Consider the following 57,671-nt stretch of genomic DNA (forward strand, 5'->3'; position numbering starts at 1 on the left):
GGATTGACAAGCTTGAGGCTCTCGTAATCGAGACCATAGCGCTTCAAATCACCGACCTTGTAGTTTTCGAGCAGCACATCGCACTGCGCGACCAGCGAGCGGATCAGGGCTTGACCATCGGACGTGGAGATATCGCACGTGATCGATTTCTTGCCGCGGTTCGCGCTGATGAAAAACGTCGACTCACGCGTGACGCTTCCCTCTCGATCCATGAGAAACGGGGGCCCGAATTGTCGGGAATCGTCCCCTTTGCCCGGCCGCTCGACCTTGATGACCTCTGCGCCGAGATCAGCGAGCATCTGCGCGCCCCAAGGCCCCGCGAGAATACGGCTCAAGTCGAGTACGCGAACCCCCGCCAACGCGCCTTTTGTCATATCGAATCACCCTTGAATTCAAACCGGCCGCGCTGGCCGCCACGCGTTAGCGCCCAACGAACTTCGCCGTACGCTTTTCGATGAAAGACTGAACGCCTTCCTTCGCATCTTCCGTGTTGTAGAGAAACTGCTGGGTCGACTGAATCTTTGCATAGGCCTCCTGCCAGCCCTGTCCCAGCGAAATGCGTGCGTTGTTCATCGTAGCCTGCACGGCCAGAGGCGCCTGCGCCGCGATTCGCTCCGCGATAGCGAGCGCTCGCTCGAACTCTTGACCGGCAGGGACGACGTCTTGCACGAAGTTCATGTGTCGCGCTTCTTCCGCCGTAAATTCGTCTCCGGTCAGCAGCACCTTCATTGCGTTGCCCCATCCGGCACGCTGGACCATTCGGAATGTCGCACCACAACCTGCCATGATCCCCCGCTTCACTTCAAGCTGGGAGAAACGGCAGTTGTCCGCCGCCACGGCCACCTCCGAAGCGAGCATCAATTCCACGGCGACGGTAAAGCAGATTCCTTTGAGTGCGACAACGACTGGCTTGGTGCGCAGCGGCGCACGCAGGTTGAACGGATCGACCTCGCCCTCCGGAAGCAAGGGTTTCCCCTCGCGGCGCAACGGGGCAATCTTGGGCATATCCAGTCCTGCCGTGAAATGATCGCCCTCTGCGTAGACCAGACCGCAGAAAAGATCCGCACTCTTCTCGAGCTGCGTGTACGCCCTTGCCAGCTCACTGAACATCTTCGGGGTGAAACCGTTGCGTTTTTCCGGCCGGTCGATTCCCATCAGGAGCAGGTTCCCGCGCTGTTCAACGCGAATCTGTCCGTCTTCGTGACGAGTCGTCATGCACTGTCTCCTCGCGGTGTTTTCCGTTAGCAATCCGACTTCAGGCTGGATTTGACAAAGCCGGACCATCCATTCAGAATGATAAACGTCGTTCAGTTAATTGGCAACTTGCACCGTGGCGTTCGCAGCGTGAACGGCACACCGCAGCGGCATCGGTTGCGTGCGATGCCGCCCCGCATGCCGGCTCGAGTGCTCACCCTGATCCGCGAGGAAAGACCATGGCGTATGAGACGATCATCGTCGAAATTCACGGCAAGACCGGCTTGATCAAGCTGAATCGTCCGCAAGCCTACAACGCGTTGAACAATCAGCTGATGGACGAGCTGACGGCCGCACTCGACGGCTTCGAATCCGATCCTGCCATCGGCGCGATCGTGCTGACCGGCAGCGAAAAAGCGTTTGCCGCCGGCGCCGACATCAAGATGATGAACGAATGGACGTACATGGACGTCTTCAAGAATCAGTTCATCACATCAAACTGGGAACGCACGTCGCGTTGCCGCAAGCCGGTCATCGCGGCTGTCGCGGGGCTTGCGCTCGGCGGGGGCTGCGAACTCGCCATGATGTGCGACTTCATTCTCGCTGCCGATAACGCCCGCTTCGCCCTGCCGGAAATCACGCTCGCGACCATTCCGGGCGCGGGCGGGACGCAGCGTCTCACGCGCGCGCTCGGCAAGTCGAAAGCGATGGAGATGATCCTCACCGGCCGCAAGATGGACGCTGTCGAAGCGGAACGATGCGGACTCGTGAGCCGCGTCGTGCCCGTCGATGCGCTCGTCGAAGAAGCGCTCAAGTCTGCCGACGAGATCGCGCGATTCTCTCAGCCAGTCGTCGCCATGGCGAAAGAGTGTGTGAACCGCGCGTACGAGTCGAGCCTCGCCGAGGGCATCCTGTTCGAGCGGCGCATGGCGTACTCGACGTTCGCGACCGAGGACCGCAAGGAAGGCATGGCGGCCTTCGCCGAAAAACGCAAACCGCAGTTTCGCGATTGCTGAAGGTTCTTCTGGCACCCCCACTGTTTACCCCGGATAAAAAGCGCGATGAAACCTCATGTCAATCGCATTACCGAATTGCTCGGCATTCAATATCCCATCATTCAAGGCGGCATGCGCTGGGTGGCGCGGGCCGAACTGGCGGCGGCGGTTGGCAATGCAGGCGGTCTGGGTTTCGTCTCCGCCCACACTCATGCGACTGCCGATGCGCTGGCGCGTGAAATCGACAAGGTGCGCTCACTCACGGACAAGCCTTTCGGCGTCAATCTGACCGTGCTCGGCGCCAACGCCGGCCTCGACTATGACGGCTATGTTCGTACGATAGTGTCCCAGGATGTTCAGGTCGTGGAGACCGCCGGCAGCAACCCCGCGAAATACATCGCCGAGTTCAAAGCCCACAATATCAAGGTCGTTCACAAGTGCGTCACCGTGCGCCATGCGGTAAAGGCCGAATCGCTGGGCGCGGATGCCGTCAGCATCGACGGCTTTGAGTGCGCCGGCCACCCGGGCGAAGACGATATCCCGGGTTTGATCCTGATCCCTGCCGCTGCCGACAAGCTGAAAGTGCCCATCCTTGCTTCCGGCGGTTTCGCCGACGGGCGAGGACTCATGGCGGCCCTGGCGCTCGGCGCCGAAGGCATCAACATGGGCACGCGCTTTATGCTCACCCAGGAATCCCCGGTTCATCCCGCGATCAAGCAGCGTCTTCTTGAAGCAACCGAGCGCGATACGGTGCTGGTTGGCCGGTCGATCGGCGATTCGAGCCGTGTGGTCAAAAACAGCGTCAGCCTCGCCGCACTCGAACTGGAACGCGGTGGCAAGGCCACGCCTGCGGACCTCTACGCGCTGACTGGAGCACGCCGCTGGATGGACGCGTTCGCCAGCGGCGCAACCGAAGGCGGCGCCTTCCCTGCCGGCATCGTGACCGGCCTCATTCACGATCTGCCGACCTGTGCGGAATTGATCGGCCGCATCGTGAACGAAGCGGTGGCCATCGCGCAACGGCCGCTCGGCTTCAGCGCTTCTCTCTCGTGAAACTGACAGGTCTTCGCGTCGTCGACCTGTCGCAGTTCATGCCAGGTCCGTTCCTCGCCGCCCATCTCGCGGAACACGGGGCGCAAGTGATCAAGATCGAGCCGCTCACGGGCGACCCGACGCGCGGCGCACCCGGCTCGGATGGCGCGTTCTTCGCGGCGATCAACCGGGGCAAGCACAGCATTGCCCTGGACCTGAAGCATCCGGAAGGGCGCGGAATCGCGTTGAAGCTGATGAACGAAGCCGACGTCGTCATTGAATCGTCGAGGCCGGGCGTGGCTGCCCGCCTCGGAATCGACTATGAGACGGTGAGCCGGACGAATCCGCGGCTCGTCTATTGCGCGATGACCGCATTCGGACAAACGGGACCGCTTGCCTCGCTGCCTGCCCACGATCCGGTGATTCAATCGCTGGCAGGAACGCTGCCGCGCGATAGCCGAGGAACGCCCATTACCAGCGGGCCGTCGCTCGCAGCGCTGGCCGGTTCGTTGACGGCGCTATCAGCCGTATTGATGGCACTGCTGCGCGCAAGGGAAACGGGACGCGGCGACTATATCGACGTCTCGCTTTTCGATGCAGCGCTCACTGCCCAGCCGTATCTGAGCGGTCGCTTGCTCAACGCATCGGGCGCTCAATCGCACGAGGAGAGCGCGGGCGACAGCGGTCTCGCGTTGCTCGGCGCGTATGAGACCGCCGATTCGAAATGGCTCTGCCTCGGCGGTCGGGAACGGGCTTTCGCCACGAACCTGCTCACGCCGCTTGGCCGTGCCGATCTCATTGACGACGCCATCGGCCCGGCCGGCGAAGGTCAACTACGCGTGCGCGCGTTCCTGACCGAAACGTTTTTGACCCGTACGCTCGACGAATGGCTTACCTGGTTCGATGGCCGTCACATCAGCGTCGCGCCGGTACTCTCGCTCGCCGACGCGCTCGCTCATCCCCACGCCCACGAACGCCGGATGATTCAGACCGATCCATCAGGACGCGCTCATGTGGCGAACCCAATTCATTTCCGCAGGGAGCCCGGGTCGACGCCGCTCTCGGTTCCGCGACTGGGGGAGCACACGGAAGTCGTGCTGCGGGGCATCGGGTACAGCAAAGAACGAATCGCAGGGCTCTTCTCATCAGGCGTCGTGCACGGGCAATTCGACCAAGCCGAACCCATTGCGCAAACTACCATTTGAGCCCGCCCACACCATGCCCTTAATGCTAGAAGCGGATGCCATCGACTTTGCATCGGTCATTCGTCCGGGCGATACCGTTGCATGGGGTCAATGGAACGCCGAGCCGCTTCCGCTTACGCGAAAGCTGCTCGAGCAGCGCCACGACATCGGGCCGTTCCGAGTCTTCCTCGGCGCCGCCACTCACGATACCTGCCGCCCCGAACACGCCGACTGCATTGATTTCGTTTCTTACTGCGGCACCGGCGCGAACCGCGCGCTTGCCAAGGCGGGCGCGCTCGATATCCTCCCGTGCCATTACTCGCAGTTTCCGCAGATGATGGACTCGGGCCAGTTTCCCATCGACGTCCTGCTGCTTCAACTCGCCCCGCCCGATGCGCAAGGCCGCTATAGCCTATCGATCGCACATGAGTATCTGATTCCGGCGATCGAGCGCGCGCGCGCCATCATTGCGGAAGTCAACGAGCAAGCGCCTTGGACTTATGGCGAGCGCTATCTTCGCGACGAAGATATCGACTTCATCCTTCCCACGTCGCGAGCCCTGACCGGGAGTCCGCCCGGCACAGCGGGCGAAACAGATTTGGCCATCGCGCGTCACGTGGCCGGCCTCATTGAAGACGGCGCCACCCTCCAGCTCGGCCTCGGCGCCATTCCAGAGGCGATTCTGGACTGCCTCACCGATCGCCGGGACCTGGGCATTCATTCGGGGACGATCGGCGATAAAGTCGCCGATCTTATGGAAAGCGGCGTCATCAACAATGCACGCAAAACCGTCGATACGGGCAAAACCGTTGCAGGGGTGATGATGGGCAGCCGCCGCATTCACGACTTCGCGCACCGCAACGACGCCATCCAATTTCGTTCGACGCGCTACACGCACGACGCGAACGTGCTCGCGAGCATCGATCGCTTCGTCGCCATCAACTCGGCGGTGGAAGTCGACCTTAGCGGGCAGATCAATGCGGAAATCGCGGGCGGCATGTATGTGGGCGCGGTGGGCGGGGCACTGGATTTTCTTCGCGGCGCTCGGCGCTCTCACGGTGGCCTTCCTATCATCGCGCTGCCGTCGACAGCGGGCAAGGGTGCAAGTCGAATCGTCTCCTCGCTGAGCGGCCCCGTCAGCACGCCGCGCAGCGACGCCGGCATCATCGTGACCGAATACGGCGTTGCCGATCTGCGCGGACTGACGCTGCGGCAGCGGCGCGAACGCATGCTCGCCATCGCGCACCCCGATTACCGCCGCGCTCTCGAAGAAGACACGGGCGCCGCTACGCGCAACGTATGAAAGGCCTCAGCCACTCTGCAGGGAATATCCAATGAAACGAGCAGCAATTGTCGCCCCGGTACGAACGCCTGTGGGCACCTTTGGCGGTAGCCTGCGGGGCGTGCCCGTCGAAACGCTCGGCGCGCTCGTTGCGAATGAAACGATACGCCGCTCAGGCGTCGATCCCGCGCGCATCGACGACGTCGTCTTCGCGCAATCGTACGCGAACAGCGAAACGCCTTGCGTGGGCCGCTGGATCGCACTGCAGGCCGGGCTGCCTGTCGAAGTGCCGGGCATGCAGCTGGATCGCCGCTGCGGCGGCGGCCTGCAGGCGCTCGTCACGGCCGCGATGATGGTACAGACCGGCGCCGCCGACGTGGTGCTGGCGGGCGGCGTGGAAAGCATGAGCAACATCGAGTACTACAGCACGGACATGCGCTGGGGCGCCCGCTCCGGCTCCGTTCAGTTCCATGATCGGCTCGCGCGCGGCCGTGAACGCTCGCAGCCGGAATCGCGCTTCGGCTACATCTCCGGCATGATCGAGACAGCGGAAAACCTCGCCACCGACTATGACATCAGCCGTGGGGCCGCCGACGAGTATGCATTGCGCAGCCATCAACGCGCAGCGGCGGCGTGGGAGTCGGGCAAGATGGCGGAAGAGGTCGTTTCAGTCAGCATTCCTCAGAAAAAGGGCGACCCGCTTCCTTTCGCGACGGATGAAGGGATCCGTGCTGATGCCAGCATGGAAAGCTTAGGCAAGCTCCGCGCGCTGATCTCCGGCGGTACGGTGACAGCAGGCAACTCGAGTCAGCAAAACGACGCCGCCGCCGCCTGCCTCGTGGTTGCCGAAGACCGCCTTGAAGCGCTGGGCCTCGAACCTATGGCTTGGCTCACCGGCTGGGCCGCGGCCGGGTGCGAGCCGTCACGTATGGGCATCGGCCCCGTGCCCGCGGTTCGCAAGCTGATGGCACACACGGGTCTCACACTCGATCGGATGGATCTCGTCGAGGTGAACGAAGCGTTTGCCTGCCAGGTATTGGCGGTTCTCAAAGCCTGGAACTGGAACGATATCGACCGACTCAACGTGAATGGCTCCGGCATATCGCTCGGCCACCCCATCGGTGCGACGGGCGTGCGGATCATGACGACGCTGCTGCATGAACTTGCACGTCGAAAGGGACGCTACGCGCTCGAGACCATGTGCATCGGCGGCGGTCAGGGTATCGCCGCCATCTTCGAGCGCGCCTGATCTCCGGCGACGAGGCGCACGGCTTTGCACCGTGCGCCTGTCCCAGCATTCGGACAGTCAGACCGTTAGACAGTCAGGCCTCGACCTCGATCATCACGAAATCGGCCTTGGTCGCGCCGCATTCGGGACACGCCCAGTCGTCGGGAACGTCTGCCCAGCGGGTACCCGGTGCAATGCCCTCAGCCGGAAGTCCCGCTTCCTCGTCGTAGTAAAACCCGCAAAAAATGCATTGCCATTTCTTCATGATCGTCGGTGATTGGTTGATGGTTGGGTTGAATCAGGGCGCAACGTCCCAGGCGAGCGGCAGATAAAGCATCCCGTTGACCGAGCCCGAGCCGCACCGCGGCTTGTCGCCCTCACGAATGCAAAACTCGGGAATGCGCTTGAGCCACGCCTGCAGAAAGACCTTGATCTCCGTGCGCGCGAGGAAAGAACCTGGGCAGCGATGCGGCCCATTGCCGAACGCCGCATGGATCACGGGCTTGCGCGTGAGGTCGACTGCAAGCGGATTGCTGAACTTGCGGTCGTCGAGGCCGAAAAGAGCGTTCGGTAGTTGGATCTGGTCACCCTTTTTAAACGGGATGCCCTTGTACTCCATGTCCTCTGTGATGAGCCGCGCGGTATTCGCTACGCCAAAGCGCCGGATCAACTCGTCGACGGACGAAATCATCAGATCGGGATGGTCGATGAGTTGACGCCGGTGAACCGGATTTTCGGCGAGGAAGCGTGCGATGAAACCCATCATCGAGGCGACTGTATCGAGGCCACCGAACAGCACGACGATAAACATCCCGAACATGCGCTCGGGGCTGATCGGCTTGCCGTCGATCTGCGCGTTTGCGATGAGGCTCACGAGGTCGCCGCCCGCCTCGGCCTTGCGTTTGTCCACCCACGTGGAGATATAACCGATGAGCCGGTGCTGCGATGCGTTACGCTCGTCGAGGTTGCCGCGCACCGCCCATTCGGCCCATTCGAGCAACTGTTCGCGATCGGTCATCGGAAGATCCGCGAGACGCAGGAAAATCACGATCGGCAGAATCTTGGCGAATTCCGAAACGAACTCGCATTCGCCTCGCGGAGCGAGCTTCTCGATGAGCTCGGTAGCGAGGCTGCGCACGTCGTTTTCGAGCGAGGCGATCGCCTGCGGCAGGAAAGCGGGCGTGATCAGGTTGCGGTACGCGGTGTGCTCAGGCGGGTCGAGCTCCAGCGGCACGAGCTGCGTCTCGTTGAGCCGCGGAATGTTGACACTGCGATGCGAGAAGCGCGTGTGATCCTTCTGCATGGCCTCGATGTCCTCGCCTCGTGTGGCGATCCAGTGCCCGCCGTAGTACGGCGACCAGACGATGTCGGGCCCCGCATGCAGTGTCTTCCACGCCAGATGGACGTCTTCTTGCGCGCCGGGCGGGTTCATATAGTCGAAATCCACCACGAGTTCGCGCGGAACATGGTCCGGCACGGTCCAGCCTTTCGTATCGTTCACCTAGCGTCTCCTTGTGTTCCGCCGTCTTCCGTCGGGTAAATTGTCACAACTTGGCCAGCACTTCGAGCCCGGACTTGGAGCCCCCGTTTCGAGCCCGCATCCGCCGTTCATATTATGCAACGACGTTCAGTTTTGCTATTATACCGAGGCGAGTTTTTTTACATCAACGCCTGCATCGAATGGAGACAAGCGTGAGCGATTTCGTCAAGGACAAGGTGGTAGTGGTAACGGGCGCGGGAGCCGGTATCGGGCGCGATTTCGCGCTGCAATTCGCGGCGAACGGCGCCAAGGTCGTTGTCAACGATCTCGGCCGCCATGCCGAGACCGGCGAATTCGCCGCCGCGAAGGTCGTCGCGGAGATCAAGGAAGCCGGTGGGCAAGCCGTCGCCTCGACCGATAGCGTCGCCGGATGGGATAGCGCGCAGAGGATCGTGCAGGCCGCGCTGGATACGTTCGGCCGCATTGACTGCGTCGTGAACAACGCCGGCATCGTGCGCGACCGCATGTTCTTCAACATGAGTCTCGAAGAGTGGAAGGCGGTGGTCGATGTTCATCTGAACGGCTCGTTCTTCGTTGCCCGCGCGGCCGCTCCCCATTTCAAGGCGCAAAACGGCGGCAGCTTCGTTCATATGACCTCCACATCGGGGCTGATCGGCAACATCGGGCAGGCCAACTACTCGGCAGCCAAAATGGGTATCGTCGGTCTGTCGAAGTCGATTGCCCTCGACATGGCGAAATTCAACGTACGCTCGAACTGCATCGCACCTTGGGCATGGACCGCGATGACGGCTTCGATCCCTTCCGAGACGCCCGAGCAAAAGGCACGCGTCGAGATTCTCAAGCGGATGGAGTCGCGCAAGGTTGCGCCGCTCGCCGTCTATCTCGCCTCGGATCAGGCCTCCAAAGTGTCGGGCCAGATCTTCGGTGTGCGCGCCAACGAGATCTACTTCTTCAATCAGATCCGCATGATCCGCTCGCTGCACCGCGACGGCGGCTGGACGCCCGAAGCGATTGCCGAGCAGGTCATGCCGGCGTTCGAATCGAGCTTCTTCCCGAACGTGCCGTCCATGACACTCACGCCTTGGGATCCCATCTAAGCGGATCCGGACTACACCTGCGCCATACGGCATTCGCTTTTGGCGCAGGAGTGATGCAAGCGAGAAGTTGTAAACCCCGCGCTCGTCACCACGCAAGCCGCTTCAGCCCGTTACCGCTCTACGGCGCCGCGCACGCTATCGGAAAGACCGACGATGCGTCTTGCCTTGAGCAACACCGGCAAATCCACCATCCGCCCGTCCACGGATACCGCTCCCCCCTCCGCGCGCTCATACGCCTCGACGATTCGACGCGCCATGGCAATTTCATCCGCGCTCGGGCTGAACGCAGCATTGACCGCTCCGACTTGCCGCGGATGAATGCACAGCTTGCCGCCGAAACCCAATGATCGCGCTTTCGACGCGTCCTCCGCGAGTTGTCGTGCATCGTCAAGCGCAACGGTTACGCCATCCACCGGAGACTGAATACCGGCGACACGCGAGGCCAGCACGATGCGCGAGCGCGCGTGCAGCAACGCATCCCATGAGCCGTCACAATCGAGATCGAGCTCGAAATCGACAGAGCCGAAGATAAGCCGCTCGACGCCCGGCATTCGCGCCACGTCCAACGCATTCCAAACGCCCTCGGCGGATTCGATGATCGGCAGGATCGGCTTCTTCGTTACCGCCGCAACAGCGGTCAATGCAGCGGCATTGTCGGACTTCGGCAATACAACGCCATCGATGCCGTCCAACGCCATAAGCTCGAGGTCGCGCTCAAACCAGTCCGTACCTGCGGCATTGACGCGTAGCAGTACGCGCACCGGCGATGCCGCAAAGGACCCCGCGGCTCGACCGACATGCGCACGCGCCGACGCTTTGTCTGCCGGCGCCACGGCATCCTCCAGGTCAACGATCACCGCGTCGGCGGCTGCATCGAGCGCCTTGCCGAATCGCTCAGGCTTGCTTGCCGGCACAAATAAAAAGGAACGCATAAGTCTCCAATGTGAGGACGGCTAGCTCAGAACCGCCGATGCTTCCATGCGCAACGATCCGTCACTGCCGGCGATCCACAAGCTGACCGTGCTTGGTTCCGACTCCTCTCGCTTGCCGCACACGTAGAACGGAGCGGTGTCCACTACTGGCTTGACCGCGCGGAACGAAAACGATCGCACGCGTGCATTGGGCAATTCCGATCTCACGGAGTCCATCAGAAGCGTCGCCAGAAGGGGGCCATGCACGACGAGCCCTTCATAGCCTTCCTCGTTGGTCGCATAGGGGCGATCGTAGTGAATTCGATGGCCATTCAAGGTAAGCGCCGAATAGCGAAACAACAGCACGGGATCGGGAGCGATCTCGCGTGCCCATTGCGCACCGGCAGGCGCGGCCTGGGCCGCCGGCGGCCGATCGCCGGCAGCCGGATGATCGCGATAGACGATATCCTGGCGTTCGACGATCGCGACACCGGCAGCATCGCCGATTTCATGCTTGACCTTGACGAACACGAGATCGCCGGTCCGCCCCTGCTTGTGCGTCACGCTTTCGATCAAAGAAAGACGCGCAACGCCACTACCGGCTTTGAGTGGACGAAGAAACTCGAGCTGACTGCCTGCCCACATGCGACGAGGCAAATCGACCGGAGGCAAGAAGCCCCCACGCTTCGGATGACCGTCCGGACCCACCATCGACTGACGATGAACGGGCAGAAAATAAAGCCAATGCCACAACGGAGGCAATTCATCGCCCAGGGCAGGAGGCGGATCGTCGCGGTTAAGCGTGGCGGCGAGCGCCGCCATCGGCGTGAGGGTGATCTCGTCTCGCGCTGTCTCCGTGCGACCGGTCCATTCCTGCAAATATGCGATGTCCATGGCCCTTGCTCCCATCACTCGAGGTCCAGTGCCTTGCGAATCGCCACCGCGATAGGCAGCAGCGGATCCTCTTCCGGCGTGGTCGGGTTGAACAGCTTGTTATGGCAGATCGCGACGGCAAGCCCGGTATCCGGATCGGCCCAGCCGATCGAATTGCCCTGCCCCGGATGGCATAACGCGCGCGGCGAACGCACGGCCGTCACCGGCGGATGATTTCCGCCAAACCAGAAGCCGCCGATCGTGATCGGAATCGGAAAGCCGAACATCACCGGGTCCGGCTCTTCACTGTTGGCTCGCGGCGTATTCAGCGTCGCGATGAGTTCCTTCGATAATATCCTCACGCCGTCCAGTTCGCCGCCGCATGCAAGCATCGCCCAGAAGCGCGCCTCGCTTCGTGCATTGAAGATCCCGCCAACGCCAGCCACCTCCGCGCGACGCACGTCCGGGCGCTCGAAGACTCGAGGGGTCAACGCAACCTCGTTCGGCATCGAACGCAAGAACAGCGGCGGCAGGTATTCCGGTGGAACCGGCACCATCGCATCGGTGAGGCGCGCGATGCGCGATTCGACTTCATCGGGAATGCCGATCCAGAGATCCTCGATGCCGAGCGGCCTCGCGATCTCCTCCCGAACGAAGCGGCCCAGCGAGCGCTTGTTGGGATCGGCGCGTCGAACCAGTTCGCCGACGATCCAGCCGAAAGTCATCGAAAGGTAAAGCGTCTTCGTACCCGGCTCGGCAAGCGGCTCGAGGTTCGCGATGGCACGTGTCATCCAGTGCCAATCGCACATCAGCTCCGGCGTCACGCCATCGGGCATCTGCGGCACGCATGCTCGATGAGTCAGCACGTCGCGCACGGTGGTTTTCTCCTTGCCGTGCGCGCCGTATTCGGGCCAGTAGCGCGTCACTGGCGCGCCGTATTCGATGAGCCCACGATCTGCCAGGATGTGCAGTGCTGTGGCCGCAACGGCTTTCGTCACCGAGTAGACGTTAAAAAGCGTGTCGCCATCGACAAGGCGGCCGGTGACCGGATCGGCCACGCCGCTCCATGCGTCGATCACGAGCTTGCCGTTCAGATAGGCCGCCACCTGCACGCCGATTTCGCCGCCTTCCCGCGTGGCCCGGTCAAGTGCCTCTTGAACGATCGCATTTTGCTCGGTGGAAGCTTGGACTGCCAGGTTCATATCTGTGTCTCCAAAACGGTTCACCGCGCGTCCTCCAGGATCAGATCGGCGGCGCGCCAAGCCATTGCCATCATGGGGCCATTGGTATTGCCGGAAATCATCGTCGGCGTGACGGAAAGATCCATCACGCGCAGTCCTTCGACGCCCCGCACCCGCAGCCGCGAGTCCAGCACCGCCAGCCGGTCCGAGCCCATCTTGCAGGTGCCGCAAGCGTGAAAACCGGATTGACCTTCGCGCCGAAAGAGATCGAGTATTTCGTCATCGGTCTGGACCGCGGCGCCCGGGCGCGTCTCGCCGGCCACCAGGCTCGCGAGCGGCTCTGCCGACAGCAGACCGCGCATGAGCCTGAACGAATTGACGGACAGTTGCCGGTCGTACGGATCCGCAAGGTAGTTCGCGACGACCTCGGGCGGCACCTGCCGGTCCGCCGATCGGATCTTCACGTACCCCTCGCTACGCGGACGCAGCGGATAGCTGAAGAGCTGCATGCCCGGAAACGCTTCAAAAGCGTAGCCCGCCGCGCCGAAATCCATCGAGAAAGGCGCCATCATCAGTTGAACATCGGGGCGGGTCGCATCCGGCGCCGTTTTGATGAACCCGCCTACCGGATAGGAGCCAAGCGACATCACGCCGCGGCGGAACAGCGCGTATTGCATCGCATTGCGCCATAGACGCATGCCGCCGAACTGCCGGTTCTGCGAATCGCGCCAATGCTTCAGGCGCGCCTGAAGCATGTACAGATAGTGTTCACGCAGGTTCAATCCGACGCCAGGGCTCGCCGCGACGACTGGAACGCCAAGCGACTGTAGATGGTCGGCGTCGCCGATACCCGACAGTTGCAAAAGGCGCGGCGACTCGATTGCGCCGGCCGAGAGCACGACCTCGCGGCGCGCCCGGTAAGCGACTTGCTGCCCGGCGCGATTGCATTGCACGCCGAGTGCACGCGTACCCGCGAACGTGATGCGCGTAACTTCCGCCCCCGTAGTCACCGTCAGGTTCTTGCGTGCCCGCGCGGGCTTGAGAAACGCTTCGGCCGAGCTTTGCCGCTTGCCGTTGCGGATTGTGTAGATCAGGTAAGCCACGCCCTCGTGATCGAGCCGGTTGATATCCTCGACCCGTCGTACGCCGAGCGATCGGCACGCCTCGAGGACGGCGTCGCCGATACGGTTGCGCTGCGCGTGCAGCGACACCTTGAGCGGGCCGCCCGCGCCCCGCAAGTCATCGGCGCCGAGCGCATGATCTTCGATCCGCCGAAAGCATGGCGCCAGGTCCTGCCAGCCCCAGCCTTTGACGCCGAGTGCGGCCCATCCGTCGTAGTCCTCGGGATGTCCGCGCATATACACCATGCCGTTGATGCTGCTCGAGCCACCGAGCATCTTGCCGCGCAGCCAGATTTCGTTGCGGTGTCCGTTGCCGTAGTCGGGCTGCACGGGAATGAACCAGGCGTGGGCCGGATCGCCCAGCAGCTTGCCGAAGCCTTTGGGCATCCTGATCAGCGGATGGCGGTCCTCGGGCCCTGCTTCGATGAGCAGCACCGTATGGCGCCCGCTCTCCGAAAGACGATTGGCGAGCACGCAACCGGCCGCGCCCGCGCCCACGACGATATAGTCGAATTCGGTCATCAATGCGGTCTCCACCGTCGTTGTTGGCCGATCTCGCTCGAAATCGGCACCGTTCTCATCAGCCGAAGACGACGGGAATCGCGTGCGGAACACGCATCATGATGCCGTTGATCTGAGGTGCCGGCGCGGCCGGATCGAGACGAAGATTGGGCAAGCGGTCGAGAATTGCATTGAGCGCACGCGTCATCTCAACGCGCGCAAGATGCTGGCCGATGCACACGTGCGGCCCATAGGCAAACGCAAAATGGCGATGGGCGGGCTTGCGGTAGATATCGAACTTGTCCGGATCGGGAAAGCGGCGAGGGTCGCGGTTTGCGCTGCCCGCCACGACGTCGAGAAATGCCCCCGCCGGAATATCGACTCCGCCCAGCGTGACGTCACGCGTGGCCATGCGCGACTGCATCAGCACGGGGCCATCCCAGCGCAGCGCTTCTTCGATCGCCGGTGCAACGAGCGAGCGATCCTGGCGGACCGCTTCGAGCTGCGCGGGCTCGCGCAACAGGGCAAGGAGCAGCACACTGGTCGCGCGGTAAGTGGTATCGCCGCCCGCATTCACTAGTTGGCGAAGGAATGAAATGACGACTTCATCGGGCAGCCGCTCGCCCTCCGCTTCCGCGGTAGCCAGCGAACTCACGAGATCGTCGCCCGGATTGCTGCGACGCTCCTCGACGAGCCGCGCGAAATAGGCGCCAAGCTTAGTCGACGCCTCCACGCCGTGCTCGACGTCGATCGACACGAGCGTCTGTGCGATTGCCAGCTTGTGAAAGACCTTCACGTCTTCCGGCGGCAACGCCAGCTGCCGGTAGATGATGTTGAACGGATAGTGCAGGGTGAACTCGTTGACGAGATCCGCCTGTCCTCGATCGACGAACTTCGACATCAGCTCGCTCACGACTGGATCGACCAGTGTATCGCCCCACGCCGCGACGGTGTGCGGCAAAAAGGCCTTCTGGAAAATGCGGCGGTAACGCGGGTGCTCAGGCGCGTCCATCGTAGAGATGCTGCGTCCGAAGCTGATGCCGAGATTGCGCTCGTAAGATTTGTTCGAGAACGTGGCAGGGTCGCCCAGTACCTGTGCGACTTCGTCGTACCCGAATACCGAGTAGTGCGCGACATCGGACATCGTCAGGTCCGCCGCCCCGCCCATCAGCACACGATAGTCGCCTTGCTGCACCGTGGCCTTCTCGCGCAGCTCGGCAATGCGCGGATACGGGTCCGCATCGGCGCCATACGCGAGCGAATCTTCGAAAAACGGGTTGAACGTGGAATCGTCGAAGTCCTCGAGTCGCAGCGCGAGAGCCATGGTTCGTGTCTCCATCAGTCGTTCGTTAGCAAGCACCCCCGGCTTCGCTCGGCAGTGCCAATAATTGAACTATGTTCGAATTTGCACGTTTGTGCAAGAAGGTTTTATCATGCGCTTGAACGTAACCCGCGTCCTTTCCTGTTCGCGCCCCCCATGAAGAGGAAACCATGCCGTCCACGAACACGCGCGCCGCTCGTCGCCCGGCGACCGCCATCGAGGAGCCGCGCGCTTCGACACGGAGCATGACGCCCGAGCGCATTCTCGACACAGCCGAGAGGCTCTTCGCGATGCACGGCTACTTCGGCACGTCGATTCGCGACATCATGCAGACCTGCGGCATTGAGCTGAGCCTCGCGCGGTACCACTTTGGGAGCAAGGACGCCCTGTTCCAGCGGGCGATCGGCCGCCGCGCGGCCGTGATCAGCCAGCAGGTGATCGAATCGCTCGACGCCGCGCTCGCGGCGTCGCATGGCGAGCGGCCCCATGTCGAGGCCATTGTGATCGCGCTTTGCGCGCCGGCCTTTGCGCATCTGAAAAGCGGCGACCCCGGGTGGCGAAATTACCTGCGTCTGCTGACCCAGATTGGCTGCCTTCTGGAGCGCCCCGACCTCACTGCACCGTTCTATGACCAGTACGGGCCAGCCGCCGCGCGCTACCGTGACGCCTTCGCCAAGGCCCTTCCCGGCGCGACGCGGGAAACCGTCGAACTGGTGCAGCATTTCGTCGAATCCGTGTTCCATCTGGTGCTCAACGAGCTGTACGCGCAGGAAGCACGTTCCGGAACGCGCGCACTCGCCGCGTCGCATATCGAGCGCATGCGCACCTACTTGATCCGCTTCGCGGTTGGCGGCATCGAGGCGATGGTCGGCTCCGGATCAGCTCGACCGGGTTCCTGAGCATTGACAGCGGCGGCGACGGTCGTTCAAAATATAGAACATCATTCATAACAACTGAGAACCATGGTGTGTCGTGCCCATGGTCGTGCGAGACGGAGTTCCGCTTCATGACAGATGAAGACGCAGAAAACACCGCGCTGATCATTGGCGCGGGGCACGCGGCCGGCGAATGCGCGACCGCAATCCGCGAGCAAGGATGGGCGGGCCGCATCGTCATGGTGGGAGAAGAACCGCATTTGCCATATCAGCGCCCGCCGCTGTCTAAGGCATTCTTGTCGGGCGAGTCGACCGTCGAGCAGCTTTATTTGAAACCGCAGGCGACTTACGACAAGGCGCGGGTCGAGTTCATCCCTAACACGCGCGCGCAGTGCATAGACCGTGCCGCCAAGCGGGTGACGCTCTCCAACGGCAGCGAAATCGGCTACACGAAGCTCGTGCTCGCGACGGGCGGCCGGGCACGGCGGCTGGCCTTGCCGGATATCGAAGCCATCGAGAAGCTGCAAAACTTTCACTACCTTCGTACGCTCGATCACGTCTCCCGCATCCGGAGCCAGTTCCATGCCGGCTCACGCCTGGTGATCATCGGCGGCGGATACATCGGCCTGGAAGTGGCCGCCGTCGCCGTGAAGCGCGGCCTTCAGGTCACCGTGCTCGAAGCATTGCCGCGCGTGCTCGCGCGCGTGACGGCGCCCGAGCTTTCCGCTTTCTACGAGAAGGTGCACCGCGAGGCGGGTGTCGACATCCGCACGAATGCGATCGTGAGCGGATTCGAACTCGACGCGTCCGGCGACGCCGTGGCTGCGGTGCGCTGCGCGGACGGCACGCGCGTCGCCGCGGACCTGGTGATCGTCGGCGTGGGACTGGAACCTGCCACCGAGCTCGCGCAGCAAGCGGGTCTCGCCGTCGACAACGGCATTGTGGTCGACGAACACACGCGCACTTCCGATCCGGATATCTTCGCCGTCGGAGACTGCACGAATCACCCCAACCCATCGCTCGGCCGCCGTTTGCGTCTCGAATCGGTGCCCAATGCGCTGGAGCAGGCACGCACCGCGGCTGCGTCGTTGTGCGGCAAGGAGCGTGTTTACAACACCGTGCCGTGGTTCTGGTCCGATCAATACGATCTCAAGCTGAAGATGGTCGGCTTGTCCCAGGGCTATGACGAATTCGTCTTGCGCGGCAGTCCCGAAACCCGCTCTTTCTCGGCGTTTTATCTCAAGGACGGCGTGATGCTGGCCGCCGATACCGTGAGCCGCGCGCCGGAATTCATGCTGGCCAAGCGGTTCGTCGCCGAGAAAATTCCGGTCCGCGCGGCCGATCTCGCCGACGAATCGATTCCGTTGAAGAGTCTGCTGCCCCAGTCCAACTAACTTCCAAAGAGTCACAAGCCATGCCGCTCATTCGATTCATACAGCCGGACGGGAACGAAGCCAGCGTGACCGCCAACGTCGGCGATTCAGTCATGCAAACCGCCGTGAATAACCAGATCCCCGGCATTCTCGGCGATTGCGGCGGCAGTTGCAGTTGCGCGACCTGTCACGCCTATGTCGACGAGGCGTGGGCCGGTCATATGCCGGCGGCCGAACCCTATGAGCTCGACATGCTCACCTGCGCGATGGACGTGCGCGAGAATAGCCGCCTGACGTGCCAGGTCTTCGTGACGCCGGAACTGGATGGGCTAGTGGTGCGTCTTCCCGGTTCGACCGCATAGAACGGCGGGCGCGCGCGCCGTTCCGAAGGCTTCAGCGCGGCTGAGCTGTCAACGCCGTTGCCGATCGAAGGCGGATCGGACAGCGTCGTTGACAAGCGAATAAACCCGCTACGGCGTGGTCGTCAATGCATCGATCGCGCGCTGCTCGCTCGCGCTCCAGAAGGTCGTCCACGTCGGAAAGCGGTGCGGAAGACGCGGCTGGTAGCGCTCGCCCTCATACTTGCCCGGCCAGTTTTGGAAGCGCGGCGCGCCAGGACGAGCCAGCCAGTCGGTCGAATACCAGTGCTGCTCGTCGCGCCGCTCGAAGTACCACTGCCCATCGCGGCGCACATAGTGATCGAAGTAGCAGATCGCCATCACCACCCAGGCGCCGTTGTCCTCATGCTCCGCCCGGCAATAGACGCTGCCGGTGGCGCGGTCGGCATCGATGAACTCGATCGCATGACCGCAGATCTGATGGATGCTGCGATAGAAGCTGCGCAGGATGTGTTCGGAACTATAGAAGGCCTTAAGCGCCGCGCGTCCGACGCCCCATCGGCCGCAATTGACGTCCTCGGTAAACAACTGCACGAGGCTGTCGACGTCCCGCGAATCGACGGCGAGCGCGTATCGCATCGGCAGTTGTTGAATCGCGAGCTGGGCCTCGATGCGCTCGATCCGAGCAATCAGTCCGGGATCGGTCGTCATGCGTGCCCCTCCGTGTTGCTAACGGCGGCCGCGGCTGAACGCGCACGGATTTCGTCCGCATAGTAGGGCTGGTGCGAAAGCAGTCCGCCATCGACGTTGAACACCTGGCCCGTGACGAATGCCGCCTCGTCCGACGCGAGATAGACCACCGCATGGGCAATGTCTTCGGGCTGTCCCAGGCGCGGCGTGAGATGGTGGCTCAGCATCATCTCGCCGGTTTCCCCCGCAAAGTACGCGCGGGTGACCGGCGTCACGATCAGGCCCGGCGCGATCGCGTTGCAGCGTATGCCCTCCTTGCCGTGTTGCGTGGCGATGTAGCGCGTCAGCGCCTCGATGCCGGCCTTGCAGACGCCGTAGGCGCTGTATCCGAGCGCGCCAGCTTGGGCCGCGCCTGACGACGTGTTGATGATCGATCCGCCGCCGCGAGCGCGCATGAGCGGCAACGCACGGCGCGCCGCGAGCATCGTGCCGCGCAGGTTGATCCGCATCGTGTCGTCCCACACCCCGACGTCCACAGCTTCGACCGCCGCATCGACGGTAGTGGAGAGCGACGTAGCGGCGGCATTGTTGTGCAGGATGTCGAGCCCGCCCCAGGTCCTCAGCGTGAGATCGAACAGTGCCTCGATGGAGTTTTCGTCGCCGATGTCGACTTGCGCGGCCACCGCTTTTCCCCCCGCGTCCCTGATGCGGCCGGCCTGTGCCTGCGCGCCTTCCAGATTGAGATCGGCGACCACCAGCAGTGCGCCCTCGTCCGCAAGCATCGCGGCACATGCGGCGCCGATGCCGGACGCGGCCCCGGTCACGATCGCTATTTTGTCCTTGACACGCTCCACGTCCGTTTCGCTCCGTATCAGATTGTTATCGAGTCCGGCTGCTTGCCGCCAACCGGCCCAGATGGAAGTCGATGTCACCGAACATCTTTTCCATCATCGTCATCTTGCGGAAATAGTGGCCAACGGGATATTCCTCGGTGAGCCCCATGCCGCCGTGCAACTGGATTCCTTGCGCGCAGACGAAACGGTTCGCGCGTCCGGCAACCGCCTTGGCCGCGGAGACGACACGGCCGCGTTCATCCGCCGGCCGGTCGAGATGAGCAATGCCGCAATAGAGCATCGAGCGCGCTTCCTGCGTCGCCACGAACATCTCCGCCATGCGGTGCTGCAATGCCTGAAACTTGCCGATCGGTTGTCCGAACTGCGAACGCCCCTTGATATATTCGGACGTGATAGCCATCACGGCTTCCATCATGCCGAGGCTCTCGGCAACGCTCGCGAGGATGGCTAACTGCGTCGCCTCTGTGAGCACCTCGAGCGCGCGCTCCGGCCCGACGATCAGCGCATCGTCGCCCACCTCGACATTGCGCAGGTCGATATCGGCGGCGCGCGATCCGTCGAGCAGACGGTACGGCCGGCACGTCACACCGGCGGCGCGACGCTCGAGAAGGAAGACCCCCGCGCCTGGCGGCATGCCTTCGATTTGCGCGGTAACGAGTAGATGGTCGGCCGATGCGCCGGCGACAACCAGCGTCTTGGCCCCGTTGATCAGATAACCGGAGCCCGCCTTGCGCGCGTGGGTCTGCGCATGGCAGCCCACCTTGTAACGACTACCCGCTTCGCTATCCGCGAGAGAAAGCAGCAATTGTCCTTCGATCACCGCGGGTAGCAGCGCCTCCCGTTGTTCCTTCGCATCGCCGCGCTCGAGAATCGTTGCGCATAGCAGTGCCGTTTGCGCGACCGGCTCGAGCACCATCGCGCGCCCGAACGCCTCCATCAGGATCGCCATTTCCACAAACGAGCAGCCGAGCCCGCCGACGTCTTCCGGCAAGGTGAGCCCGAGCCAGCCAAGCTCGGCGTAGTCGCGCCAACGCTCGCGGCTGAAACCTTCTTCGCTCGCAGCGATCCGCCGTCGCGCTTCGAATCCATACTCCTGCTGGAGGTAGCGATCCACGCCATCCTTCAGCATTGATTGTTCTTCGGAAAAATTGAAGTCCATGGCTAGAGTCCGAATGCCAGCTTCGCAATGATGTTCTTCTGCACTTCGCGCGTACCGCCATAGACCGTGGATGCGCGCGCGATGAGGTAACCCGACGCTCGGCCGCCCACGTAGTCCGGCCAGTTGGGATCGACAGGCAAGCCTCCGCCGTCGTCGTCACCGTGATCGTCAAAGCGCATGGCGCGCGGCCCGAGCGCGTCGATTTGCAGTTGCGTCACCCGCTGTTGCATCTCGGAACCGCAAACCTTCAGCGCGGAGACGACGGCATCGAGATTGCGCTCGCTCTTTTCCTCCGCGAGGATACGTAGCACGGACCATTCGAGCGCCATCAGGTCGGCCTCGACCTCTGCGATCTTGCGCGCGAATTCAGGCGTATCGATGAGCGGGACACCGTCCACGGTTTCCTTGGCCGCGATATCCTTCGCGCGCTGCAGCTCGCGCTTGTTGAAGTACAGGAATGCGCTGGTCGTGCGCTCCTTTTCGAGCAGGTACTTCGCATACGTCCAGCCCATGCCGGCCTCGCCGACGAGATGCGACTTCGGCACACGCACGTTCTCGAGGAACACCTCGTTCAAGCCCCGGCCGCCCTCGATCGAAACGATCGGGCGCACGGTGATGCCGGGCGTGTCCATCCTGACGAGCAGGAACGAAATGCCCCGCTGCGGCTTGACTGTCGTATCGGTTTTGACGAGAAAGAAGCCCCAATCGGCGATCGTGGCGTCGCTGGTCCAGATCTTCTGACCGTTGACGACGTACTCATCTCCGTCGAGAACGGCCGTGGTCCGCAAGCCGGCCAGATCGGAGCCTGCGTTAGGCTCGGAAAAGCCCTGGCACCAGAACTCGTCGCCGCGCAAAATCGGCTGCAGAAAACGCTGCTTCTGCCAATCCGAGCCAAACGCGATGATGACGGGCGCGACCATCTGCGTGGACTGCCAGCCGTAATCCATGGCGTCGGCGTGATACAGCTCTTCCATGAAAATGTGCTTGCGAAGCGCGCTCCAGCCGGTGCCGCCATGCTCGAGCGGCCAATGCGGCGCGCCCCAGCCGCGTTCGTACAGAATGCGTTGCCACCTGCGGATATCCTCGCGCGCCGGGGGATGCACGCCGACACGCCACCGGCGGGAAATGTCGGCAGGCGCATGTTCCTTGAAGAACTGTCTGACTTCCTGACGAAACGCTTCGTCTTCCTGACTATATTCGAAATGCACGGCTTGGCTCCTGAGGCTTTTTCGCGCGGGCGCACCCGCCTGTCATCGACCCTTGAAAGCCGGTGCGCGCTTCTCTCTCGCAGCCAGCCTGCCTTCCGCCGCGTCCTCCGAATTCACGGCGAGTGCGACCGCGTTGAGCTCTTGGGCGAGAAAATCTTCCATATTGCCGGTGTTCAACCGGAACAGCTGCTTCGTCAAGCCGAGCGAAAAGGTCGGCCCCGCGGCAAGCTCGCCGGCCAGTCTTAGCGCAGCGACATCGAGATTTTCGTCTTCGACAAGATGGCTTGCGAGGCCCATATCGAGCGCTTCCTTGCCGGTCAGCTTGCGATTCAGATACATGATTTCCTTGGCGCGAAATTCGCCGCAATGACGCGCGAGCAGATGCACCATGCCGCCTTCGGGCAACGTGGCGCGCATCAGGAATGCGGGAATGAACTGCGCCGTATCGGAAACGATCAGCTGGTCCGCGCACAGCGCGAAGCTCCATGCGATTCCCACGGCAACGCCGCGCACTGCCGCAACCATCGGCTTGTCGAGGTTATAGAGCCGCAGCGCGATCTTCTGATACACGGCCATCGAAGCGCGCGCATGCGACACGCTCATCGGCGGCGGCGCGGCCCCGCTGCCTTTGATGTCGGCGCCAGCGCAAAAAGCGCGGCCCGCGCCAGTCAGGATCACCGCGCGAATCTCGGGATCACGGTCGATGCGATCAAGGTGGCCGAGAATCAGCTCGAGCATCTCCGGCGTCAGTGCATTGAGCTTCTCAGGCCGGTTCAGGCACAGCGTCGCAACCGCGCCGTTCAATGTGAGTTCAACGTCCATGATGTTCCGATCTACATTTGGGTTTGATTCGTCGCATCGACGGACGGGTCAGCTTCCGCGAGCATGCAGGCGGATCATGCCATCGCCGAAGGGCTCGTCGCGGCGCTTGAGCGCTTCCTTGAGGCCCATCGCTTCCATGTCCGCCTTGAACTGCGCGCGGCGCGGCCCCTGACTTTGGTGCGCCCGCGCGTCGTTCTCCACGGCAAGCCGCTGAAGCGTGCGCGAACCGGCCAGCTCGAGCCCGAGGTTGACGATGCGCTTGTTCGCCGCCAGCAGGTCGGCATCGACAAACGATAGCCGGCGCGCCAGCTCGCCCACTTCCGCTTCCAGTTGCTCCGCGGGCACGGCGTCCATGACGAGACCGATCTTCGCCGCATCGCGGCCCGTGAGCGAGTCACCGGATAGCAGCAGACGCTTCGCCCATTGCGGACCGACGTGATAGAACCACATCTGCGCGGGCGGCGACCCGTTCGCGCGCGTGGCGGGAAAGCCGATTCTCGCGTCGTCGGCGGCGATCACCATATCGCACGCGAGCGCGAGATCGGTGCCGCCGGCAAGACAATTGCCATGGACCTGCGCGATGATCGGCTTGTGAATTTCGGCCATCAGATTGACCGTTTCGGCTTGGCGCTCCATTGACCAGCAGTCGTCGTCGAAGCTGCGACTCGTGCCGCGATAGTCACCCGGGTCGACGGCTTCCGCCGCCCGATCCGAATACGTCGTCACGAGATCGTAGCCCGCGCAGAAGTCTCGCCCCGCTCCCGACAGCACGATCACGTTGACCGACTTCAGATCGTCGGCTTCGAGCAATGCCGCCTTGAGTTCCTGCAGAAGCGGATTGTTGATGGCGTTGCGCTTGTCCGGGCGATTCAGCGTGATGCGCGCGATACGCTCGGCCACTTCGAACTGCACACACTCCGCACTCTTGAGCCATTTGGCCATGATCGATTCTCTCTCAATAACGCCAGGGCGATTGCATTACGGCTTCACTGGGCAAACTGCTTGCGCAGCATCACCTTGCTGATCTTGCCGGTCGGCAACCTCGGCAGTTCATCGACGAAAGCGATGGTTTTCGGACATTTGTAGCTGGCAATGCGGTCGCGGCAGAACTGGATCAGCTCAGCTTCAGTCGCATGCTCGCCGCGGCGCAGCACCACGACCGCCTTGACGCACTCGCCCCACTTTTCGTGCGGCACGCCGATCACGGCCACGTCGACGACCGCGGGGTGCTGTCCCAGCGCATCCTCGACTTCACGGCTGTAGATGTTCTCGCCGCCGGAAATGATCATGTCCTTCTTGCGGTCGACGAGGAAGATATAACCGTCTTTGTCCTGGTAGCCCATGTCACCCGAGCGGTACCAGCCGTCGCGCAGCGCTTCCACCGTGGCGACGCTGTTGTTCCAGTAGCCGCTCAACTGCGTTTGCGAGCGCAGCCAGACTTCGCCGGTCTGGCCTTGCGGCAAATCGTGGCCGTGGTCGTCGACGATGCGCAGTTCGATGCCGGGACAAGGCCGACCCACGGAAGCAAGGCGGCGCACCTCGTCCGGAGAGCCATGCGGCTTGACCTCGTGTGCGGGCAGCCAGCACGCGTTGCTTTCGGTCATGCCGTACTGCACCGAAAACACGGGGCCGAGCACCTCGATCCCGCGTGCAAGCAGCGGCGGCGGCACGGGCGCCGCCGCCGTCACGATGTTCTCGACGCTCGATACGTCGTAGCTCGACAGCTCAGGCACGTCGAGCACCGCCTGCAGCATGGCGGCCACCATGAACGTGAACGTGATGCGCTCTTGCGCGATCGTCTCGAGCATCTGCTTCGGCTCGAAGCCTCGATGAACGACCGTGGTGCCGCCCATCCACGCCACCGCGTTGACGAATCCGATGCCCCCAACATGGAATGCGGGCGTCGTTTGCAGCACGCGGGACTTGCCCGAGAACTCCGTGACGAGCGCGCAGCTTTCCGCGGTGACGCACATGGCGTGGTGCGTACGAACGACGCCCTTGGGACGCCCAGTAGTCCCGCTCGTGTACATGAGGTATGCGTAGTCTTCCGGATTCGAGCGCATCGGTGGCCCTTCCGCCGGGCCATCCTCCATCACCGCCTCGAACGCCACGGCCCAATCCGGGGGCGTATCGCCGATACAGATGTACTGCTCGATATTGGGAAGCTGCGAACGCAGCCCATTCACGACATCGGCATACTGTGCCTCGAAGACGATCGCTTTAGGCGCCGCATCCTTCAGGATGTAAAGAATCTCCGCCGGCGCGAGCCGAAAATTGACGGTTGCAAGAATGAAGCCGGCCCACTCGCACGCGCGATAAGCCTCGTAATACTCCGCGCAGTTCATCGCGAGGATCGCGACCCGGTCCTGGCGCCGCAGACCACGCCCGTAGAGCGCCCCCGAAAAACGGCGCGCGCGTTCCGCCAGCTGACCGTGAGTCAACCGGCGCTCGCCGTATACGAGCGCCGTATGATCGGTATGCAAGCGAGCGTTTCGCTCGATCATCTCGCCAAGGGTTCTCATCTCAGCCTCCGCCGGGCCGCCCCAAGGAGGCTGAGCGCCCCCTCGGGGGGCAGCGAACAAAGTGAGCGTGGGGGTCGTTTCATCTCAAATGCCGTCGTTGTGTTTTTCACACCGCGCGTTGGACCGCCTCAGCCTGCGAGCGCCTGCGGGTCCGCCAGCGCGGTTCCAATGAATGCGGTGAAACGCGCCGCGTCCGCGCCGTTGATGACGCGATGGTCATAGCTGAGCGAAAGAGGAAGCATCTTGCGCCAGCTGACGCCGCCGTCTTCCGCGGGCGCGGCCGCGAGCCGCGTCTTGGTCACACCGAGAATCGCCACTTCCGGCGCGTTGACGATAGGCGTAAAGCCGGTACCGCCGAAGCCCCCCAGCGAACTGATCGAAAAGCAGCCGCCCGACATTTCCGCCATCGATAGGCCCTTTTCGCGCGCCTTCAGCGAAATCGCCGCGAGTTCGGCCGCGAGGTCTTCGACACTCTTCTTGTCGCAATCGCGCAGGACCGGCACGAGCAATCCGAAGCGGGTGTCCACCGCCACTCCGATGTGGAAGTACTTCTTTAGCACGAGGTTTTTGCCGTTGCCGTCGAGCGACGCGTTGAATTGCGGAAACTCCCGCAACGCGCGCACGACGGCCTTGATGAGGAAAACGAGCGGCGTAAGCTTCACGGCCGCGTTCGCCTCGTTGCGCGCTTTGCGATAGCTTTCGAGCGCCGTGATATCCGCGTCGTCGTGGTGGGTGACATGCGGAATCGTCAGCCAGTTGCGCGACAGGAAAGCCCCGGTCAGCTTTTGAATGCGCGACACCGGCTTGACCTCGATCTCGCCATATTCGGCGAAATCGACCTGCGGCCATGGGGGCAAATTCGCGCCGATTGCAGGAGGTGCGGGTTCGCCGGGTCCGGCATTCGCATCTGCCTGCTGGCGGTTGGCAATGGAATCGACACTCATCGCGGATGTCCCTTCGAACAACGGTTGACTAGCATGACGGCCCGTGGCCCATCAGACGATTTCCGCCAGCAGCGTGCCGACGGGATACACTTCGCCGACCTGAGCAACGATGCGCAGCGTGCCCGACGCCGGCGATTCGACTTCCTGAATCGATTTATCGCTTTCGAGCGCATAGAGAATCTGCCCTTCGCTGACGGTTGCGCCGTCTTCCGCCAGCCATTCGGCCAGCGTTCCTTCGTTCATCGAAAAGCCCAGTTTCGGAAGCAGAACTTGTGTGGTCATGACCTTGCCCTATTGACAATGAAAACGTTGGCTGCACGCCGCGCTCATTTCAGCGTGGCTCGCACGGCCGCCTCGATGTCCGCCACGCCCGGAACGAAGGCGTCTTCGAGCGGCTTGGAGAACGGCACCGGGCAGAACTGTGCGCCCACGCGCTGCACGGGGGCCTTCAGTTCGCGGAAAAGGGCTTCGTAGATGCGCGAGGCGATTTCCGCACCGACACCGAACGGCTTGACTGCCTCGTGCACGACAACGGCGCGCCCTGTCTTCGCGACCGACGTCAGGATCGTTTCGGTGTCCAAAGGAGCGATGGTGCGCAAGTCGATCACTTCGCAGGCGATGCCTTCCTGGGCAAGCGCCTCGGCGGCCGCCATGACTTCCTGCACGCGGCGGCTGTAGCTGATCACCGTCACGTCCGTGCCCGCGCGCACGACGTTGGCCTTGCCGAGCGGAATCGCGACGCCGCGCTCCGGCGCCTTCCCGGGGTTCCAGTAGGTCGGCATGTTCTCGATGAAGAGACACGGATCGTCGTCCCGAATGCACGACAGCATCAGGCCATAGGCATCGGCCGGGTTCGACGGCGCAACGACCTTGATGCCGGCGACATGCGCGAACCAGGCCTCGAGGTAATCCGCGTGCTGCCCCCCCGTGCCGAAACCTGCGCCCGTCATCGTGCGAATGACGATGGGTACGTTCGTCTGGCCGCCCGACATGAAGCGCAGTTTCGCGGCGTGATTCACGATCATGTCCATCGCAACGGTCGTGAAGTTCATCAACATGATTTCGGCCACGGGACGCATGCCGACCATCGACGCGCCGATCGCTGCACCGATAATCGCCTGCTCCGAGATCGGTGTCGAACGCACGCGCGACGTCCCATACTTCGTCGACAGTCCCTTCGTCACGCCGACAATGCCGCCTTCCTGACCGTCGGCGATGTCTTCACCCAGCACGATGACGTCGGCGTCCGCGGCCATGGCGTCGTCAAGCGCGTAATTGACGGCCTGGATGGTGTTGATGTTGGTGGGCATCTGGGTCATGCGAGCACCTCGTCCTTGAAGATATCGCGCCGAAGCTCCGCAACATCGGGATATTCGCTCGACAGCGTGAATTCGACTGCGGCGTCGATCTGCGCTTCGTGATCCGCCTCGATCGCTGCCAGTTGCGCTTCGGTCGCGTGCTCTGCGTCGATGAGCCACTGCCGGAAGAGCGGCACGGGATCCTTGGCAATCCAGGCCGCCTTCTCGTGCTTGTCCATATACGCGTCCGCATCGCCGAACACGTGGCCGTGAAAGCGGAACGTGTTCGCTTCGATGAGCGTCGGGCCGCCTCCGTTGCGCGCGCGCTCGACGGCATCGCGCGCCGCCTTGTGCATTGCGATCGGATCATTGCCGTTCACCGTCACGCCGGGCATCTGGTATGCGACGGCGCGCTGCGCGATATTGGAGACGGCGGTGCCGTAGGCGTATTTGGTGTGCTCGGCATAGCCGTTGTTCTGGCACACGAAAATCACCGGCAGCTTCCAGATCGAGGCCATGTTCAGCGATTCGTGGAAGGCGCCGATATTCGACGCACCGTCGCCGAAATAGGCCACGGCCACGCGCGGCTCGCCGCGAATTTGCGCCGCGAGCGCAAGACCGTTCGCAATCGGCATCGAACTGCCCACGATGCCCGTGGTAACCATCACGCCGGAGGCGGGATGGGTCACGTGCATCGGTCCGCCCTTGCCCTTGCAGGTGCCCGTCACGCGCCCTCCGAGCTCGGCCCAGAGTTGCTTGAGCGGCACACCCTTGGCGATCATGTCGTGAACACCGCGGTAAATCGTGCAAATGTAGTCGTCGTCGGTGAGGCACACGGACATCGCCGAGGGGATCACTTCCTGACCCCGCGGCGAGTAATACGGCATCACGAGCTTGCCGGACTTGATGACGGCACGAAAGCGCTCATCGTTCTGCTTGATGAGTGCCATCCGCCGGTAGATGTCGACCAGGACTTCGCTGCTGGGCGGCTGATAGGCATTCATTCGTCACTCTCCTGTGTCACCAGATCTTGGGCGCGCCGCTCGCATGGAGCGCCGCGATGTAACCGAACACGAACGACGCGCCGATGCTGCTGCCGGCACCGGGGTAGCACCGTCCGACCACGGACGCGGTGCAGTTACCGGTGGCGTACAACCCCGGAATGTGCGAGCCATCCTCTTTCAGCACGCGCGCGAATTCGTCGGTCACAAGGCCGCCTGCCGTCCCGACGTCGCCGGGGTACATGCGTACGGCGTAGAAAGGACCCTCCTCGATCGGCCCCAGATTAGGGTTCGGCTTGATCGTCGGATCGCCGTGACAGCGGTCGAAGGCTCGCGAGCCGCGGCCGTAGTCTTCATCGACGCCGGTCTTGCAGAAACCGTTGAAGCGGTCGACTGTTTCGAGCAGACCGGCACGGTCGATATTGCATTTCGCCGCGAGTTCGTCGAGGGTATCGGCCTTGATCATGTAGCCGCTGTCGAGCCATTGCTGCGGAACCTGGCCCGGCATCGCCGTGCCCCACGGGTAGTACTTGCGCTGGCGGCTGTCCATGACGACCCACGCCGGCACCGCCTTGCCCGTCTCCTTGTGGCGCTGGTACATGCGTTGGCCGATTTCCATATAGGCGCCCGCCTCGTCGCAGAAGCGCTTGCCGTCTTGGTCGACCATGATCGAAAACGGCAGCGAGAGATCGAGGTGGTGCATGAACGGCAGCGGAGAGCCATCGGGCGCACGTGCGCCTTCCGGCAGCTCCTCGTTGGGTCCGAGCGACGTCACGACCCACCACGCTTCCTCCATGCAATCCACCGCCCCGCCGAGGGCGATGGCGGCTTCGAGGATTTCGCCGGTGTCGCCCGGATTCGCATTCGTCCAGTCCGCCGACGACGGCTGCGGCTGATATTTGCGCCGCATTTCCGCGTTGCGCGAAAAGCCGCCCGTGTTGAGGAGCACGCCCTCACGCGCGCGCACCCGCAATTCGCGGCCGCTGCGGACGGCAATGACGCCGGTCACTCGCCCGTCCTCGACGATGAGCTCGCGCACGGGCGTATCTGTCCAAATCGGCACGTTCGCGCGCAGCGCCATTTGCAGCATGCGCCCCTGAATTGCGGCGCCGTTCGAGACGAGCTCCTTGCCGGTGAGCTTCTGATAGAGCATGCGCCCGCCCAGTTGCATCGCCTTGCGCTTGCCCCCCCACGTGCGCTTCATGAGAAAGAGCTGCGGGTACTCGTTCGAGTTGGCCGGCATCGCCGGGCCTTTGTAGCGCGACAGGCGCGGCCCCCACTCGCCCAGCTCTTTCAGGTCGAAGAGCTTCGCCAGCAAAGAACGGCCACGCGGTTCGCCGCCCGGCAGCGTGTCGTAGTAGTCCGACCAGCCATCGGCGTATTCGAACTGCATGCCGTGCTGTTCTAGAAACTCGGCCATGATTGGGCCGGTGCGCAAATATGCTTCACGCCGCGCTTCGGAGGTGCCCGGACCTCGATACGTCACCGCGGCATCGAAGTACTGGCGCGCGCGCTCATACGAATCGCTGACACCGTGCCGCTTCATCACGTGATTGTTCGGCAGCCACCAGACCCCCCCCGAATAACCGGTCGAGCCGCCCACCTTTGCCTGCTTCTCGATGATGAGCGCTTCCTTGCCCGCCGACCTGCAGGCGAGCGCCGCACACATCGAACCGCCGCCGCTGCCGACCACCACGAAATCGTAGGTTGCGTCCCAGGTCGCCGACATCACTCCTCCTGCGCGATGAATTCGCGCAGCGCGCGATGGAAGTTCGACACCGACGTTTCCTGCAGCGGATTCGTGCGCGATCCCTTGAAGCCGCGCGACTTCATACCCTGCTGCACGTTCGTCATGTTCTGGAAGTCCTGCCACAGAATCAGCCCGAAGTTTTCGAGCGCGTTTTGTTTCCAGTCGTCCACGCCGTAGTAGAACTCACGCGCGAGCGGGGGCTCCGCGCCCGGCGCGAAGCGCTGCAGCGACCATATGTCGTAGATGCATGAATCGGGATTGTCGCCATCCGGCCGCGCGCGATAAAAGAGCGCACCGTCCGGGTACGGGAGAAAGACAAGGTTCGGGAAGACGTGCCAGTCCGCGCCCGCGCGGCCCAGTTGCTCGAAAGAGATCTCGGGCCAGCCCGCGCCCTCGGCGATGGCTGCTTCACGCTGGAATTCCATCGCTTTCGCCAGCACTTCGAACTGGTTGCCCGACGGCGACATCTCGTGCATCAACCGCTTCGCCGCTTCGTAGTCACGCGCGGTGTTGATGGCCTTCAGCGTCTCCTCCATGACCCGGAAAAAATTGACGAGCCCCTGGCGCACATCTTCCGGCATGGGCTTGCCCGTCCGGGGCGACGGCGCGCCGATCATGCGCGTGGCCGTCGAATAGCCGAACATCCCATGGCGGCCATAGGCGAAGCTTCGCGTCACGTCGTCGCCCGCCACGTCGAGCAGTTGCGGATGCGTTGCGGCGACGTGATAGCCCTCGTTGAACGCTTCCAGTGCGACCTTCCAGTTGCAAGGCAGGCGAATCGACTTGTACCAGCGGTAACGCATCTTCTCGAACTCGAAGCAGTTCGTGATTTCGGGCACCGGGTCGAGAAACTTCGCGAGCGGCTCGGCGCCGGGGTCCATATTGATGAACACGAAGCCACCCCATGTGTCCACCAGGACGGGCGTGAGACGCAAGTCGCCATCGGTCATCTCGGGGCAACCGGCCCAGTCGTCGCGGTCGAGCACGCGCGCCACGCTGCCGTCGAGATTCCACTGCCAGCCGTGATAGGCGCAGTGGAACTTTGCGGCCTTGCCGCAGCCGTTCGTCAAACGGCGACCGCGATGTTGGCAGACGTTGAAATAAGCCTTGATTTCATCCGCCGCCGTGCGTACCACGATGATCGACTCGCCGGCCACATCGAAGGTGACGTAGTCTCCGTTGTTCGGAATTTCCTCGAGACGGCAGGCGACTTGCCACACACGCGGCCACAGGCGCGCGTTCTCCCGCTCCAGGAAAGACTTCGACAGGTAACTGTCCTTCGGCACAAAATCGACGCGGACCGTATGTTCCCCCGGGTTGGGACTTCTGTTACCCATTGATATCTCCTTCGTGATATGGCCGGCGTAGGCGCCAGTTCCGACTTGTTATGTGCTGACCGCGATCGAAGCCAATATGCAACTATCGGTCCAATTTGCATGAACGGCGTTCAGATGCTAGGCTTCCCCTCGGAGCGATGTCAATCCGTGCGAACGTCAATCGAGCGCCGCGGTTAGCGCCGGCACGGCTTCGAAAAGGTCGGCCGCGAGTCCGTAGTCGGCTACCTGAAAGATCGGCGCCTCGCTGTCCTTGTTGATCGCGACAATGACCTTCGAATCCTTCATGCCGGCGAGGTGCTGAATGGCCCCGGAGATGCCCACGGCGATATACAACTGCGGCGCGACGATCTTGCCGGTTTGACCCACCTGATAATCGTTCGGCACGAAGCCGGCGTCCACCGCCGCGCGTGACGCGCCGACCGCAGCGCCGAGCTTGTCCGCGAGCGCGTCGAGCAGCTTGAAGTTCTCGCCGTTGCCCATTCCCCGGCCGCCCGAAACCACGATGCTGGCTGCCGAGAGTTCCGGACGGCTCGACTTCGTCAGTTCCTGGCCGATGAAGCGGGCCCTATCGAAGGCCGGCGCCGGCGCAACCGCCCGTGAGGGCGCAGCCGCGGCGCCCGTGGCCGCCGCCTCGAAAGCCGTCGGGCGAATCGTGACGACCTTGATTACGTCGGCGGATTGAACCGTCGCGAGTGCGTTGCCGGCGTAGATGGGCCGCACGAAGACATCGGGCGCCTTGATGGCGACGACATCGGAGATCTGCGCGCTATCGAGCAGCGCCGCCACACGCGGCATGAAGTTCTTGCCCACCGCAGTGGACGCGGCGATGACGTGCGTATAGCCGTTGGCCAGCGAAACGACGAGCGAGGCCAGGTTTTCCGGGAGCGCGTGCGCATAGTGGGGCGCATCCGCGACGAGCACCTCTGCGACGCCGGCGATGTTCGCGGCTTGCGCCACCACCGCCGATACGCCGTGGCCGGCTATCAGCACGTGAATGTCGCCGCCCACTGCGTCCGCGGCCGTAATCGCGCTCAACGTGGCGCGGCTGAGGCTTGCCTGGTCGTGTTCCGCGATAACGAGAATAGTCATGATCAGATCACCTTCGCTTCGTTTCGAAGCTTTTCAATCAGTGCTGCAACGTCCGGAACCATCATGCCGCCCTTGCGCGCCGGCGGTTCGGTCACTTCCAGAACCTTCAGACGAGGCGCGACGTCGACAGCCAGTGCCTCGGGGCTCAGCGTCTCCATCGGTTTTTTCTTTGCTTTCATGATGTTGGGCAGCGTCACATAACGCGGACTGTTCAGGCGCAGATCCGTTGTGACAACGGCCGGCAGATCGAGTGCGACGCGCTCGAGTCCGCCGTCGATTTCACGCGTGACGGCCAGTTGCTGACCGTCCACTTCCACCTTGAACGCAAATGTCGCTTGGGGCCAGCCGAGCAGCGCGGCGAGTTTCTGGCCGGTCTGGCCGGCATCGTTGTCGATGGCCTGCTTGCCGAGCAGCACCAGTTGGGGGTTTTCGCGCGCGGCTACGGCGGCCAGCAGCTTGGCGACGGCGAGCGGCTGTAGTTCTGCCTCGCTTTGCACCAGCACGGCGCGATCCGCCCCCATGGCGAGTGCTGTGCGCAAGACTTCCTGCGATTGCGCCGTTCCCGCGGAGACCACGACGACCTCGCTCGCCATCCCCGCTTCCTTGAGGCGCACCGCCTCTTCCACGGCAATCTCGTCGAACGGATTCATGGCCATTTTGACGTTGGCCAGATCGACGCCCGAACCGTCGGACTTCACCCGAGGTTTCACGTTGTAGTCAATGACGCGCTTCACCGCGACCAGTATCTTCAATTTGACGCTCCGAACGATTTACTGAACAATGTTCGATATTCTGAACTCATCTTTTTGCCGCTGTCAACGACAAGAAAGAGGAAGGTGTCGCGCGCCAGAGGATTCGACGCCCTCGGTCAACACCAAGGAGGCAACAGTGAAGCTTTATCGATGCGAGCGGTTCGAAGGCATTGCGGGTCTCGCGTTATGCGAGGAGCCCGATCCCCCGCCGCCCCGCGGTCATCAGGTGCTGGTTCAGGTGAATGCCAGTTCGCTGAATTTTCGCGAGCTGCTGCTGATGAACGGCGCGTTCCGCGACTGGATGTCGCCGAACTTCATCCCGGCATCAGATGGCGCGGGCGTCGTGCTTGCCATTGGCGAACACGTGCGGCGCTTCCGGCCAGGGGACCGCGTCATGGCCAACTTTGCCGAGAACTGGCACGGCGGCGCGCGTCCGCGGCACGCAGACACATTGGGCCGCGGCGCCATCGTCGAAGGCATGCTTCGAGAGAGGGTCGTGCTGAGCGAGGAAGAACTGGTCGCCGTGCCGGACCATCTCTCCGACGAGGAGGCCGCTACCCTGCCTTGCGCGGCGCTCACCGCGTGGAATGCGCTTTGCCAGCATGCGCCGTTGCTGCCCGGCCAGACCGTGCTCGTACAAGGTACGGGTGGCGTATCGATCTTCGCGTTGCAACTCGCGCGTCTGTTTGGCGCGCGCGTGATCGCCACCTCGTCGAGCGATGCCAAGTTGAAGCGCCTCGTCGAGCTCGGCGCCGACGCCACGATCAACTATCGCGAGACGCCGCGATGGGACGAGGCCGTGCTCGCGCTCACCGCAGGCCAGGGGGTCGACCTCGTCGTGGAAGTGGGCGGCGCAGCGACGTTCCCGCAATCCGTCGCGGCAACGCGGGACAGCGGGCGAATCAGCGTCGTGGGCATGCTGAGCGGCGCCCCCTCGCCCGGCGACGGATTCTTCATGCGCGGATTGTCCATTGCAACGATTCGCGTGGGCTCGCGCCAGGACTTCGAGATCATGAACCGCGCCATCGGCCTGCACAAACTCAGGCCAGTCATCGACTCCGTCTACGGCTTTGCCGACGTGCCAGCCGCGCTGCGCCGCCTCGAAAGTCAGCAGCATTTCGGCAAGATCGTCATTCGCCACCGATAGGCGGCTTTTCACAATTCGCAGAGGCATTCATGAAGATCTTTTCACTGGAAGGACAAGTCGCCCTCGTCACCGGTGCGTCACGCGGGCTTGGGTTTGCGATGGCGAGCGCGCTGTCATCCGCAGGCGCAACCGTCGTCCTCTGTGCACGCTCACGCGCAAATCTCGAGGCCGCCGAGGCGTCGATCCGCAAGGCGGGCGGCAACGTCGACATCGAGCCTTTCGACCTGACCGATCAAACCGCGATCGGCAACGGCGTGCGCAACGTTCTCGCGCGTCACGGACGCATCGATGTGTTGCTCAACAACGCAGGCATTTGCGAATGGAGCGATTTCGAGCAATCCACGCTCGAAATGTGGCACCGCACGATGCAGATCAACGTCACCGCAGCCTACCTGCTCGCGCAGGCCGTGTCCGGACCGATGATCGAACGCGGACGAGGTCGCATCATCAATGTGGGCTCGTACGTCTCGGTGCTTGGGCGCGAGAAATTGCAGGCCTATGTTGCCAGCAAACATGCGCTGGCGGGTCTCACCAAATCGCTCGGTGCGGAGCTCGGGCGCCACGGCATCCTCTGCAATGGCATCTGCCCCGGCTACTTCATGACCGATATGGCTGAACCCGTCACCTCGAATCCACAGATGAAAGAAATCGTCCGCTCGCATATTTCCGTCGGACGCTGGGGACGCCCCGAGGAACTCGGCGGCGCCGCCGTATTCCTCGCCTCCGAAGCGAGCTCCTATATGAACGGCCACATGCTGATGGTCGACGGCGGCGTCTCGGAGATTCTCAGCTTTTCGATGTCGGTCGTATAGCTGCGACGCGCCGCCTCGACAGCAAAGCACTTTGCTTAACGCGTTGCCGCAGGCCGATCACACACCCTTCGATTTCTCGGCGGCGAGCGCGATGCTGTTTCGGACGGCGGCCCGTTCGGGCCTGGCCGACGCAGTCCGCAGCAAGAAGTGCGACAGCGACGGGATCAGGACGAGCGCGCCGATCATGTTGCCGACGAACATGAAGGTCAGCAAGATTCCCATGTCAGCCTGGAATTTGATGGGCGACCACGCCCAGGTAACGACACCCGCGGCCAGCGTGACGCCCACCAGCGCCACGACCTTGCCTGTGAACTGCACGGCTCGACGGTATGCCTCGCGCAGCGGCAATCCGGCACGCTGATAGTTGAGCTGGACGGACAACAAGTAGAGCGCGTAGTCGACGCCGATCCCAACCCCCAGGGCGATCACGGGCAATGTCGCGACCTTGACGCCAATGCCCAGCATGACCATCAGTGCTTCGCACATGACCGATGTAATGACGAGCGGCACCAGTGCGACCACGGCGGCACGCCAGCTACGGAACGTGATCAAGCAAAGCAGGATGACAGCCGCATAGACCAGCAGCAACATGCGTTGATTCGCTTCCTTGACGACGATGTTCGTCGCCGCATCGATGCCTGCGGAGCCCGCTGCCAGCAGGAACTGATGAGTCGGGTTCTTGTGCGAATCCGCGAAACGCTGTGCCGCGTCGAGCACCCGGTTGAGCGTCGCCGCCTTGTGGTCAGTCAGGTATGCGATGACGGGCATCGTGTTACAAGCCGGGCTGATGAGATCGGGGCGATCGAGCAGCACCTGGAAGAGAGAGCGATTGAGGATCGCGGGCGTCCGGTTGATCGTGTACCACTTCGGATAGCCCTCGTAAGCGCCGGACGTGATCAGCCGAGTGAGCGATGCGGCCGAACTCGTGGTTTGCACGCCGCGCACATCTTGCAGTGCCATCTCGAGACGATCGACATCGGCCAGCATCTGATAGTGATCCGCATCGCAATTGGTCAACGACGATTTGCCGATCACCACGAACATATCGCTCGACAGGCCGTAGTGGCCATTGATGAACGCATTGTCACGGTTGTAAAGCGAATCGGCCCGCAATTCCGGCGCCCCCGCATCCAGATCGCCGATCTGCAAGCGCTCACTGACGGCGAATCCTGCTCCCGCCAACAGCAGTGCCACTACAATCGCCGCCAAAGCCCAACGCCGTTCGGTGAAGCGATCCAGCACACTCCATAGTCTCGCGATACGCGAGCGGCCACGTTGCTCGTCGGCCTCTTCGATCAGCGTGCGCTGCGCGGCCACCGGGCTGACACCAAAATACGAGAGCAATACCGGCAACAGCAGAAGATTCGTGAAGACAAGCACACCCACGCCGATACTGGCTGTCAAGGCCAAGTCCTTGATGACCGGGATATCGATGATGGTCAGCACGGCAAAGCCCACCATGTCGGCCATAAGTGCCGTCAGGCCCGCGAGGAAAAGCCGCCGGAAGGTGTAGCGTGCTGCTACATATTTATGCGTGCCCCGCCCGACATCCTGCAAGATGCCATTCATTTTCTGGGCGCCGTGCGATACGCCAATAGCAAACACCAGGAATGGCACGAGGACCGAGTACGGATCGATGACAAGCCCCAGCGCCGTCACAATGCCAAGCTGCCAGAGCACGGCGACGAGCGAGCAGGCGACCACCAGAAAGGTGCTGCGCGGGCAACGCGTATAAAAGAAGATCACGCAAAGCGCGATAGCCGCCGCGACGCCAAAGTAAGTCATCACTTGCTTTAGGCCATCGATCAGGTCGCCGATCAGCTTGGCAAAGCCGACGATGTGGATGCGGACGTTGCCGTTTTGCTGGGCGCGCACCATGTCGTCGAGCAAGTGCGAGAGCTGTGCATAGTTGATGGGCTGGCCTGCCGCGTCCCGCTCGAGCAGCGGCACCACGATCATGCTCGACTTGAGGTCGTTGGCGACGAGCGAGCCGGTGATGCCCGCCCGCGCAATGTTGCTTCGCAGCGCGTCGATCGACGCGGCCGAGCCGTTGTACGTCGACGGCATGACCGGGCCACCCGCATAGCCTTTTTCAGTCACGATGTTCCAGCGCACCGCCGGCATCCAGATCGATTTGACCCACGGCCGGTCGACCCCGGGCATCAGGAATACGGTATCGTTGATTTTCCTCAATGCCTCGAGATAGGCGGGATCGTAAATGTCTCCGCGCGTGTTCTCGACCACGATGCGCAGGCTATTGCCGAGCCCTTTCAAATCGCCCTTGTTTGCCACGTAGTTCCGGATATACGGGCTGGACTGCGGGATCATTTTTTCGAAGCTGGCGTTGATCTGCAGTCCGGTCGCCACCTTGTAGCCGAAAAACACCGACAGCACCGCACACAACAGGATCAGCGCGAACCGATGATTGAAAACCAGCCGCTCGAGCGCATTGCCGGACTTGGCGTCGAACGCGGCAAGGTCCCGGACTACGGGCATGGAATTGATCTGCTCACTGCTGTTGCCGGCCATCTTGGGCTCCCCTCTCCCGCGGTTCACTTGAGTACAGCAATGCTTTTCACCCCACCTGAGCCCACGGCCACCAGGCCGCCGCGCTCAAGACTCGTACCGTCCCACAGTGACCACGGCTGACCTGGCACGTCTGCCGCGCTGAAGCTCGCGCCGCCGTCCGTGCTGATCAGGATACGGCCGTCCTGGCCGAGCAGCGCAAGCCGCCCATCAGCGAGCCGCACGCCGCCGAGCAGACTCGATTCGTCAGGAATGCCAACTTTCGTCCAGGTCTGCCCGCCGTCGACGCTGCGGAGCGCATTGCCGCGCAAACCATAGAGAATCATGTTCTCGGGTGTACCGAAGATGCCGAAAAAGCTGCCCTTGTAAGGCACGGTCAGCTTCACGAACTGCTGCCCGGCCGCATCGAGGCGCATGACGAGGCCCTGCTCGCCGACGATGTACAACGTGCTGCCGATCCTGCGTATCGCATGCAGGTTCAGCGCGTCCTGTTCGTTTTCGGTGCGGTCGAACCACGGCGTCCAACTCGCACCGCCATCGTCAGTTCTAAAGATGACGTTGAACGAGCCGATGATGTAGCCGGTGCGCTCGTTGTCGAACCAAACCGAAAGGAAGGGGCGTCCGGGGCCGTCATTGACAAAGCGTTTGGCTTCTTCGAGCGCTGCGGCGATCTTGGGGTTCGACTGGTCCTGCTTTTCGTAGTAGGCCAACATCAGGGCAGCCGCCGATCTGCCGTCGAGTTGTTTGACCCAGGATGCCCCGCCGTCCGCGGTATGCAATACGATGCCATCCTGACCCGTCGCCCAGCCTGAGCTTGGCGACGCGAAGTACACGGCCACCAGGTCAGAACTCACCGGTGCGGGGGCTTGCCGCCAGCTCGCGCCGTTGTCATCGGACAAGACGATCAGTCCACGCAAGCCGACAGCAACCAGCCGGCTTCCGGCATGCGCAACTGCAAGCAAAGGCGCGCTTCCGGCACGCGGGTTCGCCGCCGCCGGCGTGTCGATCGGATCGGCGAATGCCGCCAGCGACGGCTCGGCGACAGCTAGCGCGAGCGCGAGCAGTGCCGCGTTCAAATACATTCGGCGCATCATGTCTCCTGTCGATCAAAGTCAGCTTGAGGGCTGACTCTGGTCCCATGCAAAGCTGCCGTCCATCTCAGCACAGGCGGTATGCAGCGGGAAAAACCCGCTGCATATCGCCCGTGGTGGGTCGTGCTGTCGACGACTCGCTCAACTGAACGGGAATCAGTCGAGCCGATTTGAATCAACGAATGCCGGTGGACTGCATCCGTTCAGGCGTGAAATAGCTGCTCGGAAAATCGACATTGAAGAAGATACCTGCCGTGTCCGAGGGATGACTGCCCAGCAGATATACGCCGCTGTTGAAGTCGAAGAACCAGTTTCCGAGCGAATATGGGATCTTCGTGTCATATGCCGGTACCGTGTCTTCGAATCCGCCTCGATACAGTTTGCCTGCCTGGTCGTACGCGTCCATCATGCCGCCGCCCAAATCCTCGTCCGTATAGAGGATCTTCTTGCTGTAGAGGTGCCGCGCGCCGGGTTTGAGCGTCAATTCGATCACGCGGACTCGATGCAGCTCCCAACGGATCTGATTGGCGTTCGGGAAATGCGGCGTCAGCATTTCTTTGTCCGGGACCGCGTATTCCCACTTGTACCCGTTATACGGAATATACATTTCCCGGGTACCCAGCAATTTGGCCTTCCAGCGATCCAGCTTGCCGTACATCAACTGGATATCGTCCATGGTAATCACGCCCGAGTAGCCGGGATTGGGCGTGTCGTAGGCGAGATCGGGGGCAACGCGGGTGCGCCGCTGACCTGGCGCATACTCCCACCCCGGCCAGTCGCGCGAACTCGACATGTAGTTCCAAAAGAGCGTGGTATCGCCCTTCAGGCGCGCGGGTGCGGCGTAGTCATTCTGAACCTGGTACCAGACACCGTCCGTTTTCTTGAACCCGTCCCGGCCCAATGCCGGATCGTAGTAGGGAAAATAAAGGCTGCTCTTGAACGAGCCCGTCAGCACAGGATTGCCCGAACTATCCATCAGCCAGGTGTTGACGAAGTTCTTATGCTTGGTGCCGACGAACCGCATGATGTAGTTGTAGAGCGCTTCCTCGCCCGTCTTTGGGATCGGGAATGGAACGCAGCCAAAGGCGTCCTCGATATCCTGTCCGCCATCCGCCAGCTTCGCCTTGACTGCATTGATCTTGCAATTCTCACCGAACCACGCGGGAAACGACACGCTGCGATGCGTCGGATAGACGAGCATCTTGTAATCGGGATAGCGCTTGAAGAGTTCCTTGGACGACTCGCTCAGCTTGTCCGCGTACTGCTGCCAGTTCTGAGCGGTGATCGTCAAAATCGGCTTTTCGCCGGCAAACGGATCGGCCCATTTGCCGCTATTCGGTTTGAAGTCCGCGGGCGGCTGCGTGATGCCGCCCGTATACGCCGGAATCTGGCCGTCCGCGCTGCCCGCCGCCTCTGCGCCGAAAACCGTGAGTTCAGTGCCGAGTTTCGCCGCTTCGTCCGCCGATACTGCCGCGTAGACATGGCAACCATAGGTGACGGCGATCGAGGCAGCCGTCAGTAACTTTGCGATCTTCATTTGCAAATTTCCTGTGAAGTCCCGGGTGATCAGCTCTTCTTCAAAGCGTGGTCTGGTACGTGATGCCGAACCAGCCTTTATCCGAATAGGGCGCGCCGTTGACATTGGTCGCCGTGCGCTTCCAGTTCGTGTAACCGGTGTAGGTGAAATTCACGATGTGCTTGTTGTGGATGGTGAATTGCAGGCCCGCTTGGTAGATGTTGCTGCCCTGGTTGCCGCCATCGACAGTCGGCGTATTGCCATGAATGTTCCATTGTACGAAGAGCGGCAGGTCGAGATCCACACCGGGGAACACCTGATTCCAGTGGGGTGTGAACGAAACACCGAACGTATAGAAATTCCTCGTCGCGCAACCGAGCGCGACCGCGTCGGGCGCCGACGTGCATGCCGCGGAGTAACCGGGCGCGTTGAAGTTCTGCGCACCGGAGGTCACCTTGATCAGGTGCGCCGCAGCAATTTCCATTGCAAGCGGCGCCTCGTTCCAAAGGAACGACTTGCCCAGGTAGGTCGTCGTATTGAGCAGCGCGTGTAGTGTATCGCCACGCGCCCCTTCGAGCGAACCCGGCGAGCCGCTGCCGGCCGACGACAAAGGCGTATTGCGGCGATACGAGACTTCCGCGCCAACCGCCGTGCCGGCAATCTGACTGTTCACACCGATGCCGAGCAGCTGGACCTTGTTCGCGTAGATATCCTCGGTGGTGAAATTGGCCGGATTGAACTGATCGAACCACGGCGTCTTGTAAGTGAACCGTCGGTAGGTCAATTCAACGGTGCTCGAAAATTTTTCGAGGCGGTATTTGGCCTCCACGCCGATGTCGCCTATGTCGCCCTGCGGTCCCTTGCGGTTGAAGATCGGGAAGGTCCCCGCGTACGCGGAGATTGGCGGACCGTAGTTGATCGAATCCGACCCACCGAAATAGGTGCCGCCTTCGGGATACCGGTCCGGCAGCCATTCGAATGAGTAGTAGCCGCTCAACTGTAACTTGTTCGTCACTTGGGCCGAGGCGGCCACTTGCCCCGTAGGCAGCGACAATTCCTTCAGCGATGCACCAGGGCTTTGCGTCGCCGCGATCAGGTTCTGCGGCGCCTGCGACACGGCGACCGAGTTGACACCGCCCACGCTGCCGATCAGCGACTGCCCCCAGATTTGCGCGAGACGGCCTACCTTGATGTCGATCGGCACGTGACCCGCGTTGACGGTGGTGAAGCCGAACGCGTCGCGCACTTCGGCAGACGGCCCGATGTAGTACTTCTTGATGTAGCCGGTGTAGTTGTTCCCCGGATAGTTAGCGACGTTCTGCAGGCCCGGCGCGCTCTTGTCCTTGCCGGAATAAGCGGCGTCATACCAGCCCGCGATGCTGAAGCGGAAGCCTGTCGTTTCCTTGTACTTGAAGTCGAATTCGCTCGTGATGTCGAGCCGCGCGAGCATGGTCTGGTAGCGCTTGAAGGTGTTGTCGCCTTCGTCGTAGGACGGGTTGTTCGCGATCGTCGGATTCAGTCCTTGCAGCCGCACGCCGTAGTTCGCGCGCAGCGTGGTGTCCAAGTCCATCTGGATGTCCGGATTCGGCGTGGTGATCGTAAACGCATGCGCCATGCTCGCGAAGCCCCCGCACAGGCCAGCCAGCAGCATCGCTTCAAGGCTGCGCCTAAGCGCAACGCCGCCTTTCACAGTCGATTTCATCTTGTCTCCTCTGATTCGGAATCCACTCGGACGCGTCACTCTCTTTCCCGCGCATTTGACCGAAGCTTTTCAATCGGTGCGTCTTTTAGAATGTTGTTCAGCATCGTAAATGCGCCGTCGATGGAGTGTCAATAGTGTTTTCCAGTAGAGAACCCTCGTCGCGCGGGCAGCGAGCGAGGCTCGCAGCGCAGGCCTTTGCGACTGCGGCTTGGTCAATGGAAGCGCTGCGATACAGGGAGTGCGCGTGCTGCGCACTAAGCGGGGCCCCCAAACAGGGCACCGAAAGAAAGCGGTGAGCGAGAGCGGCACGGCGCGGCTCGAGCGCGCCTTAAGCGCGCCTCGCCCGGCGCGCGAAACGGCTCGCCGCGCTGACGCTATTTCACCTCCCAGACCAGCGGCAGGTGATAGAGCGTGCCGTTCACGCCGCCGTGAACCCCCGCCTTCTCGCCTGGCTTGATCTGGAAATCAGGGATGCGCTTCAGCCATTCCTGCAGGAAGACCTTCAGCTCCACGCGGGCTAGAAACGAACCCGGGCAGCGATGCGGACCGTTGCCGAAGGTCGAATGAATCGGCGTCGGACGAGAGAAGTCCACGGTGAGCGGGTCGTCGAACTTCCTTTCGTCGAGGCCATGCAGCGTGGTCGGCATGATGATCATGTCGCCCTCTTTGAGCTGCACGCCCTTATATTCGAAATCGTGAGTGATCCGCCGTCCTTGGTTCACCACCGGGAAACGCCGCAGAAGCTCGTCAACAGCTTTTTGCGTCAGTGCGGGATTGTCGACGAGCTGCTTGCGGTGCGCGGGGCTACCGGCGAGGAAGCGTGCGATGAAGCCCATTGCGGAGGCGACCGTGTCCAGCCCGCCGATCAGTACCAGCCCGCACAGGCCTCTCACCTCTTCGTCGGTCAACGGCCGTCCGTCGATCTTCGAGTGGACGATCTTGCTGATCAGGTCATCGCCCGGATTCGCGCGCCGTTCAGCGATCTTCACCCCCAGATACTGGAAGATCGCGCCAAGCGCGGCGAGTTTCTCATTGGCATCGGACGGCCGCACCATCTTGTCCGCCAGGCTCAACAGGTATTCGCGATCTTCAGGGGGCAGCGCCACCATGTTCATGAAAATGCCGATCGGCAAATGCTGTGCAAAGCCCGAAACGAACTCGACCTCGCCCTTCGGGTAGAAGCCCTCGATCAGTTCGATCGCCATTTCGCGTGCCTTCTCTTCGAGCTTGCTGATCGCTTGAGGCATGAAGGCGGGTGCAATCAGCGAGCGATAGGCCGTGTGCTGCGGCGGATCGAAGAAGATGGGCGCCAGCGGCTGATGCTCCACGAGCGGCACGGTCAGCTGCTTGGATGAGAAGTTCTCGTAGTCTTTGAGGATGTGATAGATGTCGTCGCCGCGCGTCGCGATCCAGTGACCGCCGTTGCGCGGCGTCCAGAAGATGTCGGGGATGCCCTCCGCGTGCAGCTTCTTCAGCGAGAGGTGATAGTCATCCTCGGCGCCCGGCGGATCATAGATATCCACATCGACCACCCGTTCGGGTGACACGTGTGCGGGGACCGGTGCCCGTTCCGACGTGCTGGCGTGACTGGCTGCTGACATAGGGTGTCTCCTTTTTTCGATCGATCAGACCATTCGTGAACCGTGCTTAGAGGAAGGCGCCGTACAACTCGACGTGATGTTCGGTGTTACCCCACGTCATATCGATGCAGGTGAGACGCTTCACGTACCAGCCGATCGCGAGTTCGTCTGTCATGCCCATCCCCCCATGAAGCTGGACTGCCTGCTGTGCGACGTATCGGGCGCTCTTGCCGATCAGCGCCTTTGCAGCGGTGACCGCACGGTGCGCCGCCTGCTCATCGTCATCGCCTAGCTTCGCTGCCGCGAAATAGACGATCGATTTGGCCTGCTCGACTGCGCTCAGCATGTCCGCGGCACGATGCTGCAACGCCTGGAATTTGCCGATCGGCGAACCGAACTGCTTGCGCGTGCGCAGATAGTCGAACGTGAGATCGGTCAGCCGCGACATCGCCCCCACCGCTTCGGCGCAGAGCGCGAAAATGCCCTGATCGACGATCCATTCGAGCAAGGGGTAGCCTTCATCGACGGCGCCGATGACCGCCTGCGCGTCGACGCGTACGCCGTCGAAAACGACCTCGGCGACACGCTGCCCGTCGAGCGCCGGAAAACCCTTTACGCTCACACCTGGCGCCCGCGCATCGACCGCGAAAAGCGTGATGCCATGCTTGTCCGTCTGCTCGCCCGAGGTGCGTGCGGACACCAGCAGGATGTCAGCGCTGTCGCCGTGCAGCACGACGCCCTTTCGCCCCGTCAGGATGAACCCGCCACTCGTTGGCTCGGCCGTGGTCGCGACGCTCCACAAATCGAAACGCGCGCCAGGCTCGAGCGTCGCCAACGCCGTCTTCAGGCTGCCGTCCGCGAGCCCCTCGAGCATCTGCGCTTTGCGCGCCTCGTGCCCGGCACGCCCGATCAGCTTCGCGCCGATCACCGCGGACGACAGAAACGGTTCCAGCACCAGTCCGCGCCCAAACGCTTCCGCCACGAGCATCGTCTCCACCGGCCCAGCCCCGAGGCCGCCGTGCTCCGACGGTATGTTCAGCGCCAGTACGCCCATCTCGGCCAGCGTGGACCAGTGCGCGTCCGACCAGCCCTGCGGGGTAGCCGCCAGACGGCGCCTCGCCTCGAAGTCGTACTCCTTCTCGACGAAACGGCCGACCACATCGGCCAGCATCTGTTCTTCTTCAACCAGCGTGAAGTCCATGGCGTGCCCTCAGATGCCCAGCGCCTGTTTGGCGATGATGTTTTTCTGCACTTCCGTCGAACCGCCGTAGATCGAGATCTTGCGCCAGTCCAGATAGTGCGCGGCGAGCGAGTTGAGCAGTTCGCCGTTGGCCGTCTCGCCCTGCCAGTCCGCCTCGAGCGCTTCGCTCACGAAAGGCACCGCGTAAGGGCCCGCGCACTCCATGATCAGCTCGGTCAGTTGCTGCTGAATCTCTGAACCGCGAATCTTAAGCACGGACGCTTCCGGTCCGATGGGGCGCCCTGCCGTCTCGGCCGAGACGACACGCAAGAGCGACCATTCGTGCGCAATCAGGTCGATTTCCACACTGGCGATCCGATCGCGAAAGCGGATGTCCTCGATAAGCGGCTTGCCATGCTTGCGTTCGACGCTCGCAATCTCCTTGAGACGGCGCATGAAGCGCTTGCAGTTGCCAAGGCCGGCGATGTTGGTGCGCTCATGACCAAGCAGATACTTCGCGATCGACCAGCCGCGATGCTCCTCGCCGACTAAATTGCTCACCGGAACCACCACGTTGTCGAAGAACACTTCATTGACGTCGTGGCCTCCATCCAGCGTGCGGATGGGCCGCACGGTGATGCCGGGCGTCGCCATGTCGATGAGCAGGAACGAGATGCCTTCCTGCGGGCGCCCGCCGGCATCCGTGCGCACGAGGCAGAAGATCCAGTTTGCCCATTGCGCAAACGACGTCCAGATCTTCTGGCCGTTGACGAGGTAGCAGGCCTGACCGTCGCGCTCGATGCGTTCCGCACGGGTCTTGAGCGACGCCAGATCCGAACCTGCACCTGGCTCCGAATAGCCCTGGCACCACCAGTCTTCCATCGAGATGATGCGCGGCAGGAAGCGCTCGCGCTGCGCGTCGGTACCGAACTTCTGGATCACCGGTCCAACCATCGAAAGCCCGAACGGCATCTGGCGCGGCGCGCCAGCGGTAAAGCATTCCTCGTCGAAGATGTTGCGCTGCGCGGCGTTCCAGGCGGCGCCGCCATATTCCGCGGGCCATGCCGGCGCACCCCATCCTCGCGCAGCCAGAATACGTTGCCAGCGAACGTAATCTTCGCGCGGCACGTGGCGGAAATTCAGCACGCGGTCGCGGATATCATTGGGCAAATGCGTCGCCACGAAATCGCGCACCGTCGCGCGGAATTCCTTTTCGGCGGGACTCTCTGTCAGGTCCATCGTCAGACTCCAGTCGCTGCTTTTAGGCGATTTCCACGATTCCGTTATTGAGCACCACGACATCGCGGGCGTCGACGCGCGCACGCAGATGTAGACGCGTGTCGCTCTCGCGCCAGAACTGGAAGCGCACGTCCTCGCCCGGGTAGACCGGCGACGTCAAGCGCAGCGCCAGTCGCTTGAGCCGCGCGGCGTCATTGGCCGCGAACATGCGGATCGCGGCGTAACCCGCCATGCCGTAGGTCGCGAGGCCGTGAAGAATGGGGCGGCTAAATCCGGCCTTCGACGCCACCTCAGGATCGGCGTGCAGAGGGTTCACGTCGCCCGAGAGTCGATAGATCAATGCTGCATGAGCGCCGGTCGAGAAAACGTAGTCCGCGTCCGGAGCGCTCTCCGGCACGGCCGGCAGCGCTTCGGGCGGCGGATCGCTCGCCCCTGACTCAGCGCTGAAGCCGCCGTCGCCACGCAGGAAGGACACCTGCCTGACCTCGGCGAGCCGATCGCCATTCGAGGCATCGATGATGTCCCTCAACAACTCGACGATTGCACCTTTGCCTGCGCCCTTGTCCGTGATCCGGCTCACGCGCGTCTTACTGACGATGGTCGCGGCGACAGGCATGGGCCGCAGGAAGCGCACGTCCTGCTCGCCGTGTACGAGCTTCACGTAGTCGATGCCCGTGCGGGGATCGCGCATCCACGACTTCGGCCACGCGAACGCCGCGGCGCAGGTCGGCATCGCCTGCAGGTCTTTTTCATAGACATAGCGCAGTTGCGCGGCGTCGAGCGGATCCGAGCCCAGGCCGAGGCCGAGCGAATACAACATCACGTCGCGCTCGGTGTACGTCTGCGTGACATCTTCGATCGGCCAGTTCTTGACGACTTCGTAGTTCAACATGAGGGTGTCCTGTCAGTGCTCAAAAGAAACGCCGGGCCGGCTCAACTCTGCTACCCCGAAGCCAATCCTCTTGGAAATTGCCTCCTTGGGGGGCTGGGAGCGAAGCTCCAGGTCTTAGGGGTCAATCGTCCGTGAAGCTCGGCTTGCGCTTCTCCAGGAAGCTCGCCATGCCTTCCTTGTAGTCGTCGCACTGGTTCGCGATCGGCATGTCCAACCCGGCGTACATCACCGCCTCGTGCGGCGTCTGGAACGGCACTTCCCAGACCTGCTCCTTCATGATGCGCATCGAGCGCGGCGAGCAGTAATTGGCCATTTCGCGCGCATACTCGTACGTTTCCTCCGCCAGTCTTTCAGCCGGGATCGCACGATTCACGAGGCCCATGCGCTCCGCTTCGCGGCCCTTGATCTTGCGTCCCGAGAGCAGCAGGTCGAGCGCATGCGCCTGGCCCACGTGACGCGCGAGGATCCACGCCATGCCGTATTCGGCAGTCAGACCGCGGCGCGCAAACGCCGTTGTAATAGTGGCGTCCTCGGAGGCAAAGCGGATGTCGCAAAAGAGCGCGTGAATCAGGCCGATGCCGACCGTTGCGCCGTTGAGCATCGCAATCACGGGCTTCGGAATCGACGGATAGTAGGAGCAGCGCGTTTGCCAGTCCGCGCGCTTGCGCATATCGAAAGGGCGCGGGAGCTTCGTCATGAGCGCGGCAGGGTCGCCGCCGAAGCTGTGAATATCGCCGCCCGCGCAAAACGCCTTGCCCGCGCCGGTAAAAACGATGACGCGCACGCCACGGTCCGCGCCCGCTGCCTGCATCGCCTCGTACACCTCCGTCGCCACCTGGTCGTTCCAGGTGTTCATGTGTTCGGGGCGGTTCAGGGTGATGGTCGCGATACGGTCCTTGACGTCGTACAGAATGGTCTCGAAGCGCATGAGATCCCCTCGATGCTTAGAATGAACGCGGCAGGTCGAGCACGTGCTCGGCCACGTAGGACAGGATCAGATTCGTCGAGATAGGCGCGACCTGATAGAGGCGCGTCTCACGGAACTTGCGCTCGACGTCGTATTCGCACGCGAAACCGAAGCCGCCATGCGTCTGCAGACACGCGTTCGCCGCCTTCCACGAAGCCGTGGCCGCGAGATGCTTGGCCATGTTCGCTTCGGCGCCGCAGGGCTGGTGGTGGTCGAACAGCTCGCAGGCCTTGTAGCGCATGAGGTCCGCCGCGCGCACGTCGATGTACGCTTCGGCAATCGGAAACTGGATGCCCTGATTCATGCCGATGGGCCGGTCGAATACCACTCGCTCGTTCGCGTACTTCGACGCGCGGTCGACGAACCAGTAGCCGTCACCGATGCACTCCGCCGCAATCAGCGCGCGCTCGGCGTTGAGACCATCGAGGATGTACTTGAAACCCTTGCCTTCCTCGCCGATCAGATTCTCTTCGGGAATCTCCAGGTTGTCGAAAAACAGCTCGTTGGTTTCGTGATTGACCATGTTCGGAATGGGCCGCACGGTCAGGCCGTTGCCGATGGCCTGATGCAGGTCCACGAGGAAGCACGACAGCCCCTCCGACTTTTTCTTCACGTCCGACAAAGGCGTGGTGCGCGCGAGCAGAATCATCATGTCCGAGTGCTGCACGCGGGAGATCCATACCTTCTGGCCGTTCACCACATAGCGGCCGTCCTTCTTCACGGCGGTGGTTTTCAGCTTCGTGGTATCCGTGCCTGTCGTCGGTTCCGTCACGGCCATCGACTGCAAGCGCAATTCGCCGCTCGCGATCTTCGGCAGGTATTTGCGCTTTTGCGCCTCTGAGCCGTTGCGCAACAGCGTGTTCATGTTGTACATCTGGCCGTGGCAAAACCCGGAGTTGCCGCCGTTGCGGTTGATCTCCTCCATGATCACGGACGCCTCGGTCAGCCCGAGACCCGAACCGCCGTATTCCTGTGGAATCAATGCCGCCATCCAGCCGGCCTTCGTCAACGCGTCGACAAATGCCTCCGGATAAACACGCTCGTGATCGATACGGCGCCAGTACTCGTCGGGATATTCCTTCGATAGATCGCGCAAGGCGTCGCGCAGTTCCCGATAGGGGTCAAGGGTGGAATTTCGGCTCATGAATGGCTTCCGTTTGCTTGGCTGAACGCGCGCGGCTCAGGCTGCTGAATCGATCAGCCCGCCTGCATCGGCGAGCTGGGCCAGATGATGCTCGGTCGAACCGAACTGAATATCGATGGCGCTCAGGCGCCGAAGGTAATGACCGACCTTGCATTCCTCGGTCATGCCGATGCCGCCGTGCAGTTGCACCCCCTGCTGGCCGACGAAGCGGCCCGAGCGTCCGATCTGCACTTTGGCCGCGGAGATGCTGCGGTTGCGCTCTTCGGTGTCCGGCTCTTCGCTCATCATGGTCGCGAAAAGCGCCATGCTGCGCGCCTGCTCGAGCATGACCAGCATGTCGACCGCGCGATGCTGCAGTGCCTGGAAAGAGCCGATGGGGACGCCGAACTGCTTGCGAACCTTGAGGTACTCCACGGTTTCCTCATGCGCGGCGGCCATTGCGCCCACGGCTTCCGCGCTCACGGCCGCGATCGCCTGCGCCACCACCGTTTCAATCAGCGGCAACGCGCTGCCCGCAACGCCGAGAACATCGGTCTGCGCGACGCGGACAGCGGACAACTCGATGTCCGCCGCTCGCAGACGATCTTGCGTCGGATAGGCATGTCGCGTCACGCCGGCCGCATCGGCTTCGACCAGAAAAAGGCCAATCCCGTTACGCTCGCGTCTTTCGCCCGACACTCGCGCGGACACGACGAGCCTATCCGCACTGCCGCCGTGAAGCACCACGCGCTTTGCCCCGTCGAGCACCCATCCGTCTCCTTCGCGCCGCGCGGTTGTCGCAACATCGGCAAGGTCGTAGCGCGACTGCGCCTCACCATGCGCGAACGCCATCAGCAGCTCGCCTTGCGCAATCCGAGGCAGAATTGCCGCGCGCTGCGCCTCGTTGCCGCCAAGCCGCACGAGGCCACCGCCCAGCACGACCGTCGACAGATAGGGTTCGACTACGAGCCCGCGCCCCAGCGCCTCCATGACGACCATCGTTTCGACAGGGCCGCAGCCGCTGCCCCCGTACTGCTCGTCGAACGTCAGGCCCAGAAGCCCCATTTCGGCGTAGCGCGCCCATTGCGCGCGGCTGAAGCCATCCGGCTCCGCGAGGTATTTGGCGCGCTGCTCGAAGCCGTACTCGTCTTTCACGAGCCGCTCGACGCTGTCCTTGAGCATGCGTTGCTCATCGGTGAAATCAAAGTCCATAACCCATGCTTCTCCGCAGTTCGACGTCGCTCAGAGCCCCAGTACCGACTTGGCGAGAATGTTTTTCTGAATCTCGTTCGAGCCGCCCACGATCGAAACGTGACGCGCGAAATAGTGGTTCGGCGCAATCGTCAGCGCCCAGTCGGGTTCTCGGACTGGATCGCCGAGACCCCGCAAGAAGTCGATGTCGAGCGGCAGCGCATCCGGGCCCGCCACCTCGAGTAGCAGCTCAGCCGAGCGTTGTTGGAGCTCCGAGCCCTTGATCTTCAGAATCGAGGTCTTCGGATCCGGCACGTGGCTATCTTGCGCACGGGTCTCGGCGATCACGCGCATCTGCGTCATCTCCAGCGCCTTCAACTCAACCTCGACGTCGGCGACGCGTTCGCGAAAGCGCGGATCGTCCCACAGCACGCCGTCACCGCAGGGAACGCGCTTCGCGAGATCCTTCGCGTGGCGCACACGCATCTTCGACACACCCACACGAGCGATGCCGCTGCGCTCGTTGCCGAGCAGATACTTGGCGTAGTCCCAGCCCTTGTTCTCTTCACCGATGCGGTTGGCAACCGGCACCCGCACGTTGTCGAAGAACACCTCATTGGTCTCATGGTGGCCGTCGATCGTGATAATGGGCCGCACCGTCAGGCCCGGCGTTTTCATATCGATGAGCAAGTACGTGATGCCTTGTTGCTTCTTGCCGCTCGAGTCCGTTCGCACCAGGCAGAACATCCAGTCGGCGTGATGCGCCGTCGACGTCCAGAGCTTCTGTCCGTTGATGACATAGTGATCGTCGTCGCGCGTGGCCTGCGTTCGCAAGGCGGCCAGGTCGGAACCGGCACCCGGCTCGGAGAAGCCCTGGCAGAACCAGTACTCCAGGCTGGCGATGCGGGGAAGGAAATGGCGTTTCTGTTCGTCGCTGCCGAACGCGATCAGCACCGGACCGATCATGTTGACGTTGAACGACAGTGTCTCCGGCGCCGGGGCCATGTGCAGCTCTTCCTTGAAGATGTATTGCTGCACGGCGCTCCAGCCGGTACCGCCCCACGCCTTGTCCCAGGCTGGCGTAGCCCAGCCGCGCTCGTAGAGGATGCGTTGCCAGCGGCGCAGATCGGCCGCCGAATAGCGCTGCCCCATCACGGCCTTGCGTCGAATGTCGGCGGGCAGCGCCTCCTTGAAGAAGGCTCTCACCTCATTGCGGAATGCCAGTTCTTCGTCGGTATATCGCAGGTCCATGAGTGTCTCGTTCCTTTTTTATGGGTCGACTGCCGCGTGCGGCTCAGGCCAGCGTTCCCGCTTCTTTCAGCTCGCCGATGCGCTCCGGCGCGAGCCATGCGGCCAGCGCGGCATCGATCGTCGCCGCGTCGGGCGCTTCCGGCGCGGTCGGCTTCTCGGGTACCGTGACCGAGAAACGTGGCGCCGGAGCCGGCTGGACGATGCCGTCGATGTCGATAAACGTCCCGCGCGCTTTGAGGTGCGGGTGTTCGGGTGCCTCGCTCCACGACAGCACCGGCGCGAAGCACGCGTCCGTGTGCTCGAGCAGCGTCGTCCACTGCTCGCGTGTGCGGCTCTTGAACTTCAGCGCGAACAACGCGCGAGCCGCAGGCCAGTTGCGCTCGTCGAGTTGCGCGCCGAGCGTTTCCGGATCGATATCGAGCAGGCGGAGCAGCTCGAGGTAGAACTTCTCTTCGATAGGTCCCACCGAAATCCAGTTGCCGTCCGCGCATTCATAGACGTCGTAGAAGTGCGAACCGGAGTCCGTGATATTCGTCCCGCGTCCGTCGCGCCAGATGCCGGCCGCCTGCATCCCAAAGAACGTCGTGGCAAGGTTGGCCGTGCCGTCGACGATGGCGGCGTCAACGACCTGGCCTTTGCCACCGTTGCGCGCATGCAGGATGGCGGAAAGCAGCCCCATTACGAGGTACAGCGAACCTCCCGCATAGTCGCCGATCAGGTTCAGCGGTATCGACGCAGGCTGGCCGCGGCGGCCGATTGCGTTGAGCACGCCGGTGATCGCGATGTAGTTCAGGTCGTGTCCTGCATACTCGGAAAGCGGGCCGTCCTGTCCCCACCCCGTGATGCGTCCGTAGACGAGCTTCGGATTGCGCTCGAGGGCAGCCTGCGGGCCCAAACCAAGGCGCTCGGTTACGCCGGGGCGGAAACCCTCGATCAAGGCGTCGGCGCGCTCCACGAGCGACAGCACGAGCTCGACGGCTTTTGGGTCCTTCAGATCCAGTGCGATCGACTTCCGGTTGCGCAGCAACAGGTTGTAGCGCAACGGCCGCTCGATGCCGAGCTTGACCGGCCGGCGCCGCTCGATGCGCAGCACCGTCGCGCCCAAATCGGCGAGCAACATCGCCGCCATTGGCCCCGGTCCGATACCGGCCAGCTCGATGATTCGGATTCCTTCAAGCGGTCCCATCGGTCAACCCTTGCGCGCATGGGCGCGCATGGCATCCCATTGCTCGTCGGTCCAATCCTGCATGGCGCGGAATGTCGGGCCGCCAACGCCCTGCATCCAGCGACCGCCGTCGATCACGATCATGTCTCCAGTGATATAGCCCGATCCCTCCGAAGCCAGATACGCGTAGAGGTCGGCGAGTTCGCTGTGATCGCCGAAGCGCCGAAGCGGCACCGAGCGTTCCTGCGGTTCGACCTGCGAACCGGGCGGATACAGCTGCTCCCATGCTCCCGGCGTCGGAAAGAGGCCAGGGGCCACCGCGTTCAGCCGAATGCCCTTCGGCCCCCACTCGACGGCGAGGCTGCGCGTCATTGCGAGCACACCGGCCTTTGCCGCCGCGGAGGGCACCGTAAAAGCCGAGCCGGTCATCGTGGGCGTCGACACGGTGCTGATCACGTTGCCCTTGTGACCCGCATCGATCCAGCGCCTGCCCGCGGCGATCGTGCAATAAAAGCTGCCATGCAGAACGATGTTGAGGACCGCATCCACTGCGCGCGGCGAGAGGCTTTCCGTGCGCGCGATGAAGTTCGCCGCCGCGTTGTTCAGCAATACGTCGAGCGGGCCGTCCTGCCAGATGATGTCCATCATCGACTCGACGGACTCCGCGCTGCGCACGTCTGCCGATACGGTCGTGATGCGCGCGCCGGGCATCGCCGCGCGGAACTCATCGGCCGTCGCATCGAGCACCTCCTTGCGGCGACCGCAGATGACGAGATCGGCGCCGAGTTCGACATAGCGCCGGCCGATGCTCTTGCCGAGACCGGTGCCGCCGCCGGTGATCAGAATTCTTTTGTGCTTCAGCAGGTCAGGCGTAAACATAGGCGTTGAATGTCCAGTAGAAACAGCAACGGAGAACGGCGGCTTCAGGCGCCGGTAAATACCGGCTTGCGCTTTTCCATGAAGGCGTTCACGGCTTCCGCATGATCGTTGGTCTGACGCGTCAGCGGATTGAGGTCGATCTCGAGGCGGCACGCGTCTTCGATCGAATTGCCCGCGTTGACGAGACTCGCCTTCAGTAGCGCCAGCGTCACCGGTGGATAGCTCGCGAAGCGAGACGCGGCCGCGATCGCCGCATCGAGCGCGCACCCGCTCGCGGCAATCTCGCTGACCAGGCCGATACGGCGCCCCTCGGCTGCGTCGATCACGTCGCCTTTCAGCATCAGTTCCCGGGCCTTGCCCCCGCCGACCTTCTGCGGCAAAGTCCAGAGAATTCCGGTATCGGGCAGCAATCCGACCTTGCCGAACGCGCAGGAATATTTCGCCGTCTCCGCACTGACCACGAAGTCGCAAGCCGCGGCGAGCGAGAGGCCAGCGCCACAACACGCTCCCTCTACGGCTGCGACGACCGGCTTCGTGCCCGTGTAAATCAGCTTGAAAAGGCGTACCCCCACCGCGATGCGTTCGCGCAGCGCCAACAACGATGGCGTGGCCTCCTGCATTTCGGACAAGTCGCCGCCTGCGCAAAAATGACCGCCGGCGCCCGTCAGCACGATTGCCCTGGTGTCGGGGTCGTCATGCATGAGCCGCTGGAACACGTCGGTCAACGCGAGACGCATCTTCATCGAGAATGCATTGCGGCGCTCGGGATAGCTCATCGTGACAACGGCTACGTCGCCTTCGCGACGAACCTGAACGATTGGGTCGCTGCCCGCTGCCATTTGCTCTTGTTCGATACTCATCGCATCACTCCCCCGCCGTCACTCGCCAGTGAAAACCGGCACGGTGTGTTCGAAAAACGCCTTGCTGGCAGCCTGATGGTCCTTCGACCGGCGCAGAATGGGCTGATAGTCGATCTCGGCTCGCAGCGCGCCATCCATCGTCGTCGCGGCATTCGTGAGCGCTTCCTTGAGGAGTGCCACGCCGAGCGGCGGCAGATCGGCCAGGCCACGCGCAACATCGATTGCTTTTGCGCGTGCGGCGCCGGGCTCGACTACTTGATTCGCGAGGTGAATCGATCCAGCCTTGTTACCGTCGATCTCCGTGGCGAGCGAGAGCATCTCCTTGGCGCGGGCCATCCCGATGCGCTTGGGCAGCGTCCATAGAATGCCGGTATCCGGGATCAGGCCGACGCGCAGAAAAGCCGCGCAAAAACGCGCGTTCGATGCGGCAACGACATAGTCGGTCGCGACCGCGAGCGAGAGTCCCGCGCCGAAGGCCACGCCTTCGACGGCTGCCACAACGGGCTTGGGACCGGCCAGCATTTCGCGCACCACGACACACGATTCGGCCAGAATCTCGCGGCTTTGCAAGATCGTGCGCTGAGTCATTTCGGAGATGTCGGCGCCCGCGCAAAAGTGTTCACCCGCGCCGGCCAGGACGATCGCACGCGACTCGGCGTCATCGACCATGAGGCGATGCATCGTGTCGCGCAGCATCTGGCGCATCTGCCGGCTCATGGCGTTGCGACGCCGAGGATTGTTCAAGGTCACGATCGCGACGTGCCCCTCGCGCGTCACCTCGATCAGCGGCGCGGCGTCGGTGCCTGCAGTTTGCTTTTCGCTCATGATGGCTTCCTTCAGTCGGCCACGAAGACAGGCTTGCGCTTTTCCATGAAGGCGCTCACGGCTTCCTGATGCTCGCGGCTGCGGCGCAGGATCGGCTGCACGTTGACTTCGGTTTCGATCGCGTCGTCGAGCGTGTGAATGCCCGTGGCGAGCGCGCTCTTCAGATGTGCCATGGCCACCGAGGGGAGTTCCGCGTACCGTTGCGCCACTTCCATCGCCGCATTCAACGCATGGCCGGGCTCGACAACTTGGTTGGCAAAGCCGGTCTCGCCCGCTTCGATGCCGTCGAACTCTCGCGCGCTCAACATCAGCTCGCGTGCAAGACCGCCGCCTACGCGTTGCGAGAGCGACCAGAAGAGCCCCGTGTCGGGCAGCAACCCCACCTTGACGAACGCACTCGCATATCGCGCGGCCGAAGACGTGACGATGTAGTCGCACGCCGCGGCGAGTGAAAGACCCGCGCCAAACGCAAACCCTTCCACGGCGCCGACAACGGCTTTCGGACCTTCGACCATCAGCCTGAAAATATCGAGCGGCAATTGATTGCGCTGACGATATTCAAGTACCTTGCGCGTCTGCATCTCCGAAATGTCGCCGCCCGCGCAAAACGTATTACCGGCGCCGGTCAGAACAATCGCGCGGCAACTGTCTTCGCGATGCATCAGCCGATAAAGTTCCGCGTACAACGCCTCGCGCATTTTCAGCGAAAACGCATTGCGCCGTTGAACATAATTCAATGTGACGATCGCGATTGCGCCGTCTTGCCGGACTGCTACGATCTCTGCCATCAGAGCGTTTCCTGCGTTCCGAGAATCACCGTGGCCTGGCTCGACAGCACGCCACCGTTGCCGTGCGCGATCGCGAGCTTTGCGCCCGCAATCTGGCGGTCGCCGGCGCGGCCCGTCAATTGCCGCATCGATTCTTCGATCAGGAACAGGCCATACATGCCGGGGTGAACGCAGGACAAACCGCCGCCGTTCGTATTCACGGCAAGACGACCGCCCGGCGCAATGGCGCCGTCCGACACGAAGCGGCCGCCTTCCCCTTTCGGGCAGAAGCCGAGATCCTCAAGAAAAAGAATGGTGTTGATCGTGAATGCGTCGTAGAGCATGGCGACGTCGATATCGCTTGCCTTTACGCCCGCCATTTCATACGCGCGCCGGCTTGATTCGGCCGCGGCGGTCACAGTCAGATCCGGCATGCTCGCGATTTCGCGGTGCGAAGTGGCCGAAGCCGCGCCGAGCAGATATACCGGCTTGGCGGTCAAATCGCGCGCCCGGTCGGCCCGCACCATGACGACGGCAGCCGCGCCGTCGGTCACGAGGCAGCAATCGCGCACCGACAGGGGGTCCGATACGAGACGCGCGCCCAGCACATCGTCGATCGATAGCGGCGCGCGCACGTACGCCTCCGGATTCAACTGTGCCCACTTGCGCGCGGCCAAGGCGACCTCGGCGAGATGTTCGCGCTTCGTGCCGTACTGGTGCATATGACGCGCCGCCGCAAGCGCATATGACGATACGGGGTTCATCGGCTTGTACGGGCTCTCCCAGGGCGAAGGCCGCGACGACTGCACGAGCTTGCCCGCCGCGCTGCGCTGGTTGCTCCCATAGGCGATCAACGCAACGTCGATCTGCCCCGTCAGCAACGCCATCGCCGCCGTGTGGGCGTAGATCTCGAACGCCGAGCCGCCGCTGCGGTTGTTGTCGGTGAACTTCGGGTTAATACCGAGGTATTCGGCAAACGTAAGCCCCGAGAGCATATCGTCCGGCGTGCAGACAAAGAGTCCGTCCACGTCGCCTGGCGTGAGGCCGACTTGCGCCAGTGCGTCGACGGACGCACGCGCCGCAAGGTCCATCGACGACAGGCCGGGTGCTTCGCCAATCCCAGATGTGGCGCCTGCCACCAGTGCGGTACGCCCGCGCAAGTTGAAGTCCATTCGATCTACCTTTTATCGGTGCGCCCGGGTCTTGACGGCCGGTTGCGGGGTTAGCGGGTGTCAGGCCGGTTCGAATACAAGCAATGCCGCGTCCCCCCGGTACACCACCTTCGCCTGCACCGGCATGCCGATGCGCACGGCCTCCGGCTCGATGCCCTCCACGCAGCTGAGCATGCGCACACCCTCTTCCAGATCGATCAGTGCAACGTTGTAACTGGGCGTGGGCGCTTTCTGGCGCACGACCGTGGTGGAATAAACCGTCCCCTTGCCGGAAGCCTCGACCCACTCCAGGTCGCGCGCCCCGGTAACGGGCTCGGCCACGCGCGGGTAGAAGACATAGCGGCCGCTGCCGC

The 57,671-nt window shown here is 62.7% G+C and carries 54 protein-coding genes (2 of these 54 cut by a window edge); 11 read left to right on the plus strand and 43 right to left on the minus strand.

Annotated features, from left to right (window positions below; translation table 11 throughout):
• Positions 1–374: the start of a CaiB/BaiF CoA transferase family protein gene (locus B0G57_RS06955; protein ID WP_102606939.1), read on the minus strand. It extends 868 nt beyond the left edge of the window; only the first 374 of its 1,242 coding nucleotides appear in the window; its start codon is at positions 372–374; its stop codon lies beyond the left edge, outside the window.
• A gap of 46 nt (positions 375–420) precedes the next feature.
• Entirely contained in the window at positions 421–1,215 is a 795-nt protein-coding gene (locus B0G57_RS06960) for a crotonase/enoyl-CoA hydratase family protein (RefSeq protein ID WP_102606940.1), read from the minus strand.
• A gap of 218 nt (positions 1,216–1,433) precedes the next feature.
• Between B0G57_RS06960 and B0G57_RS06965 the strand changes: the two genes are divergently transcribed.
• The 5 genes from B0G57_RS06965 to B0G57_RS06985 are packed head-to-tail and all read left to right on the plus strand — an operon-like array spanning position 1,434 to position 6,936.
• The gene (locus B0G57_RS06965) at positions 1,434–2,210 is read left to right on the plus strand and encodes an enoyl-CoA hydratase (protein WP_102606941.1); all 777 of its coding nucleotides are present in this window, start codon (positions 1,434–1,436) and stop codon (positions 2,208–2,210) included.
• A gap of 45 nt (positions 2,211–2,255) precedes the next feature.
• A complete protein-coding gene (locus B0G57_RS06970) occupies positions 2,256–3,242 on the plus strand; it encodes an NAD(P)H-dependent flavin oxidoreductase (protein WP_102606942.1) in 987 nt (328 codons plus the stop codon).
• Positions 3,239–4,426: a CaiB/BaiF CoA transferase family protein gene (locus B0G57_RS06975; protein WP_102606943.1), complete on the plus strand. Its 1,188-nt coding sequence runs from the start codon at positions 3,239–3,241 to the stop codon at positions 4,424–4,426. Before B0G57_RS06970 ends, B0G57_RS06975 begins: the two co-directional genes overlap by 4 nt.
• Before the next feature lie 13 nt (positions 4,427–4,439).
• Entirely contained in the window at positions 4,440–5,708 is a 1,269-nt protein-coding gene (locus tag B0G57_RS06980) for an acetyl-CoA hydrolase/transferase family protein (RefSeq protein ID WP_102606944.1), read from the plus strand.
• Between the two features lie 31 nt (positions 5,709–5,739).
• Entirely contained in the window at positions 5,740–6,936 is a 1,197-nt protein-coding gene (locus B0G57_RS06985) for an acetyl-CoA C-acetyltransferase (RefSeq protein WP_102606945.1), read from the plus strand.
• 73 nt (positions 6,937–7,009) lie between these two features.
• Here the strand turns inward: B0G57_RS06985 and B0G57_RS06990 are convergent, their stop codons facing one another.
• Positions 7,010–7,180 (minus strand): rubredoxin, encoded by a 171-nt coding sequence (locus B0G57_RS06990; RefSeq protein ID WP_102606946.1) that lies wholly within the window; start codon positions 7,178–7,180, stop codon positions 7,010–7,012.
• Positions 7,181–7,213: 33 nt separating this feature from the next.
• Positions 7,214–8,416: a cytochrome P450 gene (locus B0G57_RS06995; RefSeq protein WP_102606947.1), complete on the minus strand. Its 1,203-nt coding sequence runs from the start codon at positions 8,414–8,416 to the stop codon at positions 7,214–7,216.
• A 191-nt stretch (positions 8,417–8,607) separates the two neighbouring features.
• On the opposite strand from B0G57_RS06995, the gene B0G57_RS07000 reads away from it, so the two are divergent.
• Positions 8,608–9,513, plus strand: coding sequence for an SDR family NAD(P)-dependent oxidoreductase (locus tag B0G57_RS07000; RefSeq protein WP_102607103.1), 906 nt, complete (start codon positions 8,608–8,610; stop codon positions 9,511–9,513).
• 110 nt (positions 9,514–9,623) lie between these two features.
• On the opposite strand, the gene B0G57_RS07005 is transcribed toward B0G57_RS07000, so the two are convergent.
• Genes B0G57_RS07005 through B0G57_RS07025 form a run of 5 tightly spaced genes read right to left on the minus strand, consistent with a single transcriptional unit; the run spans position 9,624 to position 15,424 of the window.
• Positions 9,624–10,445 (minus strand): HpcH/HpaI aldolase/citrate lyase family protein, encoded by an 822-nt coding sequence (locus tag B0G57_RS07005; protein ID WP_102606948.1) that lies wholly within the window; start codon positions 10,443–10,445, stop codon positions 9,624–9,626.
• A 21-nt stretch (positions 10,446–10,466) separates the two neighbouring features.
• The gene (locus tag B0G57_RS07010; protein ID WP_102606949.1) at positions 10,467–11,318 is read right to left on the minus strand and encodes an FAS1-like dehydratase domain-containing protein; all 852 of its coding nucleotides are present in this window, start codon (positions 11,316–11,318) and stop codon (positions 10,467–10,469) included.
• Between the two features lie 14 nt (positions 11,319–11,332).
• Positions 11,333–12,499 (minus strand): serine hydrolase domain-containing protein, encoded by a 1,167-nt coding sequence (locus B0G57_RS07015; protein WP_102606950.1) that lies wholly within the window; start codon positions 12,497–12,499, stop codon positions 11,333–11,335.
• 20 nt (positions 12,500–12,519) lie between these two features.
• Entirely contained in the window at positions 12,520–14,121 is a 1,602-nt protein-coding gene (locus tag B0G57_RS07020; protein WP_102607104.1) for a GMC family oxidoreductase, read from the minus strand.
• A gap of 58 nt (positions 14,122–14,179) precedes the next feature.
• Positions 14,180–15,424: a cytochrome P450 gene (locus B0G57_RS07025; RefSeq protein ID WP_102606951.1), complete on the minus strand. Its 1,245-nt coding sequence runs from the start codon at positions 15,422–15,424 to the stop codon at positions 14,180–14,182.
• A 242-nt stretch (positions 15,425–15,666) separates the two neighbouring features.
• On the opposite strand from B0G57_RS07025, the gene B0G57_RS07030 reads away from it, so the two are divergent.
• From B0G57_RS07030 to B0G57_RS07040, 3 genes are all read left to right on the plus strand, one after another.
• On the plus strand, positions 15,667–16,320 hold the full coding sequence (locus B0G57_RS07030) for a TetR/AcrR family transcriptional regulator (RefSeq protein WP_223258638.1): 654 nt from the start codon (positions 15,667–15,669) through the stop codon (positions 16,318–16,320).
• A 107-nt stretch (positions 16,321–16,427) separates the two neighbouring features.
• Positions 16,428–17,690 carry an NAD(P)/FAD-dependent oxidoreductase gene (locus B0G57_RS07035; protein WP_102606953.1) on the plus strand — a complete coding sequence of 421 codons (1,263 nt, stop codon included), beginning with the start codon at positions 16,428–16,430 and terminating at the stop codon, positions 17,688–17,690.
• Between the two features lie 20 nt (positions 17,691–17,710).
• Positions 17,711–18,031, plus strand: a complete 321-nt coding sequence (locus B0G57_RS07040) for a 2Fe-2S iron-sulfur cluster-binding protein (protein WP_102606954.1) — start codon at positions 17,711–17,713, stop codon at positions 18,029–18,031.
• Between the two features lie 108 nt (positions 18,032–18,139).
• Here the strand turns inward: B0G57_RS07040 and B0G57_RS07045 are convergent, their stop codons facing one another.
• The 15 genes from B0G57_RS07045 to B0G57_RS07115 form a co-directional block, all read right to left on the minus strand.
• Positions 18,140–18,718, minus strand: a complete 579-nt coding sequence (locus B0G57_RS07045; protein WP_102606955.1) for a nuclear transport factor 2 family protein — start codon at positions 18,716–18,718, stop codon at positions 18,140–18,142.
• Positions 18,715–19,629: an SDR family oxidoreductase gene (locus B0G57_RS07050; RefSeq protein ID WP_223258639.1), complete on the minus strand. Its 915-nt coding sequence runs from the start codon at positions 19,627–19,629 to the stop codon at positions 18,715–18,717. Before B0G57_RS07050 ends, B0G57_RS07045 begins: the two co-directional genes overlap by 4 nt.
• A complete protein-coding gene (locus B0G57_RS07055; protein ID WP_102606957.1) occupies positions 19,577–20,710 on the minus strand; it encodes an acyl-CoA dehydrogenase family protein in 1,134 nt (377 codons plus the stop codon). Before B0G57_RS07055 ends, B0G57_RS07050 begins: the two co-directional genes overlap by 53 nt.
• 2 nt (positions 20,711–20,712) lie before the next feature.
• Entirely contained in the window at positions 20,713–21,918 is a 1,206-nt protein-coding gene (locus tag B0G57_RS07060; RefSeq protein ID WP_102606958.1) for an acyl-CoA dehydrogenase family protein, read from the minus strand.
• A 42-nt stretch (positions 21,919–21,960) separates the two neighbouring features.
• On the minus strand, positions 21,961–22,740 hold the full coding sequence (locus tag B0G57_RS07065; RefSeq protein ID WP_102606959.1) for an enoyl-CoA hydratase/isomerase family protein: 780 nt from the start codon (positions 22,738–22,740) through the stop codon (positions 21,961–21,963).
• Positions 22,741–22,788: 48 nt separating this feature from the next.
• A complete protein-coding gene (locus tag B0G57_RS07070; protein WP_102606960.1) occupies positions 22,789–23,682 on the minus strand; it encodes a crotonase/enoyl-CoA hydratase family protein in 894 nt (297 codons plus the stop codon).
• A 44-nt stretch (positions 23,683–23,726) separates the two neighbouring features.
• Positions 23,727–25,262 (minus strand): class I adenylate-forming enzyme family protein, encoded by a 1,536-nt coding sequence (locus B0G57_RS07075; RefSeq protein WP_102606961.1) that lies wholly within the window; start codon positions 25,260–25,262, stop codon positions 23,727–23,729.
• A gap of 128 nt (positions 25,263–25,390) precedes the next feature.
• Positions 25,391–26,206: a 2-oxo acid dehydrogenase subunit E2 gene (locus B0G57_RS07080; protein WP_102606962.1), complete on the minus strand. Its 816-nt coding sequence runs from the start codon at positions 26,204–26,206 to the stop codon at positions 25,391–25,393.
• A gap of 51 nt (positions 26,207–26,257) precedes the next feature.
• A complete protein-coding gene (locus B0G57_RS07085) occupies positions 26,258–26,488 on the minus strand; it encodes a biotin/lipoyl-containing protein (protein WP_102606963.1) in 231 nt (76 codons plus the stop codon).
• A 44-nt stretch (positions 26,489–26,532) separates the two neighbouring features.
• Positions 26,533–27,525 carry an alpha-ketoacid dehydrogenase subunit beta gene (locus B0G57_RS07090; protein WP_102606964.1) on the minus strand — a complete coding sequence of 331 codons (993 nt, stop codon included), beginning with the start codon at positions 27,523–27,525 and terminating at the stop codon, positions 26,533–26,535.
• The gene (locus tag B0G57_RS07095) at positions 27,522–28,508 is read right to left on the minus strand and encodes a thiamine pyrophosphate-dependent dehydrogenase E1 component subunit alpha (protein WP_102606965.1); all 987 of its coding nucleotides are present in this window, start codon (positions 28,506–28,508) and stop codon (positions 27,522–27,524) included. The genes B0G57_RS07090 and B0G57_RS07095 overlap by 4 nt, the downstream gene beginning before the upstream one ends.
• 16 nt (positions 28,509–28,524) lie before the next feature.
• Positions 28,525–30,234, minus strand: coding sequence for an FAD-dependent oxidoreductase (locus tag B0G57_RS07100; protein ID WP_102606966.1), 1,710 nt, complete (start codon positions 30,232–30,234; stop codon positions 28,525–28,527).
• Positions 30,234–31,592, minus strand: coding sequence for an aromatic ring-hydroxylating oxygenase subunit alpha (locus tag B0G57_RS07105; protein ID WP_102606967.1), 1,359 nt, complete (start codon positions 31,590–31,592; stop codon positions 30,234–30,236). Before B0G57_RS07105 ends, B0G57_RS07100 begins: the two co-directional genes overlap by 1 nt.
• Before the next feature lie 156 nt (positions 31,593–31,748).
• Positions 31,749–32,681 (minus strand): electron transfer flavoprotein subunit alpha/FixB family protein, encoded by a 933-nt coding sequence (locus B0G57_RS07110; RefSeq protein ID WP_102606968.1) that lies wholly within the window; start codon positions 32,679–32,681, stop codon positions 31,749–31,751.
• Between the two features lie 2 nt (positions 32,682–32,683).
• Positions 32,684–33,433 carry an electron transfer flavoprotein subunit beta/FixA family protein gene (locus B0G57_RS07115; RefSeq protein WP_102606969.1) on the minus strand — a complete coding sequence of 250 codons (750 nt, stop codon included), beginning with the start codon at positions 33,431–33,433 and terminating at the stop codon, positions 32,684–32,686.
• Positions 33,434–33,569: 136 nt separating this feature from the next.
• Between B0G57_RS07115 and B0G57_RS07120 the strand changes: the two genes are divergently transcribed.
• On the plus strand, positions 33,570–34,580 hold the full coding sequence (locus tag B0G57_RS07120; protein ID WP_102606970.1) for a zinc-dependent alcohol dehydrogenase family protein: 1,011 nt from the start codon (positions 33,570–33,572) through the stop codon (positions 34,578–34,580).
• 29 nt (positions 34,581–34,609) lie between these two features.
• Positions 34,610–35,392, plus strand: a complete 783-nt coding sequence (locus B0G57_RS07125; RefSeq protein WP_102606971.1) for an SDR family oxidoreductase — start codon at positions 34,610–34,612, stop codon at positions 35,390–35,392.
• 57 nt (positions 35,393–35,449) lie between these two features.
• Here the strand turns inward: B0G57_RS07125 and B0G57_RS07130 are convergent, their stop codons facing one another.
• From B0G57_RS07130 to B0G57_RS07220, 19 genes are all read right to left on the minus strand, one after another.
• Positions 35,450–37,921 (minus strand): efflux RND transporter permease subunit, encoded by a 2,472-nt coding sequence (locus B0G57_RS07130; RefSeq protein ID WP_102606972.1) that lies wholly within the window; start codon positions 37,919–37,921, stop codon positions 35,450–35,452.
• Between the two features lie 23 nt (positions 37,922–37,944).
• Complete coding sequence (locus tag B0G57_RS07135; RefSeq protein ID WP_102606973.1) at positions 37,945–39,012, minus strand: WD40/YVTN/BNR-like repeat-containing protein; 1,068 nt, start codon at positions 39,010–39,012, stop codon at positions 37,945–37,947.
• Positions 39,013–39,184: 172 nt separating this feature from the next.
• Positions 39,185–40,546: a DUF1329 domain-containing protein gene (locus B0G57_RS07140; RefSeq protein ID WP_102606974.1), complete on the minus strand. Its 1,362-nt coding sequence runs from the start codon at positions 40,544–40,546 to the stop codon at positions 39,185–39,187.
• A gap of 40 nt (positions 40,547–40,586) precedes the next feature.
• A complete protein-coding gene (locus B0G57_RS07145; RefSeq protein ID WP_102606975.1) occupies positions 40,587–42,227 on the minus strand; it encodes a DUF1302 domain-containing protein in 1,641 nt (546 codons plus the stop codon).
• Positions 42,228–42,601: 374 nt separating this feature from the next.
• Positions 42,602–43,828, minus strand: coding sequence for a cytochrome P450 (locus B0G57_RS07150; protein WP_102606976.1), 1,227 nt, complete (start codon positions 43,826–43,828; stop codon positions 42,602–42,604).
• A 46-nt stretch (positions 43,829–43,874) separates the two neighbouring features.
• Positions 43,875–45,008 carry an acyl-CoA dehydrogenase family protein gene (locus B0G57_RS07155; protein WP_102606977.1) on the minus strand — a complete coding sequence of 378 codons (1,134 nt, stop codon included), beginning with the start codon at positions 45,006–45,008 and terminating at the stop codon, positions 43,875–43,877.
• Between the two features lie 9 nt (positions 45,009–45,017).
• The gene (locus tag B0G57_RS07160; protein ID WP_102606978.1) at positions 45,018–46,226 is read right to left on the minus strand and encodes an acyl-CoA dehydrogenase family protein; all 1,209 of its coding nucleotides are present in this window, start codon (positions 46,224–46,226) and stop codon (positions 45,018–45,020) included.
• Positions 46,227–46,248: 22 nt separating this feature from the next.
• Positions 46,249–47,118, minus strand: a complete 870-nt coding sequence (locus B0G57_RS07165) for a MaoC/PaaZ C-terminal domain-containing protein (RefSeq protein ID WP_102606979.1) — start codon at positions 47,116–47,118, stop codon at positions 46,249–46,251.
• Positions 47,119–47,239: 121 nt separating this feature from the next.
• A complete protein-coding gene (locus B0G57_RS07170; RefSeq protein WP_102606980.1) occupies positions 47,240–48,046 on the minus strand; it encodes an enoyl-CoA hydratase in 807 nt (268 codons plus the stop codon).
• Between the two features lie 16 nt (positions 48,047–48,062).
• A complete protein-coding gene (locus B0G57_RS07175; protein WP_102606981.1) occupies positions 48,063–49,229 on the minus strand; it encodes an acyl-CoA dehydrogenase family protein in 1,167 nt (388 codons plus the stop codon).
• A gap of 36 nt (positions 49,230–49,265) precedes the next feature.
• Positions 49,266–50,420, minus strand: a complete 1,155-nt coding sequence (locus B0G57_RS07180; protein WP_102606982.1) for an acyl-CoA dehydrogenase family protein — start codon at positions 50,418–50,420, stop codon at positions 49,266–49,268.
• Positions 50,421–50,450: 30 nt separating this feature from the next.
• Complete coding sequence (locus B0G57_RS07185) at positions 50,451–51,650, minus strand: acyl-CoA dehydrogenase family protein (RefSeq protein ID WP_102606983.1); 1,200 nt, start codon at positions 51,648–51,650, stop codon at positions 50,451–50,453.
• Between the two features lie 43 nt (positions 51,651–51,693).
• A complete protein-coding gene (locus B0G57_RS07190; RefSeq protein ID WP_102606984.1) occupies positions 51,694–52,836 on the minus strand; it encodes a CaiB/BaiF CoA transferase family protein in 1,143 nt (380 codons plus the stop codon).
• Between the two features lie 3 nt (positions 52,837–52,839).
• Positions 52,840–53,694: an SDR family oxidoreductase gene (locus B0G57_RS07195; protein WP_102606985.1), complete on the minus strand. Its 855-nt coding sequence runs from the start codon at positions 53,692–53,694 to the stop codon at positions 52,840–52,842.
• 44 nt (positions 53,695–53,738) lie between these two features.
• Entirely contained in the window at positions 53,739–54,554 is an 816-nt protein-coding gene (locus B0G57_RS07200; RefSeq protein WP_102606986.1) for an enoyl-CoA hydratase/isomerase family protein, read from the minus strand.
• An 18-nt stretch (positions 54,555–54,572) separates the two neighbouring features.
• Positions 54,573–55,379: an enoyl-CoA hydratase/isomerase family protein gene (locus B0G57_RS07205; protein WP_102606987.1), complete on the minus strand. Its 807-nt coding sequence runs from the start codon at positions 55,377–55,379 to the stop codon at positions 54,573–54,575.
• A gap of 11 nt (positions 55,380–55,390) precedes the next feature.
• On the minus strand, positions 55,391–56,167 hold the full coding sequence (locus tag B0G57_RS07210; RefSeq protein ID WP_102606988.1) for an enoyl-CoA hydratase/isomerase family protein: 777 nt from the start codon (positions 56,165–56,167) through the stop codon (positions 55,391–55,393).
• On the minus strand, positions 56,167–57,318 hold the full coding sequence (locus tag B0G57_RS07215) for a thiolase (protein WP_102606989.1): 1,152 nt from the start codon (positions 57,316–57,318) through the stop codon (positions 56,167–56,169). Before B0G57_RS07215 ends, B0G57_RS07210 begins: the two co-directional genes overlap by 1 nt.
• Positions 57,319–57,378: 60 nt before the next feature.
• A protein-coding gene (locus B0G57_RS07220; RefSeq protein WP_102606990.1) for a Zn-ribbon domain-containing OB-fold protein crosses the window boundary here: on the minus strand, positions 57,379–57,671 show its 3' portion. Its footprint extends 73 nt past the window's final position; the window shows 293 of its 366 coding nt (coding positions 74–366); its start codon lies off the right edge, out of view — the gene reads right to left on this strand; its stop codon occupies positions 57,379–57,381.

Source organism: Trinickia symbiotica (genome assembly GCF_002934455.1).
GTDB classification, from domain to species: Bacteria; Pseudomonadota; Gammaproteobacteria; order Burkholderiales; family Burkholderiaceae; genus Trinickia; species Trinickia symbiotica.

Bases quoted from the DNA above. Each gene is read 5' to 3' on its own strand.
- B0G57_RS07085 (WP_102606963.1), bottom strand. From the start codon at position 26,488: ATGACCACACAAGTTCTGCTTCCGAAACTGGGCTTTTCGATGAACGAA.
- B0G57_RS07095 (WP_102606965.1), bottom strand. From the start codon at position 28,508: ATGAATGCCTATCAGCCGCCCAGCAGCGAAGTCCTGGTCGACATCTAC.
- B0G57_RS06965 (WP_102606941.1), top strand. From the start codon at position 1,434: ATGGCGTATGAGACGATCATCGTCGAAATTCACGGCAAGACCGGCTTG.
- B0G57_RS07105 (WP_102606967.1), bottom strand. From the start codon at position 31,592: ATGGGTAACAGAAGTCCCAACCCGGGGGAACATACGGTCCGCGTCGAT.
- B0G57_RS06990 (WP_102606946.1), bottom strand. From the start codon at position 7,180: ATGAAGAAATGGCAATGCATTTTTTGCGGGTTTTACTACGACGAGGAA.
- B0G57_RS07075 (WP_102606961.1), bottom strand. From the start codon at position 25,262: ATGAGAACCCTTGGCGAGATGATCGAGCGAAACGCTCGCTTGCATACC.
- B0G57_RS07040 (WP_102606954.1), top strand. From the start codon at position 17,711: ATGCCGCTCATTCGATTCATACAGCCGGACGGGAACGAAGCCAGCGTG.
- B0G57_RS07110 (WP_102606968.1), bottom strand. From the start codon at position 32,681: ATGACTATTCTCGTTATCGCGGAACACGACCAGGCAAGCCTCAGCCGC.
- B0G57_RS07135 (WP_102606973.1), bottom strand. From the start codon at position 39,012: ATGATGCGCCGAATGTATTTGAACGCGGCACTGCTCGCGCTCGCGCTA.
- B0G57_RS07195 (WP_102606985.1), bottom strand. From the start codon at position 53,694: ATGTTTACGCCTGACCTGCTGAAGCACAAAAGAATTCTGATCACCGGC.
- B0G57_RS07030 (WP_223258638.1), top strand. From the start codon at position 15,667: ATGACGCCCGAGCGCATTCTCGACACAGCCGAGAGGCTCTTCGCGATG.
- B0G57_RS07015 (WP_102606950.1), bottom strand. From the start codon at position 12,499: ATGAACCTGGCAGTCCAAGCTTCCACCGAGCAAAATGCGATCGTTCAA.
- B0G57_RS07200 (WP_102606986.1), bottom strand. From the start codon at position 54,554: ATGAGTATCGAACAAGAGCAAATGGCAGCGGGCAGCGACCCAATCGTT.
- B0G57_RS06970 (WP_102606942.1), top strand. From the start codon at position 2,256: ATGAAACCTCATGTCAATCGCATTACCGAATTGCTCGGCATTCAATAT.
- B0G57_RS07005 (WP_102606948.1), bottom strand. From the start codon at position 10,445: ATGCGTTCCTTTTTATTTGTGCCGGCAAGCAAGCCTGAGCGATTCGGC.
- B0G57_RS07080 (WP_102606962.1), bottom strand. From the start codon at position 26,206: ATGAGTGTCGATTCCATTGCCAACCGCCAGCAGGCAGATGCGAATGCC.
- B0G57_RS07100 (WP_102606966.1), bottom strand. From the start codon at position 30,234: ATGTCGGCGACCTGGGACGCAACCTACGATTTCGTGGTGGTCGGCAGC.
- B0G57_RS07140 (WP_102606974.1), bottom strand. From the start codon at position 40,546: ATGAAGATCGCAAAGTTACTGACGGCTGCCTCGATCGCCGTCACCTAT.
- B0G57_RS07155 (WP_102606977.1), bottom strand. From the start codon at position 45,008: ATGGACTTCACGCTGGTTGAAGAAGAACAGATGCTGGCCGATGTGGTC.
- B0G57_RS07160 (WP_102606978.1), bottom strand. From the start codon at position 46,226: ATGGACCTGACAGAGAGTCCCGCCGAAAAGGAATTCCGCGCGACGGTG.
- B0G57_RS06980 (WP_102606944.1), top strand. From the start codon at position 4,440: ATGCCCTTAATGCTAGAAGCGGATGCCATCGACTTTGCATCGGTCATT.
- B0G57_RS07090 (WP_102606964.1), bottom strand. From the start codon at position 27,525: ATGACCCAGATGCCCACCAACATCAACACCATCCAGGCCGTCAATTAC.
- B0G57_RS07150 (WP_102606976.1), bottom strand. From the start codon at position 43,828: ATGTCAGCAGCCAGTCACGCCAGCACGTCGGAACGGGCACCGGTCCCC.
- B0G57_RS06960 (WP_102606940.1), bottom strand. From the start codon at position 1,215: ATGACGACTCGTCACGAAGACGGACAGATTCGCGTTGAACAGCGCGGG.
- B0G57_RS07065 (WP_102606959.1), bottom strand. From the start codon at position 22,740: ATGGACGTTGAACTCACATTGAACGGCGCGGTTGCGACGCTGTGCCTG.
- B0G57_RS07145 (WP_102606975.1), bottom strand. From the start codon at position 42,227: ATGAAATCGACTGTGAAAGGCGGCGTTGCGCTTAGGCGCAGCCTTGAA.
- B0G57_RS06985 (WP_102606945.1), top strand. From the start codon at position 5,740: ATGAAACGAGCAGCAATTGTCGCCCCGGTACGAACGCCTGTGGGCACC.
- B0G57_RS07070 (WP_102606960.1), bottom strand. From the start codon at position 23,682: ATGGCCAAATGGCTCAAGAGTGCGGAGTGTGTGCAGTTCGAAGTGGCC.
- B0G57_RS07045 (WP_102606955.1), bottom strand. From the start codon at position 18,718: ATGACGACCGATCCCGGACTGATTGCTCGGATCGAGCGCATCGAGGCC.
- B0G57_RS07175 (WP_102606981.1), bottom strand. From the start codon at position 49,229: ATGAGCCGAAATTCCACCCTTGACCCCTATCGGGAACTGCGCGACGCC.
- B0G57_RS07170 (WP_102606980.1), bottom strand. From the start codon at position 48,046: ATGCGCTTCGAGACCATTCTGTACGACGTCAAGGACCGTATCGCGACC.
- B0G57_RS07010 (WP_102606949.1), bottom strand. From the start codon at position 11,318: ATGGACATCGCATATTTGCAGGAATGGACCGGTCGCACGGAGACAGCG.
- B0G57_RS07185 (WP_102606983.1), bottom strand. From the start codon at position 51,650: ATGGACCTGCGATATACCGACGAAGAACTGGCATTCCGCAATGAGGTG.
- B0G57_RS07165 (WP_102606979.1), bottom strand. From the start codon at position 47,118: ATGTTGAACTACGAAGTCGTCAAGAACTGGCCGATCGAAGATGTCACG.
- B0G57_RS07025 (WP_102606951.1), bottom strand. From the start codon at position 15,424: ATGGCTCTCGCGCTGCGACTCGAGGACTTCGACGATTCCACGTTCAAC.
- B0G57_RS07180 (WP_102606982.1), bottom strand. From the start codon at position 50,420: ATGGACTTTGATTTCACCGATGAGCAACGCATGCTCAAGGACAGCGTC.
- B0G57_RS07190 (WP_102606984.1), bottom strand. From the start codon at position 52,836: ATGGGACCGCTTGAAGGAATCCGAATCATCGAGCTGGCCGGTATCGGA.
- B0G57_RS07130 (WP_102606972.1), bottom strand. From the start codon at position 37,921: ATGGCCGGCAACAGCAGTGAGCAGATCAATTCCATGCCCGTAGTCCGG.
- B0G57_RS07125 (WP_102606971.1), top strand. From the start codon at position 34,610: ATGAAGATCTTTTCACTGGAAGGACAAGTCGCCCTCGTCACCGGTGCG.
- B0G57_RS07035 (WP_102606953.1), top strand. From the start codon at position 16,428: ATGACAGATGAAGACGCAGAAAACACCGCGCTGATCATTGGCGCGGGG.
- B0G57_RS07020 (WP_102607104.1), bottom strand. From the start codon at position 14,121: ATGACCGAATTCGACTATATCGTCGTGGGCGCGGGCGCGGCCGGTTGC.
- B0G57_RS07055 (WP_102606957.1), bottom strand. From the start codon at position 20,710: ATGGACTTCAATTTTTCCGAAGAACAATCAATGCTGAAGGATGGCGTG.
- B0G57_RS07215 (WP_102606989.1), bottom strand. From the start codon at position 57,318: ATGGACTTCAACTTGCGCGGGCGTACCGCACTGGTGGCAGGCGCCACA.
- B0G57_RS07210 (WP_102606988.1), bottom strand. From the start codon at position 56,167: ATGGCAGAGATCGTAGCAGTCCGGCAAGACGGCGCAATCGCGATCGTC.
- B0G57_RS07205 (WP_102606987.1), bottom strand. From the start codon at position 55,379: ATGAGCGAAAAGCAAACTGCAGGCACCGACGCCGCGCCGCTGATCGAG.